Source organism: Rhodococcus sp. AQ5-07 (genome assembly GCF_009707305.1).
GTDB lineage: Bacteria > Actinomycetota > Actinomycetes > Mycobacteriales > Mycobacteriaceae > Rhodococcus_F > Rhodococcus_F erythropolis.
Genome location: NZ_CP046099.1, coordinates 4,755,708 through 4,813,378 on the forward strand (window position 1 = coordinate 4,755,708; position 57,671 = coordinate 4,813,378).

Annotated in this window: 52 protein-coding genes (2 of these 52 cut by a window edge); 32 read left to right on the forward strand and 20 right to left on the reverse strand. The window is 62.6% G+C overall.

Annotated features, from left to right (window positions below):
• The 3 genes in view from GJB56_RS22175 to GJB56_RS22185 are tightly spaced (at most 31 nt apart) and all read left to right on the forward strand, a layout consistent with a single transcriptional unit that may run on beyond the window.
• A protein-coding gene (locus GJB56_RS22175; protein ID WP_051253103.1) for a glutamine synthetase family protein crosses the window boundary here: on the forward strand, positions 1-578 show its 3' end. It extends 799 nt beyond the left edge of the window; only the last 578 of its 1,377 coding nucleotides appear in the window; its start codon lies off the left edge, out of view; the stop codon is at positions 576-578.
• A 31-nt stretch (positions 579-609) separates the two neighbouring features.
• Complete coding sequence (locus GJB56_RS22180; RefSeq protein WP_021332599.1) at positions 610-2,073, forward strand: aldehyde dehydrogenase family protein; 1,464 nt, start codon at positions 610-612, stop codon at positions 2,071-2,073.
• A 19-nt stretch (positions 2,074-2,092) separates the two neighbouring features.
• Entirely contained in the window at positions 2,093-2,590 is a 498-nt protein-coding gene (locus GJB56_RS22185; protein WP_021332600.1) for a hypothetical protein, read from the forward strand.
• A 67-nt stretch (positions 2,591-2,657) separates the two neighbouring features.
• Here the strand turns inward: GJB56_RS22185 and GJB56_RS22190 are convergent, their stop codons facing one another.
• On the reverse strand, positions 2,658-4,163 hold the full coding sequence (locus tag GJB56_RS22190) for an MFS transporter (RefSeq protein ID WP_046379706.1): 1,506 nt from the start codon (positions 4,161-4,163) through the stop codon (positions 2,658-2,660).
• Between the two features lie 279 nt (positions 4,164-4,442).
• Positions 4,443-7,289: a leucine--tRNA ligase gene (gene leuS / locus GJB56_RS22195; RefSeq protein WP_113683369.1), complete on the reverse strand. Its 2,847-nt coding sequence runs from the start codon at positions 7,287-7,289 to the stop codon at positions 4,443-4,445.
• 101 nt (positions 7,290-7,390) lie between these two features.
• On the opposite strand from leuS, the gene GJB56_RS22200 reads away from it, so the two are divergent.
• Complete coding sequence (locus GJB56_RS22200; RefSeq protein ID WP_024487923.1) at positions 7,391-7,885, forward strand: SdpI family protein; 495 nt, start codon at positions 7,391-7,393, stop codon at positions 7,883-7,885.
• Between the two features lie 5 nt (positions 7,886-7,890).
• Positions 7,891-8,850, forward strand: coding sequence for a DUF1648 domain-containing protein (locus GJB56_RS22205; RefSeq protein WP_230091046.1), 960 nt, complete (start codon positions 7,891-7,893; stop codon positions 8,848-8,850).
• Here GJB56_RS22205 and GJB56_RS22210 read toward each other — a convergent pair.
• Positions 8,819-9,514, reverse strand: a complete 696-nt coding sequence (locus GJB56_RS22210) for a FadR/GntR family transcriptional regulator (RefSeq protein ID WP_020909842.1) — start codon at positions 9,512-9,514, stop codon at positions 8,819-8,821. The genes GJB56_RS22205 and GJB56_RS22210 overlap by 32 nt on opposite strands.
• A 162-nt stretch (positions 9,515-9,676) precedes the next feature.
• On the opposite strand from GJB56_RS22210, the gene GJB56_RS22215 reads away from it, so the two are divergent.
• Both GJB56_RS22215 and GJB56_RS22220 read left to right on the forward strand, forming a co-directional pair.
• Positions 9,677-10,846 (forward strand): MFS transporter, encoded by a 1,170-nt coding sequence (locus GJB56_RS22215; protein ID WP_029256802.1) that lies wholly within the window; start codon positions 9,677-9,679, stop codon positions 10,844-10,846.
• A 4-nt stretch (positions 10,847-10,850) separates the two neighbouring features.
• Positions 10,851-11,831, forward strand: a complete 981-nt coding sequence (locus GJB56_RS22220) for a bile acid:sodium symporter family protein (protein ID WP_003942582.1) — start codon at positions 10,851-10,853, stop codon at positions 11,829-11,831.
• On the opposite strand, the gene GJB56_RS22225 is transcribed toward GJB56_RS22220, so the two are convergent.
• Genes GJB56_RS22225 through GJB56_RS22235 form a run of 3 tightly spaced genes read right to left on the reverse strand, consistent with a single transcriptional unit; the run spans position 11,824 to position 13,452 of the window.
• Positions 11,824-12,042, reverse strand: a complete 219-nt coding sequence (locus tag GJB56_RS22225; protein ID WP_113683371.1) for a hypothetical protein — start codon at positions 12,040-12,042, stop codon at positions 11,824-11,826. The genes GJB56_RS22220 and GJB56_RS22225 overlap by 8 nt on opposite strands.
• Before the next feature lie 55 nt (positions 12,043-12,097).
• On the reverse strand, positions 12,098-12,703 hold the full coding sequence (locus GJB56_RS22230) for a YqgE/AlgH family protein (RefSeq protein WP_020909845.1): 606 nt from the start codon (positions 12,701-12,703) through the stop codon (positions 12,098-12,100).
• A gap of 53 nt (positions 12,704-12,756) precedes the next feature.
• Entirely contained in the window at positions 12,757-13,452 is a 696-nt protein-coding gene (locus tag GJB56_RS22235) for a TetR/AcrR family transcriptional regulator (protein ID WP_113683372.1), read from the reverse strand.
• A 134-nt stretch (positions 13,453-13,586) separates the two neighbouring features.
• Between GJB56_RS22235 and GJB56_RS22240 the strand changes: the two genes are divergently transcribed.
• Positions 13,587-14,528 (forward strand): NAD-dependent epimerase/dehydratase family protein, encoded by a 942-nt coding sequence (locus tag GJB56_RS22240; protein WP_097386595.1) that lies wholly within the window; start codon positions 13,587-13,589, stop codon positions 14,526-14,528.
• A 14-nt stretch (positions 14,529-14,542) separates the two neighbouring features.
• Here the strand turns inward: GJB56_RS22240 and GJB56_RS22245 are convergent, their stop codons facing one another.
• Positions 14,543-15,700 (reverse strand): SMI1/KNR4 family protein, encoded by a 1,158-nt coding sequence (locus GJB56_RS22245; protein ID WP_060938759.1) that lies wholly within the window; start codon positions 15,698-15,700, stop codon positions 14,543-14,545.
• Positions 15,701-15,761: 61 nt separating this feature from the next.
• On the opposite strand from GJB56_RS22245, the gene GJB56_RS22250 reads away from it, so the two are divergent.
• From GJB56_RS22250 to GJB56_RS22260, 3 genes are read left to right on the forward strand one after another with little or no spacing between them, the layout of a single operon-like run.
• Positions 15,762-16,385, forward strand: a complete 624-nt coding sequence (locus tag GJB56_RS22250) for a TetR/AcrR family transcriptional regulator (protein WP_020909850.1) — start codon at positions 15,762-15,764, stop codon at positions 16,383-16,385.
• Complete coding sequence (locus tag GJB56_RS22255; RefSeq protein ID WP_113683373.1) at positions 16,369-18,006, forward strand: acyl-CoA dehydrogenase family protein; 1,638 nt, start codon at positions 16,369-16,371, stop codon at positions 18,004-18,006. The genes GJB56_RS22250 and GJB56_RS22255 overlap by 17 nt, the downstream gene beginning before the upstream one ends.
• A 23-nt stretch (positions 18,007-18,029) precedes the next feature.
• Positions 18,030-19,337 carry an MFS transporter gene (locus GJB56_RS22260; protein WP_021332609.1) on the forward strand — a complete coding sequence of 436 codons (1,308 nt, stop codon included), beginning with the start codon at positions 18,030-18,032 and terminating at the stop codon, positions 19,335-19,337.
• On the opposite strand, the gene GJB56_RS22265 is transcribed toward GJB56_RS22260, so the two are convergent.
• Complete coding sequence (locus tag GJB56_RS22265) at positions 19,321-20,772, reverse strand: CCA tRNA nucleotidyltransferase (protein ID WP_019746191.1); 1,452 nt, start codon at positions 20,770-20,772, stop codon at positions 19,321-19,323. The genes GJB56_RS22260 and GJB56_RS22265 overlap by 17 nt on opposite strands.
• Positions 20,773-20,883: 111 nt before the next feature.
• On the opposite strand from GJB56_RS22265, the gene GJB56_RS22270 reads away from it, so the two are divergent.
• From GJB56_RS22270 to GJB56_RS22290, 5 genes are read left to right on the forward strand one after another with little or no spacing between them, the layout of a single operon-like run.
• Positions 20,884-21,471 carry an NUDIX hydrolase gene (locus GJB56_RS22270; RefSeq protein WP_019746192.1) on the forward strand — a complete coding sequence of 196 codons (588 nt, stop codon included), beginning with the start codon at positions 20,884-20,886 and terminating at the stop codon, positions 21,469-21,471.
• Positions 21,468-23,822 carry a DUF6049 family protein gene (locus GJB56_RS22275; RefSeq protein ID WP_047890106.1) on the forward strand — a complete coding sequence of 785 codons (2,355 nt, stop codon included), beginning with the start codon at positions 21,468-21,470 and terminating at the stop codon, positions 23,820-23,822. The genes GJB56_RS22270 and GJB56_RS22275 overlap by 4 nt, the downstream gene beginning before the upstream one ends.
• Positions 23,819-27,838, forward strand: coding sequence for a lipid II flippase MurJ (locus GJB56_RS22280; protein ID WP_113683374.1), 4,020 nt, complete (start codon positions 23,819-23,821; stop codon positions 27,836-27,838). Before GJB56_RS22275 ends, GJB56_RS22280 begins: the two co-directional genes overlap by 4 nt.
• Before the next feature lie 47 nt (positions 27,839-27,885).
• Positions 27,886-28,512 carry an RNA polymerase sigma factor SigM gene (sigM, locus tag GJB56_RS22285; protein ID WP_019746195.1) on the forward strand — a complete coding sequence of 209 codons (627 nt, stop codon included), beginning with the start codon at positions 27,886-27,888 and terminating at the stop codon, positions 28,510-28,512.
• 53 nt (positions 28,513-28,565) lie between these two features.
• On the forward strand, positions 28,566-29,282 hold the full coding sequence (locus GJB56_RS22290) for a hypothetical protein (RefSeq protein WP_113683375.1): 717 nt from the start codon (positions 28,566-28,568) through the stop codon (positions 29,280-29,282).
• 9 nt (positions 29,283-29,291) lie between these two features.
• Here the strand turns inward: GJB56_RS22290 and GJB56_RS22295 are convergent, their stop codons facing one another.
• Positions 29,292-29,858, reverse strand: a complete 567-nt coding sequence (locus GJB56_RS22295) for a helix-turn-helix domain-containing protein (RefSeq protein WP_113683376.1) — start codon at positions 29,856-29,858, stop codon at positions 29,292-29,294.
• A 98-nt stretch (positions 29,859-29,956) separates the two neighbouring features.
• Here GJB56_RS22295 and nox point away from each other — a divergent pair, with 98 nt between their 5' ends.
• The 4 genes from nox (at position 29,957) to GJB56_RS22315 (ending at position 33,988) form a co-directional block, all read left to right on the forward strand.
• Positions 29,957-31,168 (forward strand): 4,4'-dithiodibutanoate disulfide reductase, encoded by a 1,212-nt coding sequence (gene nox / locus GJB56_RS22300; RefSeq protein WP_113683377.1) that lies wholly within the window; start codon positions 29,957-29,959, stop codon positions 31,166-31,168.
• Between the two features lie 131 nt (positions 31,169-31,299).
• Positions 31,300-32,307: a thioredoxin-disulfide reductase gene (gene trxB, locus GJB56_RS22305; RefSeq protein ID WP_113683378.1), complete on the forward strand. Its 1,008-nt coding sequence runs from the start codon at positions 31,300-31,302 to the stop codon at positions 32,305-32,307.
• A gap of 38 nt (positions 32,308-32,345) precedes the next feature.
• Positions 32,346-32,669, forward strand: a complete 324-nt coding sequence (gene trxA / locus GJB56_RS22310) for a thioredoxin (RefSeq protein ID WP_003942530.1) — start codon at positions 32,346-32,348, stop codon at positions 32,667-32,669.
• A 128-nt stretch (positions 32,670-32,797) separates the two neighbouring features.
• Positions 32,798-33,988 (forward strand): N-acetylmuramoyl-L-alanine amidase, encoded by a 1,191-nt coding sequence (locus tag GJB56_RS22315; protein ID WP_020909860.1) that lies wholly within the window; start codon positions 32,798-32,800, stop codon positions 33,986-33,988.
• A gap of 20 nt (positions 33,989-34,008) precedes the next feature.
• On the opposite strand, the gene GJB56_RS22320 is transcribed toward GJB56_RS22315, so the two are convergent.
• The 4 genes from GJB56_RS22320 to rsmG all read right to left on the reverse strand — a co-directional run bounded on the left by GJB56_RS22320 (position 34,009) and on the right by rsmG (position 37,756).
• Complete coding sequence (locus tag GJB56_RS22320; protein ID WP_019746201.1) at positions 34,009-34,692, reverse strand: hypothetical protein; 684 nt, start codon at positions 34,690-34,692, stop codon at positions 34,009-34,011.
• 255 nt (positions 34,693-34,947) lie between these two features.
• A complete protein-coding gene (locus GJB56_RS22325; RefSeq protein WP_070384710.1) occupies positions 34,948-35,988 on the reverse strand; it encodes a ParB/RepB/Spo0J family partition protein in 1,041 nt (346 codons plus the stop codon).
• A 1-nt stretch (position 35,989) separates the two neighbouring features.
• Positions 35,990-36,994: a ParA family protein gene (locus GJB56_RS22330; protein ID WP_020971488.1), complete on the reverse strand. Its 1,005-nt coding sequence runs from the start codon at positions 36,992-36,994 to the stop codon at positions 35,990-35,992.
• Positions 36,995-37,075: 81 nt separating this feature from the next.
• Complete coding sequence (gene rsmG, locus GJB56_RS22335) at positions 37,076-37,756, reverse strand: 16S rRNA (guanine(527)-N(7))-methyltransferase RsmG (RefSeq protein WP_019746204.1); 681 nt, start codon at positions 37,754-37,756, stop codon at positions 37,076-37,078.
• 716 nt (positions 37,757-38,472) lie between these two features.
• On the opposite strand from rsmG, the gene GJB56_RS22340 reads away from it, so the two are divergent.
• Positions 38,473-38,769: a hypothetical protein gene (locus GJB56_RS22340; protein ID WP_195849556.1), complete on the forward strand. Its 297-nt coding sequence runs from the start codon at positions 38,473-38,475 to the stop codon at positions 38,767-38,769.
• Positions 38,770-38,913: 144 nt separating this feature from the next.
• Here GJB56_RS22340 and GJB56_RS22345 read toward each other — a convergent pair whose 3' ends face one another.
• The 7 genes from GJB56_RS22345 to rpmH all read right to left on the reverse strand — a co-directional run bounded on the left by GJB56_RS22345 (position 38,914) and on the right by rpmH (position 42,729).
• Positions 38,914-39,399, reverse strand: a complete 486-nt coding sequence (locus GJB56_RS22345) for a DUF6301 family protein (protein ID WP_060938752.1) — start codon at positions 39,397-39,399, stop codon at positions 38,914-38,916.
• A 258-nt stretch (positions 39,400-39,657) separates the two neighbouring features.
• The gene (locus GJB56_RS22350; protein ID WP_020971491.1) at positions 39,658-39,984 is read right to left on the reverse strand and encodes a hypothetical protein; all 327 of its coding nucleotides are present in this window, start codon (positions 39,982-39,984) and stop codon (positions 39,658-39,660) included.
• A gap of 122 nt (positions 39,985-40,106) precedes the next feature.
• Positions 40,107-40,670 carry a Jag family protein gene (locus tag GJB56_RS22355; RefSeq protein ID WP_003942504.1) on the reverse strand — a complete coding sequence of 188 codons (564 nt, stop codon included), beginning with the start codon at positions 40,668-40,670 and terminating at the stop codon, positions 40,107-40,109.
• Between the two features lie 20 nt (positions 40,671-40,690).
• Complete coding sequence (gene yidC / locus GJB56_RS22360; protein WP_019746208.1) at positions 40,691-41,797, reverse strand: membrane protein insertase YidC; 1,107 nt, start codon at positions 41,795-41,797, stop codon at positions 40,691-40,693.
• A gap of 4 nt (positions 41,798-41,801) precedes the next feature.
• The gene (gene yidD / locus GJB56_RS22365; RefSeq protein WP_007729147.1) at positions 41,802-42,182 is read right to left on the reverse strand and encodes a membrane protein insertion efficiency factor YidD; all 381 of its coding nucleotides are present in this window, start codon (positions 42,180-42,182) and stop codon (positions 41,802-41,804) included.
• Positions 42,179-42,559 carry a ribonuclease P protein component gene (rnpA, locus tag GJB56_RS22370; protein ID WP_019746209.1) on the reverse strand — a complete coding sequence of 127 codons (381 nt, stop codon included), beginning with the start codon at positions 42,557-42,559 and terminating at the stop codon, positions 42,179-42,181. Before rnpA ends, yidD begins: the two co-directional genes overlap by 4 nt.
• A gap of 26 nt (positions 42,560-42,585) precedes the next feature.
• A complete protein-coding gene (gene rpmH, locus GJB56_RS22375; protein WP_003942540.1) occupies positions 42,586-42,729 on the reverse strand; it encodes a 50S ribosomal protein L34 in 144 nt (47 codons plus the stop codon).
• A gap of 780 nt (positions 42,730-43,509) precedes the next feature.
• Here rpmH and dnaA point away from each other — a divergent pair.
• The 11 genes from dnaA to GJB56_RS22430 all read left to right on the forward strand — a co-directional run.
• Positions 43,510-45,072 (forward strand): chromosomal replication initiator protein DnaA, encoded by a 1,563-nt coding sequence (dnaA, locus tag GJB56_RS22380; protein WP_003942491.1) that lies wholly within the window; start codon positions 43,510-43,512, stop codon positions 45,070-45,072.
• 585 nt (positions 45,073-45,657) lie between these two features.
• Complete coding sequence (gene dnaN, locus GJB56_RS22385; protein ID WP_007729165.1) at positions 45,658-46,842, forward strand: DNA polymerase III subunit beta; 1,185 nt, start codon at positions 45,658-45,660, stop codon at positions 46,840-46,842.
• 44 nt (positions 46,843-46,886) lie between these two features.
• A complete protein-coding gene (gene gnd, locus GJB56_RS22390; protein WP_019746211.1) occupies positions 46,887-47,795 on the forward strand; it encodes a phosphogluconate dehydrogenase (NAD(+)-dependent, decarboxylating) in 909 nt (302 codons plus the stop codon).
• Complete coding sequence (recF, locus tag GJB56_RS22395; protein ID WP_020905610.1) at positions 47,796-49,025, forward strand: DNA replication/repair protein RecF; 1,230 nt, start codon at positions 47,796-47,798, stop codon at positions 49,023-49,025. It abuts the gene before it with no gap.
• A complete protein-coding gene (locus GJB56_RS22400) occupies positions 49,018-49,563 on the forward strand; it encodes a DUF721 family protein (RefSeq protein WP_003942471.1) in 546 nt (181 codons plus the stop codon). Before recF ends, GJB56_RS22400 begins: the two co-directional genes overlap by 8 nt.
• Positions 49,564-49,687: 124 nt before the next feature.
• Positions 49,688-50,599: a metal-dependent hydrolase gene (locus GJB56_RS22405; protein WP_007729174.1), complete on the forward strand. Its 912-nt coding sequence runs from the start codon at positions 49,688-49,690 to the stop codon at positions 50,597-50,599.
• Positions 50,599-51,720 carry a PDR/VanB family oxidoreductase gene (locus GJB56_RS22410; protein WP_042950189.1) on the forward strand — a complete coding sequence of 374 codons (1,122 nt, stop codon included), beginning with the start codon at positions 50,599-50,601 and terminating at the stop codon, positions 51,718-51,720. The genes GJB56_RS22405 and GJB56_RS22410 overlap by 1 nt, the downstream gene beginning before the upstream one ends.
• A gap of 28 nt (positions 51,721-51,748) precedes the next feature.
• Positions 51,749-52,672, forward strand: a complete 924-nt coding sequence (locus GJB56_RS22415; protein WP_003942581.1) for an alpha/beta fold hydrolase — start codon at positions 51,749-51,751, stop codon at positions 52,670-52,672.
• Between the two features lie 197 nt (positions 52,673-52,869).
• Positions 52,870-54,906, forward strand: a complete 2,037-nt coding sequence (gene gyrB, locus GJB56_RS22420; RefSeq protein WP_003942515.1) for a DNA topoisomerase (ATP-hydrolyzing) subunit B — start codon at positions 52,870-52,872, stop codon at positions 54,904-54,906.
• Positions 54,907-54,992: 86 nt separating this feature from the next.
• A complete protein-coding gene (gene gyrA / locus GJB56_RS22425; RefSeq protein ID WP_019746215.1) occupies positions 54,993-57,524 on the forward strand; it encodes a DNA gyrase subunit A in 2,532 nt (843 codons plus the stop codon).
• Positions 57,524-57,671, forward strand: partial view of a DUF3566 domain-containing protein gene (locus GJB56_RS22430; protein ID WP_113683380.1) — the start only. 1,259 nt of this gene lie beyond the right edge of the window; 148 of the gene's 1,407 nt are visible here — the first part of the coding sequence; it begins with the start codon at positions 57,524-57,526; its stop codon lies off the right edge, out of view. The genes gyrA and GJB56_RS22430 overlap by 1 nt, the downstream gene beginning before the upstream one ends.

The following is a 57,671-nucleotide window of genomic DNA, read 5'->3' on the forward strand; positions in this document are numbered from 1 at the left end:
ACGACACCTTCCCGTTCCACGATGCGAACGCTGAAAACACGGCGAGCGCCGAACTACTGCACGCCGTCGGCGGAGTTCTCGAGCACTGCCCGGAACTCATGCTGTTCTACACGCCGACCATCAACTCGATGCGCCGGACCCGAGCCAGTCACGATTTCTCGGGGAACGGCTTGACCTGGGGTTTCGATAACAGGACTACCACCTGCCGACTCATCACCGGAGCGCCGTCCGCCAACCGTCTCGAAATGAGACTGCCAGGGGCGGACGCAAATCCATATCTCGCACTGGCCGCGGTCTTGGCATCGATGAACGACGGTCTGACACGAAAGCTCGATCCCGGCGCACCGGTACGACGCGACGGGTACAGCGACACAGACACACTCGAGAAGGTGAAGCAACAACCGCTGCCCGGCACACTCGACGAGGCGGCGCGTGCGCTCGAGGCCAGTGAGTTCGCACTCGCGGCGTTCGGCGCCGAGGTCGTGTCGCACTATGCGGCAGTCGCCAAGGACGAATGGGATTCCTTCATGTCCGCGGTCACCGACTGGGAACGCGAACGCTACCTCGACAACATCTGACCTACAAACGATTTCGCCACGAAGGACAGTCATGACCACTTCATGCTCACTCGTGCCCCAGAACAACACGATCGACGGAAACGTCGAAACACCGGCTATCGAACTCGGCGAATTCCTCACCGATCCCGACACCGGAGAGAAACTGCAAGCCCAACTCTCGTCCTCCACCGAACAGGTAGAGAGGGCAATCACCGCCGCGACAGAACTCCATCGATCGGGTGTCTGGACCCGTCGATCGGTAGCCGACCGGGTGCGCCTACTCGAGAGAACGGCTGAACTTGTCGAGGAACGAACTGCGGCGATCGCCCGTGAGGACTCCAAGAACAACGGTCTTCCGCTTTTGATCAGCACACTTTTCGCCGCAGGGCTTCCCGATCTATTCCGCAGTGCTGCAAGGCATCTGGAGAACTCCTCCGGGTTCGAGCAGCTGGCGTCAGGTGCACAATTACATCGGCTGGCTTGGGGCCCGACCGCTGTGATCGCACCGTGGAACGCACCGAGCTTCATCACCGCCAAGAAGACCGCATTCGCTTTGGCCGCAGGTGCTCCGGTCATCGCCAAGCCCTCCAACTGGGCACCGTCGGGTCCCAACGTGCTTGCCGAGGCGATCTCACGTGCCATCGCCGAAGTCGACGCGCCGAAAGCTCTGTTTCAGCTCATTCACGGAGACGGGGACGTCGGGGACCTACTGGCCACCGATCGACGAATCCGAGCACTGGCCTTCACCGGCGGTCGAGCAGCCGGCAGTTCAATCGCCGCTGCGGCTTCAACCGATTTCAAGGCGCTTCAACTCGAGCTCGGAAGCAACAACCCCGTGATCGTCCGCGCCGACGCCGACATCGATCTGACTGCCACCGCGCTCGTCGACGGGTTCACCAAACTCAACGGGCAATGGTGTGAGAGTCCGGGAAGCGTCTTCGTGCCGCCGCACCTTCACGACCGTCTTGTCGACGCAATACTCGACCGCACGGCTGAAATCGCGCTCGGCCGAACCGATGACGACAACATCACGATGGGTCCGCAGGCGAACGAGCCTCAACTCCAAAGGATGCGGGCGACCGTGGAGTTTCTCCGCGGCGTGGGCGGCACGGCCGTCTCGAGCACCCCTGTGCCGGACCTTTCCGGATGGTTCTTCCCCCCGACTGTGGTGCACGGGATCTCGTCGGAGCACACCAAGACGGAGACCTTCGGGCCGATCCTGACCGTGCACCGAGCATCTACCGACGAGCAGGCGCTGCTCGAGGCCAACGCTCTCGATACCGGCCTGGCCGGATACGTGTTCGGCGCCGACGTCGACGCCGCTCGTGAACTTGCGACCCGAATCGAGTGCGGTGAGAACAAGATCAACAGCACCAGCCTCCTGGACCTCGACGACCACTCGACCCAGAGTTTCTGGGGCGGAAGCGGTATCGGCGCACACGGCGACAAAGAGCTTCTCGACTTCTTCCGGGGATCGCGAATCGTCGGTGTCGATGCGCCCGGACTGCCTCTCTAAGCCGAAAGAGGTCGTGGGAATGGGTGAAACGACACGGGTTGGCACCATGGTCGTCGAATGCCATGACACCGCAGCAGTTCTCGCCCGCATTTCTTCGCTGGGGTGGAAGCTTGGCGTAGAGGTCGTCAGTCTGTCCACGTGGATGTCCGTGACATCGCCGGGAGTCAGCGGTATGTCAATTGCGTACCGTTGCCCGACAACGATTTCGGACGCCATGCTGATCAAGCGTCTCAACAAGATCGTCGGGATAGTCCGCATCAAGACGGACCACGGCCCGTTTGTTCCGGTGACCCCACAGGTCGGCCTACACGTCACCGCGACTTTCCAACGCGTCGATCCAGTCGCGCTGGTCGCCTACCGGCACGGCGCAACCGTGTGCAGTCAGGCGAACAACGTTCTGTCGGTTCAACTCACCACTACCCGATCGAACGCAGACACATTCGTCTCTGATCTGGCGCAGGTTGCAGAGCGTCCACTGCGGGGTGAGATCTCGCTGCAGAAGATTCATCTTGCATGACGTCGACGTGCCACCACGGAGATGTGCGGCTACGGGCGTTGGCCCGTAGCCGCACATCATCGCGTGATCAGTGAGCCGGTAGGAGGGACGTCTCCTGCGCCGCGCCGTCTTCTGCGCCGATCTGGACGATGTTTCGCGGCAGGAACACAGCTGCGATCGCACCGAGAACTGCTGCAGCAGCACCGATCAGGAACGCGATACGCATGCCCTCGTCGGTGTAGAACACAGCGCCCTCCATCGCCATCGCGATGTGCGAGTTCAAGACCGTGAAGGCGATGACGGGAAGCACTGCGGGGAAGATGCTCTGGAAGACCGCGACCATGCTCGCCGTGGTTGCCTGCAACTGCGGCGGCACTGCCTCGATGAGCAGGTTCGGAATGGAGGCGTAACCCATACCCATACCGACACCGAAGATTCCGGCAAAGATGATGAGCAGCGGCTTGTTGTCGTGAATGGTGGCCGTCAAGGTGAATCCGACTGCCATGAGGATCATTCCGATGATCATCAGCATGCGGGGTCGAATGTTGCGGCCGACCAGGAAGCCCACGATCAAGCCGCCGACCACCACCATGCCGCCAAGGGGCGCCTGGAAGATCGCGAATCCTTCTGCCGTGACGCCGAATCCGTATCCCAGGCCGAGAACTGCTGGCGTCATCACCATCATCGGCAGCAAAATCGTGAAGACTCCCGACGCGCCGTAGCAGAACCCGGCACCGACGGCGGTGAGCATCACCGAACGCTTGCCGAAGTAGCGCAGGTCGATCAAGGGCTCACGGATGGCTCGGGCAGAGGCAACCCACGCCACCAGCAGTGCGACGCCGCCGATCAGATAGGCCAGCGTCGAGCCGTTCTTCCAGCCCCAGGTCGGTCCGAAGCTGACGCCGATCAGAATTCCGGCGATGCCCGATCCGAGTAGTACCGCACCGATGAGGTCCAGCGAAGAACGCAGTCGTACAGCTGATTCCGCCGTCGAAGCGAAGATCATGCCGCCGAGCAGAACCAAACCGATGACGAAGAACCAGAAGATGCTCCGGAACCCGTGGTTGTCGATCAACCAACCGGTGAGGAAGGGCGCCGGAATAGCGATCAGGCCCATCCCGGAGGTTGCAATACTGACAGCCAGCGCAACGGTTTTCGGCGGAAAGACATCTCGAATGAGGGAGTAACTCAGGAAGAGGCAGGGAACGAGCAGACCAGTCAGGGACCGGCCCAGAATCAAGACGGCATAGCTCGGCGCAATCGCCGAAATGAAGGATCCGACCGCTGCGCCGGCGACCGCAAAGAGCAGGACTTTTCGTTTGCCGTACATGTCCGCGAGCTTGCCGAGCAGCGGAGACGCGACCGCCCCCAGCAGCAGGAACGACGTGAGCAGCCAAGCGCCCTGCGTTGTTTGATAATGCACCGAGATGGCGGGCAGTGCCGTGGAAATCATCATGTAGCTCACCGCGAGCATTTCGAGAAGAAGAACGATCGACGCCAGCGAGAACACCAGTCGCGGAGTCCACCGCTCCGGTATCGACGTCGATTCGGGCAGACTGGGAGACGAACCGTCGCTGTGGACATGAGACGCCATGGCTGAAGAATCCTTTCGGGACACCTGCGAATTCGATTGACCCCCTGCCGAATACCGTCGGCCGGGGCCTTGCGGGGAAGTGCAGTGGAACGACAGCTACCACTCACGGCAACGTGTTACCTGCATCACAGCCCTCGCGTCGAACGCGCGCTACAGAATGTTCCGCGGAGCGGGACAATCAGGACAACGACTGATTGGCACCCCGGATACAGCCCCAGATACGACTGTGCGCCGTTTCGGTAGCGGTAACTACCGAAACGGCGCACGTGCGCGAAGCGCCTACAGAACTATGTTCACCATCTTGCCCGGCACAACGATCACCTTGCGCGGTGCGTTGCCCTCGAGCAGAGCGACGATCTTCTCGTCGGCCAGGGCGATCTCCTCGACAGCCTTGCGATCGGCATCCGCCGGCACGCTGATGCGGCTACGAACCTTGCCGTTGACCTGGATCGGGTACTCGACGGTGTCCTCGACGAGCCACTTCTCCTCGACAGCGGGGAAGGGGCCGTGTGCAAGAGATTCCGTGTGTCCAAGACGTGACCACAGCTCTTCCGCGAGGTGCGGCGCCAGGGGAGCGAGCATCAACACCAACGGCTCGACGGCAGCACGGGGCGCGCCACCCGGGAACGCCTTGGTGAGGTGGTTGTTGTACTCGATCAGCTTCGCAGCGGCCGTGTTGTCGCGCAGCGCAGTGTAATCCTCGATGACACCGGAAATCGCCTTGTTGAGCGCACGCAGCGTCTCCTCACCAGGAGCTTCGTCGGTGACACGGGGCTTGCCGGTCTCCTCGTCGATGACGACGCGCCACACTCGCTGCAGGAATCGAGCAGCACCGACGACGTCCTTGGTCGCCCACGGACGCGAGGTGTCCAGCGGACCCATCGACATCTCGTACACACGCAAGGTGTCTGCACCGAACTCGGCGCAGATCTCGTCCGGCGCAACGGCATTCTTGAGGCTCTTGCCCATCTTGCCGTACTCGCGGTTGACCTCGGCGCCCTCGTAGAAGAACTTGCCGTCACGCTCGACGACCTCTTCTGCCGGCACGTAGACGCCGCGGGCATCGGTGTACGCGAATGCCTGGATGTAGCCCTGGTTGTAGAGGCGACGGTACGGCTCGCTCGAGGACACGTAGCCCAGGTCGAACAGAACCTTGTGCCAGAAGCGCGAGTACAGCAGGTGCAGCACCGCATGCTCGACGCCGCCGACGTACAGGTCGACTCCACCGGGATCGTTGGGGCCGTGCAGTTCCGGACGCGGACCCGTCCAGTACGCCTCGTTCTGCGGGTCGCAGAAGGCGTCCTGGTTGGTGGGGTCGATGTAGCGCAGCTGGTACCACGAGCTACCTGCCCACTGCGGCATGACGTTGGTGTCGCGGTGGTAGGTCTGCAGACCGTCGCCGAGATCGAGCTCGACGTTGACCCAGTCGGTCGCCTTGTTCAGCGGGGGAGAGGGCTCGGAGTTGGCGTCGTCCGGATCGAAGGACACCGGTGCGTAGTCCTCGACCTCCGGAAGCACAACGGGCAGAGCCGAATCCGGCAGGGCGTGTGCGTTGCCGTCCGCGTCGTAGACGATCGGGAAAGGCTCGCCCCAGTAACGCTGACGCGCGAAGAGCCAGTCGCGCAGCTTGTACTGGATAGTGCCCTTGCCCTGGCCGCTCTCCTCGAGGCGGCTGATGACGGTCGCCTTGGCCTCGGCTACGTCCAAACCGTCGAGGTAGTCGGAGTTCACCAGCGGGCCGTCACCGGAGTACGCAGCCTCCGAAACATCGCCACCGGCAATAACTTCGAGAATTTCCAGTCCGAACGCGTTCGCGAACTCCCAGTCACGGTGATCGTGTCCTGGAACTGCCATGATCGCGCCGGTGCCGTAGCCGGTCAGCACGTAGTCGGCGATGAAGATCGGGACCTTGTGGCCGTTGACCGGATTGACGGCGTAGGAACCGAGGAAGACGCCCGTCTTCTCCTTGTTTTCCTGACGCTCCAGGTCGGTCTTGGCGGCAATCGACTTGCGGTATGCAGCAACAGCTTCCGCCGGAGTCGTGGCACCGCCAGTCCAGCGTGCGTCGACACCGTCGGGCCACTCGTCCGCGACGAGCTTGTCCACCAAGTCGTGCTCAGGAGCCAGCGTCACATAGGTGGCGCCGAACAGCGTGTCGGGGCGCGTCGTGAACACATCGACGCCGTATTGGCCTGCGGCAAAGGTAACTTCGGCGCCGTAGGACCGTCCGATCCAGTTGCGCTGCATCGCCTTGACCTTGTCCGGCCAATCCAGGTACTCGAGATCGTCGACCAGGCGATCGGAGTACGCGGTGATGCGCATCATCCACTGCTGGAGGTGCTTACGAAACACGGGGAAGTTTCCGCGGTCACTACGACCGTCGGCGGTGACTTCCTCGTTGGCCAGCACGGTACCCAAACCGGGGCACCAGTTGACCATCGAATCCGACTGGTAGACAAGGCGGTACGAGTCGACGACCTTTGCCTTCTCGGCGACTGTCAACGACGCCCACTCGCGTCCGTCTTCCAGAGCGCGCTCACCGGAATCGAACTCGGCTTCCAGCTCGGAGATACGACGGGCCTTGCCTGCAGCCTTGTCGTACCACGCGCCGTGGATCTGCAGGAAGATCCACTGCGTCCAGTGGTAGAAGTCGACGTCCGTCGTCGCGAGGCTACGACGCTCGTCGTGCCCCAGACCCAGGCGTCGCAGCTGGCGCTTCATGTTGGCGATGTTGGACTCGGTGGTCGTCCGCGGGTGGGTACCCGTCTGCACGGCGTACTGCTCGGCCGGGAGACCGAACGCGTCGTAGCCGAGGGTGTGCAGGACATTGCGCCCCTGCATGCGATGGAAGCGTGCGAAGACGTCCGTAGCGATGTATCCGAGCGGGTGACCGACGTGCAGGCCCGAACCCGAGGGGTACGGGAACATGTCCTGAACGAAGAGCTTGTCGGCGGGAACACCGTCGGGCGAGGAGAGCGGACCGACCGGATTGGGCGCGTTGAACGTGCCGTCCTCACTCCAGCGGTCCTGCCAGTGCTGCTCGATCTGGCCGGCGAGCTCCGCGGTGTAGCGGTGCTGCGGAGTTGCGTCGGCTGGTGAATCGGGGGACTGCGGAGACTCGGTCACTGTGGTCGCTATCTACTTGGCTGACGGAAATACCGATAACCAGGGTAGAGCCTGTGCGACCCGGGCATACCATCAACTCCACTCGCGCCTATCCTGTATGGGTGATCGTTGTCGCTGTGGTGCTATTCGTGCTCGCTGTCGCCGTCGGTGGAGTTGGTGTCGCCGGTCTGATCGGCAAACTCCCGCGCAACCGCTGGGCCGGTGTCCGCACCGAGGATTCCCTGCGGAGCGAGGAGTCGTTCGCCCTCGCCAACAAGGTGGCCGGTCCGACCATGCTCGCGGCCGCTGGAATGTTGGTCATCGGCGGAGTCGCAGCACTGACCATCGGCGGAGTCTTCGGCGTCGCGGTCGCGATCATCGCCGTCGTCGTCGCCGTCCTCACTGCCGGTTTCGGTGGAGGCATCGGCACCCGCGCGGCCGCCGCGCTCCCACAGCAAAGCGGATGCGGTAACGACTGCAACTGCGGCGGCCACTCCGAGCCTGCCGCAGACGAGCCGGTGGCGGAGACCCCCGAGGCGAAGGCGAACGCTGCCGCTTGCGGTACCGCTTCCTGCGGTGCCTGCGCGCTCAAGGATGCTTGCCAGCCGGCTCATTGATTCACGTGAAACATCGCGTGGTCGACCCGGCCGGGGTCGTATTCGGGCTAGTGGTTCCGCTGCTGTGTGCGGTCTTCGGCTTCGTCCTGACAAAACTTTGGGAGCCTCGCCTCCCGGAACAGATCGCGACTCACTGGACCACCACCTCGCCGGACGGCTTCTCCACCCCGTCGGCCAACGCATGGACCATTGCACTTTTGACACTGCTCTTCGGTGGCGGCCTGAGTGCGATTGCTGCTCTTGCTCCCGCGATGTTGATGATGCGTCGCTTCATGTTGGTTGTCGGGCTGAGCGTGGTCGGGCTCATCACGACAGTGAACTTCGCTTTGCTCTACACCCAACTCGATGTCGCCGATCCGTCCACGACGTCACTCCCGCTGTGGTCTATCGGTGTCGGCTTTGCAGTCGGCGGGGTGCTGGGGTGGATCGGCGCCTCGTTCCTGCGTGACTACCGCGTCCGCACTCTTGCCACGATCGAACCCTCGGCCGGGTTGCCGCGAAGCAGCTGCCCTCTACCTATCTCCGACGACGTCGGATTCAGCACCAAAGGCTCGGTGATCCTCACTGCGATCACTCTGGCGCCCGGAGTCATCATGGCGTTGGCGATGGGGTCACTCTGGCCGCTGTTCATCTTCGGTGCACTCGGACTGCTCGTCGTCAGCCTGGTTCGCTTCCGGGTGATCGTCGACGAACGGGAAATTCGGGTGATCAACATGGGGATGGCTGCGATGACCTACGGCATCGACGAAGTTGTCGGAGCCGACGTCGCGGAGATCAAACCGTTCGCGGACTTCGGCGGCTGGGGACTCAAGACCAAGGGTCGTCGTAACTACGGCGTTGTCACCCGCACCGGGCCAGCGGTGGTCATCACGTTCGCCGGTGGCGACCGACTCACGATCACGACACCGAAGGCCGAAGACATCGCCGGGTCCCTCAACCGATTGGCCGACGCCCGGACTCGGTAACCGCCGAACCTGACCCGATCGCTTCCTGAGTCTTCTCGAGATACCCGCATGCCGCCGCCCTGGCTTTGGTGACATCGCGCTCGGCGATGGCTTCGGCAACTCCCTGATGATGCGAAGACGTCAGCGACGGCGGATGAACGCCTTCGGTCACCTCGTAGGTGGCGCGGACCGTTTCGAGGATTCCGGCAAACAGATCGGTCAGAACCGGATTGTGAGCGGCATCGACGACGGCAATGTGAAACGCAAGATCGACGTCGACGAAGTTCTCGGCCGGCACGTCACGCTTGGCGGCCAGCTCACGAAGTATCCGAACGTCGTCGTCGCTACGACGCTCACACGCCAACCGGACCGCTTCCATCTCGAGCGCACGACGCACTTCGAAGACGTATTTCATCTCGTCCACGGACGCGTGCTTGCCGAGCAGTCCGCCGATGTCGGTCCGAGCGCGCACGAAGGTCCCTGATCCGCGACGGATCTCGAGGACTCCCGTCGACGTCAGTGTCTTGATCGCTTCGCGCACGGTGTTCCGGCCGACGCCGAGAACACTCATCAGTTCCGGCTCGGTGGGAACACGGTTCCCGACGGTCCAGGCGCCGTCGGAGATCTGCGCGCGCATCCAATCGAGGGATTGCTCGTACGCGGACTCCTTGCGAACAACGGTCATCTACTCATCCTCACAGCATTCGCGACGATCATTCCACTCACCTACGATACGTAGGACGACCCATGTATTTTCGAACTCTGTCATCAGGAGGGGCTTCCCACGTCCGCCACAGCTGTCGCCACCGATGAACGCACACGCCGCACCAATCGACACTTCTACGGCGTGGGCTACGTCCTCACCGTGATCCTTCTGGGCGCGAACATGCCCACCTCCGTCTACGGGCTGTATCGGACCGAGTTCGGATTCACGCCAACCATCCAGACGCTCATCTACGGCGTCTACGTCGCCGGCCTCGTTCCGGCGTTGCTGTTCTTCGGACCGCTGTCCGACGCCCTCGGCCGACGCACCGTGCTTCTGACTGCACTCGCGCTGAGCGTCGTCGGCACACTCGTTCTGGCATTCGCCGACGCGACTGTGTGGTTGTTCGTCGGACGCGTTGCTCAGGGAATCGCGGTGGGCGCGGCCAGTGCGGCGGGCAGCGCCGCATTGGTGGAGCAGGAACCGAAGTTCGATCACCGCCGGGCAGCGCTCGTATCGACGGTGACGGGCGCGTTGGGTGGTGCACTCGGACCACTCGTGTCCGGTGCGATCGCCCAGTACCTTCCGCAACCGCTGCGGTTGCCGTATCTGATCTTCCTCGTCGCGTTCATCCCGGCACTGATCGTGTTGCTGCTACTTCCGCGGATCGGGGACATCACACGCCCGAAGCGGTTCTTCCAGATGCCGCATGTTCCCGCCACCATTCGAGAAACGTTCTGGCTCAGCTCACTCGCCGTCGCGCTGTCGTGGGGCGCAGTCGGGCTCTTCCAGTCGGTGGTCCCGTCGTGGATGACCAGCCTGCTGAACATCGACAACCTCCTACTCGGCGGCGGAGCAGCTGCACTGGTCATGATCTGCTCGGTGATCGCGCAGCTCGGCGGGAGTCGTATGGACCCGCGGACGTCCGTCACCGCCGGCCTGGGAATCCTCGCTCTAGGAATGATCGGCCTACTCGTGGTCGACCTCGTCCCCAGCCTTGCGCTGCTGGGCGTCATCACCGTGGTGGTCGGCGCCGGGCACGGTCTGGCGTTTGCCGGCGGCATGAAACGCGTCAACGCCGCCGCCCGAATCCACGCCCGCGAGAGCCACGGCGGAGTCCTGGCGGCATTCTTCACCGTCAGCTACGCGGGACTGGCGATCCCGTCGATCATCGCGGGTATCGCCATCACCATCCAGGGAATGCAGACGGCCATCATCGAACTGTCGATCGTCGGGACGCTCCTGTGCCTGGCCGTGATGGGCTTCAACCTTCGTGGGGCTCGAGAGCCCGTCGACGCACGCCGTTATCCTTAGCCAGGTGAAGTTTCTCAGTAGGTTCTACATCGACGGGTTCATCCTCGGCATCATCATCGCCGGCGTGCTCGGAAGTGTGTTCCCGGTATCGGGTACCGCGGAGAGCATTCTGAACTGGGCCACCAAGATCGCCATCGGCTTCCTGTTCCTGCTCTACGGTGCACGGCTCTCGCCGCAGGAGGCGTGGAAGGGCGTCAAGCACTGGCGACTGCACACTGTCGTCCTTGCCGCGACGTTTGTGCTCTTCCCGCTGATCGGCCTTGCGCTGCGATTCCTGTCGCCGACCCTGATCAGTGACGAGCTCTACACCGGCATCCTCTACATGTGCCTCGTTCCGTCTACGGTTCAGTCGTCGATCGCGTTCACTTCGATCGCCAAGGGAAACGTCGCCGGCGCGATTGTCAGTGCGTCGTTCTCCAACCTGATCGGCGTCTTCGTCACACCGCTGCTGGTGGTTCTGCTGATGAATACAACGGGCCAGGCGACGGTCGACTTCTCGTCGATCCTCGACATCGTCGTGCAACTGCTGATCCCGTTCATCGTGGGCCAGCTGATCCGCCCGCTGGTGATCGGATGGCTGCAGAAGTATGCCGAGCCCACCAAGTACGTCGATCGCGGATCGATCCTCCTCGTTGTCTTCGCCGCCTTCAGCGAGAGCATGAAAGAGGGGATCTGGAGCACCATCACGATCTGGCAGATCGTGATCCTCACAATCGTGTGCTGCCTGATCCTCGCGCTGGTTCTCGGCGTGACCACTCTCGCGGGGCGCAAGCTCGGGTTCGACCTTCCCGATCAGATCGTCATCATCTTCTGCGGGTCGAAGAAATCCTTGGCGACAGGCCTACCGATGGCGGCCGTACTGTTTGCAGGCCAGCCCGTCGGCCTGATCGTGTTGCCGCTGATGATCTTCCATCAGATCCAACTGATCGTCTGTGCTGCGATGGCGCAACGCTTCGCGAATCGGGATCCGGTGAGCGTCAGCTAGCGAGCAACTCGTCTCGGGTCCCGTCGATGCAGCCACAACCGCCCTGCAGTTCAGCACAATCGATGGACAACGCATGGCGACTCGATGCCAGGTCGACGCAGTTCACGCCGGTGCATTCGAGTGATCCGTCCGCATGTCGCAGCAAAGAATCGTGGCAGTGATCGACATCCGAAACACAATCCGCGCACTGGATCTGACGCTCAGCGATCATTGCTGCCACCTCTCTCGAAAACGATGACACAGGAATATCATCGACCTCCGACAGATCAGTTTCGTTCCACTTCGATGGGATGGCTGGCCAGCATTGCCACGGGGAGCGGTTGGCGTCGTAGCACCCGTGCCCAGACATCGACTCGGGGCGGCGTAAGCACATCGGACGGCAGTGAGCTGATCACCATCCAGTCTTCACGTTCGAGCTCCGAATCCAGCTGCCCCAGAGTCCAACCCGAGTAACCGGCAAAAATGCGGATCCCTTCGACCAGAGGAGCGATGACCTCCGGGTCCGAGTCCAGATCCACCATGACAACTTTGCCGTCCACCCGCCGCAGGCCGGCGACGCCGTCGATCCGTGCACCGTTGCGAGCGATACCCAGGCAGAGCGCGGAGTCACGCTTGACGGGTCCACCGATGTACAGGGCGGAAGGATGCGCGGTCAGCGGTGACCACTGCGGCAACACGTTCTGCACGGCCGTCTCACTCGGCCGATTGACGATGACGCCAAGGCTCCCGGCGTCGTTGTGCTCGATCATGTAGATGACGGTGCGGCGAAATGCAGGTTCCGTGAGATCGGTCGACGACACCAACAAACTGCCCGGACGAACCTCCGGTTCTATCCAGGCCATTCGATCCTCGGGTTCTTCTGCGTGCGCCACAAAGACATCATCTCACCGACAACTGCGTGCGGAGGAACGAGACACAGGCGTGTTCAGGTCAGACCCGCCACATCGGCAAGTAGTGCCAGATGCCGCTCGAAAATCTCACTCGCATCGGTGAACGTATCGCTTCCGTACTGCCCGAACACCTCGAAGTTCACCGAACCGAACAGCGATACCCAGACGAGAGTTGCGCGCACCGCGGCATCCGGCGGCAGTTCGGTGCCCAGTTCTTTCCGCACTCCCTCGAGGTCCGTTGCCAGCGTGTCACTCAGGTCCGGGCCCTCTCGCACCGTGAGTGCACCCGCGCGATGGGCGGCGTCGATGATCCCGATCAGCCGGGTCACGACGAGGGTGCCAGGGCCGGTGGTCTGCTCGCCCGGAGCGTCGTAACCGGGGACGGGGCTGCCGAACAGCAATCCGTATCGAGCCGGCTCCCGGATCGCCCAACTCCGGACGGCACGCCCGAGAGCAATGAACTGTCCGCGAAAATTTTCTGCTGCAACGGCATTCACGGCGGAGTCCACTTCCGCGCCCAGTTCCGTGTACCCGTCCACCACCAGCAAGGTCAGCAGTTCGTCGCGACTGGCGACGTAGCGGTACACCGCTGAGGACACGACTCCTAGATCACGCGCGACGGCCCTCAAGGACAACGCGGCGGCGCCGACGGCAGCAAGATGCTCGCGTCCGATCCGGGTGATGTCCTGCAGCGTCTGTTCGCGCGCCCGCTCACGGGGAGTCCCAACCATGAGTCCATCTTGCCCCATGACCGAGAGCAGTATCAACAAAAGAGAGCACTGCTCTTGACAGCGCTGAGGCGCGGGTGCATTCTTGAAAACGAGAGCAGTGCTCTCAGTTCACCCGAAACGAGAAGGAGCACACCATGTCGAACCTCGAAATCGTCACCGGAGCAGGACCCGTCGGATCCGCCGTCGCGCTACAGCTCGCCGAGCAGGGAATCAACGTCCGGCTCCTGACCAGGTCCGGCAGCGGGCCCGAGCACCCGCTGATCGACCGCCGACGCGTCGACGTCTCGGATTCCGAGGCCCTGCGCTCGGTCAGCGAGGGCGCCACGGCCATCTACCACTGCATCCACGCCGCCTACAACGCAGCCGATTGGGAGCGGGAACTCCCGGCGGCCGAGAAGGTTGTGCTCGACGCGGCCGCATCCATCGGAGCCGTCGTGGTCTTCCCCGAAAGCCTCTACGCCTACAACTCCGACACCCTGATGACCGAATCCGATCCACGCAACGCCACCGGCGGCAAGCGCGGAGTGCGCACCGCGCTGCTGCGTGCCCGCGAGGCCTCCGCAACACCCACCGTCAGCGTCGTGGCCTCGGACTTCTTCGGTCCCCGCGTCCGCACCGCCCACGCCGGCGAGCGCATGGTTCCGAAAGTCATGGCAGGTAAGAAGATTCGTGTCATCGGTTCCGCAGACCAGCCGCACTCCTTCACCTACATCCCCGATCTCGCGGCGGCGATGATCGCAGCAGCACACAACCCCGAACTCTGGAACTCCGTCATCCACGCACCCACCGGCCCCGCGCTCACTCAGCGCAAGATCGCCGAGGCCTTCGCCCGAGCCGCCGGGGCGTCCCCCGCCAAAGTGGGTGTCCTGCCCGCCTGGGTGCTCGACGCCGTCGGCAAGATCAACACCGACAGCCGCGAACTCGCGGAGATGAACTACCAGTTCACCAAGCCGTTTGTCATGGACTCGAGCGCCAGCGAAGTGCTGCTCGGACTCTCGCCGACGCCGCTCGATCAGGCCGCCGAAGAGACCGTCGCGTGGTGGCGCGCGGAACAGGCTCGCACCGCTGCTGCCTGAAGTGGCCGCACACGCTACGCGGGTGCGTACCGCCAGGAAAGTCCGCCATCACCGAGTCCCGCTACCCAGCCACCACCGAAAGGCCGACCCGTTTCCAGGGAATCTACGAGATCGGCGAGCAACGCGCTGATCGAAGTCCACTGCGGTTCGGCGGCGTCCGCGTTCTCACGGGCATACTCGGTCACACAGCCTGTCAGCTCCCCTTGCCTTGTGTCGCAGAATAATTCGTATCCGTCGCGGCAGGCGAAGGTTATGTAGTCCGGAAGAAACTTTCCGATCGAGGTTCCTGCCGGCTGAGTACGGTCCGACAATGAGGGAACACTCTCCGGGACATCTGGCAGCTCGTACACCGCCGGGGCTCTGCGGTGATTGGCCAACAGCTCGTCCAGATTGAGCATGTCGTGTTGGGGAAGGAACTGCATCCAGGCGCCGGGGGCGAAGCCGTTCTGGACCGAGTAGAGGTCTTTCAATTCGGTTGGCCACGCGATTCCGCTCAGTGCCTCGACCCGGTCGATTTCCGATTGCGCGGCGCCGGGCGCGAACGCATCCAGTGCTTGCGGAAATCCGTTCTCGGAAAACCAGGCGGCGATCCGTTCCCATTGCCGGCGCACTGATGTTGGTTCGGTCACGCTGTGAGCGTGGATACCCTCAGTCGCTTTCTGTTGCACGCCTCCTGGTCGTGGGGGGATCGTGAGGTGCCTGTCATCGCTGTAGACGTCCCGTACTTCGACCTTGTCGCCTGACTTGAAGAGATGAATCGGCTCGAATTCCGCGACGGGCCAGATCTGGATGAAAGCTTCAGGGTCGGCTTGATCAAAGTCCCGGCCGCGCACCGAGGCTCGGATGCGGTAGAGGCCAATCGGTAGGCGCTCGAGGAATCCGAACTCGTGGACCCGTTCGCCTGTCAATCGAAGTGGTGGCAGACCAGCAACAACGCTCTCGAGCGTGCCTTCTTCGATCGTCTCCCAATCATCGAGAGCGGGAATTCCCGGGTCCACATCCAGCGTGTCGACGGTGATCCGGACCGGGCCTTCGGTCGAACTCAACGCCAAGCGAGCGACAACGGGACTCAAACCGATGACCTTGCCGTAAGTGTGGACATACGGTTCACGAGGTCGCGGACCGAGAACCAGAACCGGAACTTCGAAATCGACTTTCGCCGTGGTAGCCATGTCGTCATTCTCCAGCAGTCAACTCTTGACGCAAGAACGGAACGGGTGTTCACTTCTTCACATGGCCTATCGCCGCACTCCGGCAGTACAAGAAAGACTGGACGCCCAACGCGCCCGACTGCTCGACGCGGCCACGACGGCAGTGGCAACCCACGGTTATGCGGGCTGTTCCATCGCCGCGGTGGCCAAGAACGCCGGCGTCGGCACCGGGACGCTGTATCGACATTTCGACGGCAAGGGTGAATTGTTCGCCGAGGTGTTCCAATCAGTCTGCAGCCGTGAGGTATCCGCGGCCCGGGACGCCGGAGACAATGCCCGAAGTCTGGAAGGCAACCACCGCTCCGCGGTATCGGCCTCGGTTCGAACCTTCGCCGAACGTGCCATGCGTGCACCGGTTCTCGCCTATGCCCTGCTGGTGGAGCCGGTGGATCCACTCGTCGACGAACAGCGACTCATGTTTCGCGAATCGTTCCGCGATTGCCTGGCCACCGCAATTCGCTCGGCAGTCGACACCGGTGAGATACCTTCGCAGGACGCCACTCTGACGGCAGCGTGCATCGTCGGGGCAATCGGCGAGGCCCTGATCCTTCCGCTGCGCGGCGGCACCACGGATCCCGCTGCGATCGACGCCATCCTCGCCTTCACCCTTCGATCGTTAGGGAGTTTCGATGACACCCACGCATGAAGTCACCAATCAGGTACCGCCCCTGATCGATTACGACGCAGCCGAATACGCGCCGATCCTCGAGGCACTACACCGCGAGGAAGCTTCGGACGCAGCCGAAGAGGTTCATCGCGTCGGGGTCCGCGCCGGCAGCGCGCAAGCTCAGGAGTGGGGCGACCTGGCCGAGGAGCACCCACCTGTCCTGAGAACCCACGACCGCTACGGCAACCGCATCGACGAGGTCCGCTACGACCCTGCCAATCACCAACTCATGAGCACCGCAGTGGAATTGGGACTGCACGGCGCTCCGTGGGTTGACCCGAATCCACACGCACACCTCGTCCGCGCCGCGAAGATGGCCGTGTGGGGTCAAACCGACGCCGGCCACGGCTGCCCCATCTCCATGACGTACGCCGTGATCCCAGCGCTGCGGCACAACGCGGATCTTGCCGCTCAGTACGAACCCCTCCTGACCACCCGCCACTACGATTCGGCGCTGAAAGCTCCCCTCACCAAACCCGGATTGATCGCCGGAATGTCGATGACGGAAAAACAGGGCGGTTCGGACGTGCGTGCCGGAACCACAAGGGCAGTGCCACAATCCGACGGTAGCTATCTCCTGACAGGCCACAAGTGGTTCACCTCCGCACCGATGTCGGACGTGTTCCTCGTCCTCGCCCAGGCGCCGGGCGGTCTGTCGTGCTTCTTCCTTCCTCGGGTCCTGCCGGACGGCTCGCTCAACAACATGTACCTGCAGCGTCTGAAGGACAAGTTGGGAAATCATTCCAACGCGAGCAGCGAGGTCGAGTACCGCGACGCTCTCGCGTGGATGGTGGGCGAGGAAGGCTGGGGCATGCGCACCATCATCGAGATGGTCAACATGACCAGGTTGGACTGCACGATCGGCACGGCCACCGGCATGCGCGTCGGCACTCTGCAGGCAGTTCACCATGCGAATCATCGAAGTGCGTTCGGCGCCAACCTGATCGACCAACCTTTGATGCGCAATGTTCTCGCAGATCTGGCGGTGGAATCGGAAGCGTCGACTACCGTCGCGATGTGGCTGGCCGCGCTGACCGACCGCGCAACGTCGGGCGATGCCCACGCGAGCGCACTACGACGCATTTCATTGGCCGTGAGCAAGTACTTCGTCTGCAAGCGCGGACCGATCCACGCTGCCGAGGCACTCGAGTGTCTGGGCGGAAACGGATACGTGGAGGAATCCCGGATGCCGCGCCTCTATCGCGAGGCTCCGCTGCTCTCGGTGTGGGAAGGGTCGGGCAACGTCGCGGCGCTCGACACTCTGCGGGCGATGGCGAAGCAACCCGAAACGCTGCAGGTGTTCTTCGACGAACTGAAACAAGCGAGTGGCGTGGACGCCCGCTTCGATCAGACCGTGCGGGATCTCGAGGTGGCATTCGGCGATTTCGACGACATCGAATACCGGGCACGAAAGATCGTCGGTGACATGGCACTCGCACTGCAAGCCTCGCTGCTGCTCCGCTACGGGCACCCCGCGGTGGCCGACGCATTCTGCGCGAGTCGGCTCGGAGATAGCTGGGGGAGCGTGTTCGGAACCCTGCCGAGGGGGATCGACATCGCGCCGATCCTCGAGCGGGCCACCGTCAAGATCGGCGCCTGACCCACCCACTACAGTTTCCGCTTATGAACCGAGCCTCGAACCGCCGCGAGGCCTGGCAGCGCGTACTGCACACCCTGCGTGAATCACCCGGCCTGGGAAGGCTGGCGCTCGTCCGCTTTTCCAGCCAGTTCGGCGACGGAATGTTCCAGGCCGCGCTCGGCGGCGCAATCCTCTTCAACCCGGAACGTGAAACCGATCCGGTGGCGATAGCGGCCGGCTTTGCCGTACTGCTCCTTCCCTATTCGGTGATCGGCCCCTTTGCCGGCGCTCTGCTGGATCGTTGGGACCGCCGCCTGGTGCTCCTGTGGGCGAGTGTGCTCCGCGGGCTCTTCATCCTGACCACCGCGGTGCTGCTGGTCGCCGGCGGCGGTGACACTCTGTTGTTGACGTGTGCGCTTGCTGCGATCGGGGTCAGCCGCTTTGTCGGGGCAGGCGTATCCGCAGCCCTGCCGAAGGTCGTTCGACAATCGTGGCTGGTGGCAACCAATTCCGTTCTCACAACGGCTGGTTCGGTGGTAGCCGCTCTTGGTGCTTCGGCAGCGGTGGCGATCATCGGCGTGATCGGCGCGGGGGATCGAGCGTCAGGCGCCGCCGTGGCCATCGCAGCACTGGGATCGGTGATCGCAGCCCTCGCCGCGGCCAGGTTCACCGCCCGCTCACTTGGTCCAGTGGCCGACGAAGTGATTCGTGCCAGCGCCGTCCGTTCGGTAACGGCCGGACTGCGCACCGGGGCAACCGCTGTCTGGGAGGCGCCTGGCGTCACCACGGCAATGATCGGGATCGGAGCGCACCGCATCTGCTTCGGCATCAACACCCTCATCATGGTGCTGGTCCTACGCGACACCTCGAACGGCTCCCAATTACCTGGAGGGATGGCCGGATTCGGCGTCGCCGTCGGTGCAACGGCCATCGGAATGCTGATCGCGGCATTGATCACACCGTTCCTCATCCCGCGGATCGGTCGCTCAAGGACGATCACGTACGCCCTGGTGTGCGCGGTGGCCGTCCAGCTCGTCTTCGTAACCACCCTGACGCAGGGATCGCTGCTGATCGCCGCCTTCCTGCTCGGCATCGCCGGGCAGTCCGTGAAACTCAGCGGCGACGCGGCCATGCAGATCGACATCGACGACGACCGTCGTGGCCAGGTATTCGCCTTGCAGGACACCGTGTTCAACGTCGCGTTCATCGGTGCGATCGCGGCAGCGTCGACGGTGATCGCACCCGACGGCAAGAGCGTCGGCCTGGCCCTTGCCGGCGCGGGTGTCTATGCCGCCGGTTTGTCAGCGGTGCTGCTCAACCGCAAGAAACGAGAAACTAGCCCTGCTGGGTAGCCCACCACTTCAGCAGTTCGGCTTCGGCCTCGTCACGCTCGAGCGGGCCGCGATCCAGACGTAGTTCCTTGAGGAACGTCCATGCCTTGCCCACCTGCGGGCCGGCCGGGATGTTGAGCAGTTCCATGATGGCGTTGCCGTCGAGGTCCGGACGCACGCGAGCGAGGTCTTCCTGCTCCGCGATGCGCGCAATCCGCTCTTCGATGTCGTCGTATGTGGCCTGCAACTGCGCGGCGCGGCGCTTGTTACGCGTGGTGCAGTCGGCCCGGACGAGCTTGTGCAGCCGGGGGAGCAGCTCGCCCGCGTCGGTGACGTACCGCCGCACCGCGGAGTCGGTCCACTGTCCCTTGCCGTAGCCGTGAAAACGCAAGTGCAGGAACACGAGCTGCGAAACGTCGTCGACCATCTGCTTCGAGAACTTCAAGGCACGCATGCGCTTGCGCACCAGCTTGGCGCCAACCACCTCGTGGTGGTGGAAGCTGACGCCGCCGCCCGGTTCGTTGCGCTTGGTGTCCGGCTTGCCGATGTCGTGAAGCAGTGCAGCCCAACGCAATACGAGGTCGGGATCGCCTTCTTCGAGATCGATCGCCTGCTGGAGCACGGTGAGGGAGTGCTGGTAGACGTCCTTGTGTTGGTGATGCTCGTCGATCTCGAGCTTCATCTGCGGAACCTCGGGCAGCACGTATGCAGCCAGTCCGGAGTCGACCATCATGTTGATGCCGTCCACCGGGTACATGCCCAGCATCATTTTGTTCAGCTCCACCTGCACACGCTCGGCGGTGATCCGCTCGATCTGCGACGCCATCTCCTTGATGGCCTCGAAAACGCGATTGTTCAACGTGAAACCAAGCTGCGAGACGAACCTGGCTGCGCGCAGCATCCGCAGCGGATCGTCGTTGAACGAGTTCTCCGGCGCCGACGGCGTATCGAGTTCCCCGGCCAGCAGGGCGTCCATGCCGTTCAGCGGATCGACAAACGTGTAGGAACCGTCCGCGCCGATCTTCATCGCCATCGCGTTGACGGTGAAATCGCGGCGCACCAGGTCGTCGGCCAACGTCGTTCCGTACTCGACTATCGGATTACGTGAGACACGGTCGTAAGCGTCGGCCCGGAAGGTCGTGATCTCGATCTCCTGGCCGTGTTTGATGGCGCTGATGGTCCCGAACTCGATGCCGGTGTCCCACTGCTTGTCCACCCAGCCCTTGAGCAGAGCCTGAACCTTCTCCGGCCTGGCGTCCGTCGTGAAGTCCAGATCGCCACTGAAGCGGCCCAGGATCGCGTCGCGAACACTGCCACCCACCAGGAACAGCTCGTGACCGGCCTCGGCAAAACGCTCACCGAGCGGGTTCAACACGTCGGACAACGTGCCGAGCGTTGCAGTGGCGTCGGCAAGCAGTCGTAGGCGGCGATCAGCGTCGGAGGTAGGGACAGTCACGTGAAAGGAGCTTACTTAAGGTGCGCAAATAGCAGAACGCGCATACGAACGCGATAGACCGCTTTGCGCGGGTTACCGGGCAACGCTGCAAGGCCAACTAGTATCGATGAGGTGTCTGGTGCCGAACGAACAAACAGGAGTCGCCGCAACCCGCGGCGTCGACCTGCCGTCGGCAACCCCGATAAACCTTTGATGCGAACCGTCCGTGAAACTTCTGCGGGCGGCTTGGTCGTCGATGGCTGGGGCGGACCTCCCGAACGCCTCTGCGCTGCACTGATCGGCCGAACCGACCGCCGCGGACGCCTGCTCTGGTCGCTACCCAAGGGCCATATCGAGCAAGGTGAGACGGCCGAACAGACCGCAATGCGTGAGGTCGAAGAAGAAACCGGTATCCAGGGAACCGTCCTGGCACCGCTGGGCAGCATCGACTACTGGTTCGTGACCGAAGGTCGACGCGTCCACAAGACCGTGCACCACTATCTCCTCCGCTTTCTCGGCGGTGAACTCTCCGACGAGGACATCGAGGTCACCGAAGTCGCCTGGGTGCCGCTGACGGAACTGCACAAGCGACTCGCATACGCCGACGAGCGCAAGCTGGCCGAACTTGCATCGCAGATGATCGCTGAAATGCCGCGACCTGAAATGCACCGACCTGAAATCCCGCGAGTACAGCACCCGAAGGAACCGGACGCCGGATGAGAATGGCTCTGCGGCGGGCCGGTGTGGCCGCTTTGGTGATGGCCGCTGTCGGTTTCGGGCCCGCGACGACGGCCGTCTCCTGGGCCGCTCCGTCCAGCCAGCCCAGTGAGCGTGCACCGGCGCGAAACACCAACGATGCCAAATTTCTGCAGCTGACCATCGACTCCACCGCACCGACCACCGTGACGACAACCAGCGACCGCAACGTCGTGGTCAAGGGCACGGTGAAGAACGTCGGTGACCGTCCCGTCGAGGACGTCGGAGTGAGGCTGCAACGCGCTCCCGCGATCGACTCCAGTTCGGACGTGCGCGCAGCACTCGATTTCGACCAGGCTGTTTTCGACACGGTCGGCGAATTCGACACCGTTGCCACCACCCTCGACACCGGCCAGTCCAAGCAGTTCACACTCACCTTGCCGCTCCGGAGCACAAACGGGTTGTCTCTCGACATCACCGAACCGGGCGTCTACCCGATGCTCGTCAACGTGAACGGCACCCCGGAATACGGCGGGGCCGCCCGACTCGACGACGCACGCTTCCTGCTCCCAGTGCTCGGTGTGCCGGCCGCGGCCGAATCGAACGCCACATCCGGAACACCCAGTTCGTCGGCGACGGCCGTCGTTCCCCCCGACACGTCCGCCCCGATCGGCGTCACGCTCATGTGGCCGCTGGCCGACGCGCCACGACTCGTCGGCGGAATCCCGGGCGCGGTCAACGAGCCCGTGCGCCTGATCGACGACGAACTCGCCACCGAACTTTCCGACGGCGGGCGCCTGGACGCGTTGGTCGATGCGGTGGAGAACGCCACCAAGCCCGAGAGCGACACCGATCGCCGCGTCACGGATGCGCTCTGCCTGGCAATCGACCCCGACCTTCTGATCACCGTCGAGAACATGACTCGCGGATACCTCGTGGCCGACAACTCGTCAGATCCCACCGGACCGTCGCACGAAGGCCGTGGCAGCGACGCCGCCAACCAATGGCTCGGCCGGGTGAAGACCCTCGCGTCCTCGATGTGCACTACGGCGGTTCCGTTCGCGCAGGCCGATCTCGCCGCGGTCACCTCGGTGGCCAATCCGGAGTTGACGGCTACCGCGCTCGCACGCCCGGCAGACATCGTCGACAACATCCTCGGCGTGACGTCACTGCGAGATTTCGTCTGGCCGGATTCGGGTGTCCTCGACTCGGCCACCGCAGAGGTGCTGAGCGTGAATCCCACCACAGCGATGGTGGCTGACACCTCCGTCGACTCGGCAGCCCCGCAACTGTCGTCGCGGATAACCGGCTCACTCGACGCGCTTGCGTTCGACACCTCGGCAGCCGCAGCCTTGGCCGCCACCGGCTCGGAGCCGCAGGTCCCGTCGTACATCCCCGACGACACCGCGCCGACCATCGACATCGAATCGCGCAGCGCCCGGCGTCAGGACGCGCTGGGAGCGATGGCCTGGGCCGCGCTGACGCCGACCTCTCTGCCGCGCAATCAGATTTTCGCGCCGCCGCAACTGTGGACCGCGGACAGCAACGACGCCACCGCCGTGCTCTCGATGCTCGCGACCCTCATTCGCTCTGGCCTCGCCTCACCTCAGGCCCTGCCCGCACTACTCGGCAGACAACCGGGGGCCACTGACGCCGCCACGCTCGACTACCCGGACCGAGCCACCCAGGACGGTCCGCAGACGTCCGTCGTCGAGACCGCAACCACCCAACTTCCGCGTATCGACGGGCTCGAAGCATCGCTCGTGGACGATCCGGCGGCTTCGCTCACCCCCCGGGGATTCACGGCACCGCTCCGCGAAGATCTACTTCGCTCGATGACCTTGGCGGATCGCCGCAACGTCGACTCCGCATCGGTCAATCGGGCGGAGCGGGCTGCGACCATCCGCGCCGACAACGTCACCGAAGCCGTCGACGGGATGTACCGGGCCGTCAGTGTGGTGTCGCCGGGCGGCGTCTACACCCTCGCGTCGGGGCAGAGTCCGCTCCTGCTGGTGGCGCGCAACGAGTTGCCCATCGCCATCAACGTCGACCTGCGTGTGGAAGCCCCACCCGAGATGCAGATCAGTGACATCGGTCCCAAACAGCTGCCGCCGCGAGGTAGCCGACAGTTGACTGTGCCCGCGGAAATGAACGATTCTCGCAAGCTGGAAGTCAACTTCTCGCTGACCACGACAGATGGCCGCCAATTGGGTACGCCGACCAGCGTGACCGTACGGTCGAATGCGTACGGTCGTCCCCTGGCCGCCGTGACGGCGACAGCGGGAGGGTTGCTGCTGTTCCTGGCAGGGCGACGGCTGTGGCATCGATTCAAGGGTCAGCCGGACCCAGCAGATGAAGGGTACGAACGCTCATGACCGGGAATCCACCCGAGGAGGGTCGCCGCTCGGCGATCACCCGCAAGAGTGCCACGACCCGTTCGCATCCTCGGATGCCACCGTGGGAGCGCGGCTACCCGATTCAGCCGGTCAACCCGGACGCACGTTTCGACGACGCACCCACCATGACCATCCCGGTGATCCGCGACTATCCCAGATATCGCGAAGCCGAGATGGAATTCGCCGATCGGCAGGCGACAAAGTCGGACGAGTTCGATACCGACGCGCACGCCCTGGTCGGTGATCGTAAGGAGACGAACTCCCGCCTCCTCGCGGCGACGGGTTCCATCGCGATCGCGACGCTGACGAGCCGCATCACGGGGTTCGCCAAGCAGTTGATGATCCTGATGGTCCTCGGCCCGGCCATCGCCAGTTCGTTCACCGTGGCCAGCCAGATCCCGAACATGATCGCGGAGCTCGTCTTGGGCGCCGTTCTGACCGCGATCGTCGTCCCCGTGCTGGTCCGCGCCGAGCGGGAGGACGCCGATCACGGCGAAGCGTTTGTCCGACGCCTCTTCACGGCGTCGCTCGTCCTACTGGGCATGGCCGCGCTGCTCGCGACCCTGGCAGCGCCCGTACTCACCAAATACGTCTTCCTGTCCGAAGACGGCAAGGTCAGCACCGACCTGACCACGGCGCTGTCGTATCTACTTCTGCCGGCGATCCTGTTCTACGGGCTGTCGGCACTGTTCACAGCGTTTCTGAACACCAGGCAGATCTTCAAGCCCGGAGCCTGGGCTCCTGTACTCAACAACGTCGTCGTCCTCGTGGTGCTCGTGGTCTACCGCCTGACTCCGGGCGAGATCTCGCTTGATCCGGTCTCGATGGGCGACGCCAAGCTGCTCACCCTCGGCATCGGCATCACCATCGGCGTCATCGTGCAGGCAGCCAGCCTGATCCCCGCACTTCGCCGCGAGAAGATCTCGCTCAAGCCGCTGTGGGGCCTCGACGATCGCCTGCGCCAGTTCGGCGGCATGGCCGTCGCCATCGTCTTGTACGTCCTGATCAGCCAGATGGGCATGATCTTCGCGACCAAGATTTCCTCACATGCCGACGAAGCCGGCCCTGCCATCTACAGCCAGGCCTGGTTGCTCCTGCAACTCCCGTACGGCGTGCTCGGAGTGACGGTTCTGACCGCGATCATGCCGCGCCTGAGCCGCAACGCTGCGGCCGACGACACCCCGGCCGTCGTGGACGATCTGTCGGTCGCAACGCGTCTGACCATGATCACGCTGGTTCCGATCATCATGTTCCTGACCTTCATGGGTCCGCAGGTCGGTGAAGCGCTCTACGGTTACGGCCGCTTCGGACCCGAACAGGCCGAACGACTCGGCACCGCTGTGAGCTGGTCGGCATTCACGTTGATTCCGTACGCGCTGGTCCTGATCCAACTTCGTGTGTTCTACGCCCGCGAACAAGCCTGGACGCCGACGTGGATCGTTCTCGGCATCACTGCAGTGAAGATCGCTTTCTCGGCGCTCGCTCCGGTCTTCGCCTCCAACAGCGATCAGGTCGTGATCCTGCTCGGTGCGGCCAACGGTCTCGGATACATCACCGGCGCCGTCATCGGCGGATACCTCCTGCACCGCAGCCTCGGAAACCTGCAGATGGCCAACGTGGGCAAGACAGTCTGGTCCGTCGTACTCGCCTCGCTGGCCGGTTCGCTGACCATGCTCGCGGTCGACCGCGTCCTCGGATTCGATCAACTCACCGAGCGTTTCGGCGGACCCGGCTCGATGGTTCGCGTCGCCGTCGGCGGCATCCTGATGCTCGCGATCACCTTCACGATTCTCTACTTCAAGAAGGTTCCGGAAGTTCTGTCGGTAACGGTTGCGGTCTCCCGCAAGATTCGTTCACTGACAGGTCGCGCCGAACCGGACACACGTAACAACACCGACGACGACGTCACCGAGCTGATTCCTGCAATCAGAACGGAATCAAACGAGCAAGAACGACCGGGTGCGCTCCCGTACCCTGGTCATGGGCGTACAGGATCGCAACCCGCGCGTATTCGGGGACAGGCTATCGATGGAGAAGGAGCGAGGGTGAGCGACGACAACGTTTCCGGCAACAAGAGTGCCGGGACTTCTGCCGTGAAAGCGTCCGAACAGAAGTCAACGGCATCGTCGGGCACACCTGCATCCACGAGTTCCTCCGCATCTGCCGGCCAGAAGCCACAGCAGGGTCAGAGGCCACAGCAGCCCGCGCAGCGGCCGGTCCAGAAGCCACAGCAGGGCCAGAAGCCACAGCCGCCGGTGCAGAAGGCCGCACCGCCGGTGCCTCCGGTTAGTGTGTCGAAGACACCTTCGGCTCCCGTGTCGAAGACACCTTCAGCACCTGTGTCGAAGACACCCGCGCCGAAGACGCCTGCTCCGGACAAGAAGGCACCCGAACCTCAGAAGACGGCTGCAGCTCAGACACCGCCGCCCGCTGCGCCTCGCACACCTGCCGCCGGATCCGCAGCACGACCGGCCCAGCGACCGATGCCCCGTGGACCCAAGCTCATCCCGGGCGCCTCTGTCGCCGGCGGACGCTACCGTCTGCTCGCGCCGCACGGCGGAACCCGCGGACTGCAGTTCTGGGAAGCTCTCGACGTCAAGCTCGACCGTGAAGTAGCCCTGACGTTCGTCGACGCCGATCAGCGCGGTGACGACGACAGCCAGTCCGGACCGCAGGCGGTTCTCTCGCGCACACTGCGCCTGGGAAGGATCAACTCGCCCGGTCTGGCTCGCGTCCTCGACGTCGTCCGCGGAAGTTCGGGCGGCATCGTCGTCGCCGAATGGACTCCCGGCCGCTCGCTGCGTGAGATGGCCGAGACCACGCCGTCACCGATCGGTGCAGCCCGCGCCATCCGCGCCCTCGCGGCCGCTGCCGAAGCTGCTCACCGCACCGGCGGCGCGCTGTCCATCGATCACCCGGACCGCGTTCGCATCAGCATCAACGGTGACGCCGTACTGGCGTTCCCGGCGACGCTTGCCGACGCCGATTCCACCAGCGACGTCCGCGGTCTCGGCGCCATGCTGTACTCGCTCATCACGGCGCGCTGGCCGCTCGCCGATCCGTCCGCCGGTCCCGTCGGTGGTTTGCTTCCCGCCGGCCGCGGCGCCGACGGCAACATCGTCGAACCTCGGGTCGTCCGTCCGGAGGTCCCGTTCGACATCTCGGCCGTGGCAGTTCGAGCGTTGCAGTCGGAGAGTGGAATCCGCACTGCTGCCACCGTGCAGCACATTCTCGATCAGGCGTCCGTCGTCAACGACAAGACGGAAATGATTCCGGCACTTCGTCTCGGCCACCGCGAACAGGGAGCGTCGGGTCACGCACTGAACGACCCCGAAGCCATCGAGGCCGAGAAGAAGAAGTCGACGCGGATGCTCGCGGCACTGACGGCGCTCGGTGTCTTCACCGTGATCGTCCTGATTCTCCTTGTGGTGTGGGTAGCGAGCTTCCTCTCGGGCGGCAGTAACGACACCCCGCTCAGCGAGCAGAGTTTCGGCTTGACCACCGAAGCTACTGCGCCCGAGAACAATTCACCTGCCCCCGCACCGGCGGCCGCAACCGTGCCGGTAGCCGCCTCGGCCGTAACGGTGTTCTCGCCCCAGGGCACGCCGGATCAGCCGGCAACGGCGAAGAACGTCATCGACGGCAATCCGGCCACCGCATGGTCGTCGGACTCGTACTTCCAGCCCTTCCCGTCCCTGAAGAACGGCGTCGGCCTGATGGTGACGCTCGCCGATGCGGCCAACCTGAAAAACATTGCGATCACGTCCGATTCGCCCGGAACCGTCATTGAAATCCGTTCTGCCCCTTCTGCGAATACTTCACTGGATCAGACCAAGGAAATCGGATCCGGTGTACTGAAGAACGGTGTGACCGACATTCCGCTCTCGTCGGACGGCTCGGGTCAGTATGTCCTGGTTTGGATTACGCAGCTCAGCACCGAATCCGGACAAAACCAGACATCCATCTCGGAGATTGCATTCACTGCTGCAAAGTGATCGCCCTTGGCCCTTCTGAAACCTACCGACTGGGCTAATATCCGCCCGTGCACAGTTATCGGGGGGGCACCGGGGGCGGAGCCGGAAATTTCGAATCCAGAAGTTTCGAGAACAAAAATCTCGAGCCGACGGATTTCGAATTGTTGACCGCTCATGTCGCGGGCGATCGACACGCGTTCCGTGAACTACTGGTCCGGCATCAGGATCATCTGTGGCACGTTGCCCGGCGTACGAGTTACTCGGACGAGGACGCGGCAGACGCACTCCAGGAGGGTCTGCTCTCCGCGCACCGCAAGGCGGCGAAGTTCCGCGGCGATGCGGCGGTGCGTAGTTGGCTCCACACCATCGTGGTCAATGCCTGCCTTGACCGGATCCGACGCAACAAATCGCGGGCCGCGTTCTCTCTGTCTTCCGAGAATGCGGAGGAACCCCGTGATCACCGCGATTACGCGGCGGGAGTGGACATGAGCCTGACCGTCGAACAAGCGCTGGCATCGCTGCCCCCTGAGCAGCGCGCTGCCGTCGTCGCCGTCGATGTCGAGGGGTATCCGGTGGCCGAGGCCGCCGAGAGGTTGGGCGTGCCCGTAGGGACCGTGAAGAGTCGCTGCGCCCGCGCGCGCAAGCGCCTCGCCGCCCAGTTGGAGGACTTTCGCGAAGGCGGGAACCATTCGTGAACCGGCCGCGTCCTATCTTGTAAGCGTCCACACCGACTGCCGAGGGAGGGTTCATGACAGATCCGTCTGTTCGCGTTCCGTCGCCTCCGTTTTCGGAGGACCTCTTGGCGGATCTTCACGCCGGGGTTCTCGATCCCCAAACCAGTGCAGCTCTGTGGCCGCTGGTACACGCAGACGCCGACGCCCATGCATTTGTCACTACTCTCGACAGCGTCACAGCATCACTCGCGACGCTGAACTCGCGCGAGGCCTCTCACGAACGGATTCCGAATTCGCTTGCCGAGCGAATCAATTCGGCACTGGATCTACAGTCCGGCCAGGTCGAGCCGTCAGCAGGGACAACCGTCGTGCCGTTCCGGCGACGCCCACAAGCGTGGCTGCTCGGTGCCGCAGCAGCCGTGTTGGTGGCCTTCGTGATCGTTGTGATCGGAACCCGAGATTCCGAACCTGCCGAAAGCGTTGTCGCTCAACCAAGCACATCGGTGACATCTGCTGTCGACGATCCGGATTCGGCGTCCCTGCTTTCACTCATCGGATCCAAAAACCTTGGACCACTGGATGATCCGTCCAGGCTTGCCGGCTGCCTGAGCGCCAATGGCATCGACGAGGGCAGGCCGGTGCTCGGTTCGGGTGAGGTTCGCATCGACGGTGCACCGGCGATAGTCCTACTCTTCACAGGATCGCAGCCGCGTCAGATCACTGCACTCACTGTTGGCATCAACTGCAGCGACGGGAATCCGAATACGTTGTCGGTCAAGAACATCGGCTGACGTCGATGGTCAGCGCGGTATTGCCGCCGGTAGCAGGAGCTCGAGGATTCTCCCGCGCAACGCATCCGTATCGTCCTCGACCGCTATCAGACTCGAAAACATCGCTGCTCCGGCCGCCAATACCAGCACGGCCTTGGCATCGAGCAGTGCCGATTCGGGATCTTCGGCGTTCTGAAGGAACAGTTGCGTGCTCGGCCCACTGAAACCGCGCCACAATTCGTTGCGTAGGTCGTCATGGTCGCGCAGCGCAGCCAGCAGTCCCGGCGACGCAGCACGAACCTCGGGCCGCGAGAAGAGCTGAGCACTTCCCTCCACCACCCAACGGATCCAGCCGTCGCGATCGGTGCCCTCGAACGGTGTCAGGTCTGGTGTCGCACCCAGGATCGACCCGAGAACTAGATGTGCCTTCGACGGCCATCGTCGTGACATCGAGGCTCGGCTGACCCCTGCCCGTGCCGCGATCGCCCGGAGACTGAGTTGCTCCCATCCGACCTCGAGGAGCATCGCTCGGGTGACCTCGAGGACTGTGTCGTCGATGCGTGGGTCTCGTGGGCGACCTGATCCTGTGGCGTTCATCGTGTCGAATTGTCGGACAGATTGGGAGTAGGCGCTATATCGTCGTAGTTACGAGTCCACTGGCATCGTAAAGATCAGGCCGCCGCAGGAAGTTGAAAATGACCACAGCGCCCACACCGTCGATATTCGAACCCGCACGTCTCGGCCCTCTGACCTTGCGCAACCGCATTGTCAAAGCTGCAACGTTCGAGGGCGTCATGCCCCGGGGAGCGGTCTCGGACGATCTGATCAACTTCCACGCCGAAGTGGCCCGGGGCGGGGCCGCGATGACCACCGTCGCCTACTGCGCGGTCTCACCAGGTGGACGAGTCCACCGCGACACCCTTGTCATGGACGAGCGCGCGCTGCCGGGACTACGCAGACTGACCGACGCCGTCCACTCAGAAGGCGCGCTTGCCGCGGCGCAGATCGGCCACGCGGGACTGGTTGCCAACACGCTTTCCAACAAGACGAAGACCCTGGCGCCGTCGACCCGGCTGAGTCCGCCCGCGATGGGCCTCGTCAAAGGCGCGACACTCGCCGAACTCGACGGTGTCGTCTCCGACTTCGAACGGACCGCCCGCGTCGCAGTGGACGCAGGATTCGACGCCATCGAGGTCCATCTCGGTCACAACTATCTACTCAGCTCGTTCATGAGCCCCAATCTGAACAAGCGCCACGACCGATACGGTGGCAGCGTCGCCAAGCGCGCCGAGTATCCGCGTCGAGTCATCGAAGCGGTGCGAGTGGCCGCTGGAACCAGCGTGGCGGTCACCGCGAAATTCAACATGTCCGATGGGGTGCCGAAAGGTCTGTGGCTCGACCAGAGCCTGCCGATCGCCCAGATCCTCGAAGCCGACGGCCATCTGGACGCGATGCAATTGACCGGTGGCAGTTCACTTCTCAACGGAATGTACTTCTTCCGCGGCGAGGTCCCACTGGCTGAGTTTGTCGCCTCCCAACCCAAACTCGTCGGGTATGGGCTGAAGTTCTACGGTCCCAAACTCTTTCCGACGTACCCGTTCGAGGAGGGTTTCTTCCTGCCCTTCGCCCGTCAGTTCCGACAGGCGCTGAGGATGCCACTGATCCTGCTCGGCGGCATCAACCGCGTCGACACCATCGAGCACGCACTGGATGAAGGATTCGAGTTCGTCGCCATGGCGCGCGCACTGCTCAGGGACCCACAACTGGTCAACAAATTTCAGGCCGAGAGCGTCGACGAGGGTCTGTGTATCCACTGCAACAAGTGCATGCCCACCATCTACACCGGCACGCGCTGTGTGGTTCGGGACGCGCTGGTGGTTCGGGAGGCACCGCGCCCCGCCCAGTGAGTCCCGCGCTGTGAGCTGCCGGCTGTGAGCCACTTTCCAGCGGAGTGCGGGAACAACACCCCTTATCCTGGTGTTGATCGGTACGGCTCTCCAAGAAGCGGAGGGTCTGCACTCACTATTGGAAGGCTCGCATGACCACCCAGCTGGAAACCACGCCCGCGGTCCATGACGTCATCATTGTCGGTTCCGGACCGGCCGGCTACACCGCTGGTGTCTACACCGCGCGCGCTGAGCTCCAGCCCCTGCTCTTCGAGGGAACCCAGTTCGGTGGCGCCCTCATGACCACCACCGAGGTCGAGAACTTCCCCGGATTCCGCGAAGGAATCATGGGCCCCGATCTGATGGAACAGATGCGCGAGCAGGCACTGCGCTTCGACACCGACATCCGCACCGAGGACGTCGAGGAGATCGATCTCAGCGGCCCGATCAAGACGGTCGTCGCGAACGGCGAAACCTACGCCGCGCACGCGATCATCCTCGCCATGGGCGCGGCAGCCCGCTACCTGGGCATTCCCGGTGAAGAACGCCTCCTCGGCCGCGGCGTCAGCGCCTGCGCCACCTGCGACGGCTTCTTCTTCCGTGACCAGGACATCGTCGTGGTCGGCGGCGGCGACTCCGCGATGGAAGAAGCAACCTTCCTCACCCGCTTCGCTCGCTCGGTCACCCTGGTGCACCGCCGCGAGGAGTTCCGCGCCTCACGGATCATGCTCGAGCGCGCCAAGGCCAACGAGAAGATCCGCTTCCTGACCGATGCCGAGCCCGTCGAGGTGCTCGGTGAGAACAGCGTCACCGGCCTCGTCGTGCGCGACACCGTCACCGGTGAAACTTCCACACTCGAGATCACCGGCATGTTCGTCGCCATCGGCCACGACCCGCGCAGTGAACTCGTCAAGGGCCAGGTCGATCTCGACGACGCCGGATACGTGCGCGTCGCTCCCGGTTCCACCGCGACCTCCGTCGACGGCGTCTTCGCTGCCGGTGACCTGGTCGATCACACGTACCGTCAGGCGATCACCGCTGCCGGCACCGGATGCTCCGCAGCAATCGACGCCGAACGCTGGCTGGCCGACCGCGGCGACATCACCGCCAACACGCTCGACGCAGCCGGCCACACGGTCGACGTCGTCGGCGCTCCCTGATTCACCAAGCTGTCGTACCCAACCCTCGAGGAGTAACAGTGTCGAATACCGTCACCATCACCGACGATTCCTTCAAGCAGGACGTCCTGGGCAGCGACAAGCCCGTTCTGGTCGATTTCTGGGCAACCTGGTGCGGCCCGTGCAAGATGGTCGCCCCGGTCCTCGAGGAGATCGCCGGCGAGAACAGCGAGAAGCTGACCGTCGCCAAGCTCGACATCGATGCCAACCCCGCGGCCGCGCGCGATTTCCAGGTCATGTCGATCCCGACGATGATCCTGTTCAAGGACGGCAAGCCGATCAAGACGATCGTCGGCGCCAAGGGCAAGGCCGCGCTGCTCAAGGACCTCGCAGACGTTCTCTGACGGCTGGGTGAGCATCGTGGATTCTCGCAATCCACAGAATTTCTGAGATAATCGATCGATGTGCCTGATCGGGTCTACGACCAGGCACATCGATCGAATTCGTTAACCGATCCGAGAGGCTTTCACGCATGCACAGACTCCGACACGGCGATCACGGCCCGGCCGTCGCCGAGATTCGGGGCACATTGACGAAGCTGGGATACCTCCATCACGGAACTTCCGGCATTCGACGTGAAAGCGCCGACGGTGCCCACTGGGTTGCACCCGACGCCATCTTCGATCATCAACTCGACAGCGCCGTTCGTGCCTTCCAGCAGCAGCGTGGGCTTCTTGTCGACGGCATTGTGGGCCCGGCGACCTATCGGTCACTTCGTGAGGCCTCGTACCGCCTGGGTGCCCGTACGTTGATCTACCAGTTGTCCGCGCCGCTGTACGGCGACGACGTCGCAGCGCTGCAGGCAAAACTGCAAGATCTGGGCTTCTACGCAGGCCGGGTCGACGGTTTCTTCGGTCCGCAAACCCACGAATCTCTCTCGTCTTTCCAGCGTGAAATCGGGATCGCCGCCGACGGTATCTGCGGCCCGCAGACACTCCGTTCGCTGGAACTTCTGGGAACCCGCGTCACCGGTGGTTCCCCACATGCGATCAGCGAAGAGGAACTGGTGCGGCGCAAGGGCCCGCAACTGGGCGGTAAGCGCATCGTCATCGATCCCGGCCTCGGCGGGCCGTCGACGGGCAACATCGTCAACGGCATCTCCGAAGCTGACATCCTCTGGGATCTGGCCATGCGACTCGAGGGGCGGATGGCCGCAACCGGGATGGAAACTTTCCTCTCCCGCCCGCACAACGCCGATCCCACCGAGGCCGAGCGCGCACTGACATCCAATGCGTTCGACGCGGATCTGATGATCTCCCTGCGTTGCGACAGCAACTCGAGCCCGTCGGCAAACGGCGTCGCGAGCTTCCACTTCGGAAATTCGCACGGTTCGGTCTCGATGATCGGGCAGGTGTTGACCGGTTTCGTTCAGCGCGAGATCGTTGCGCGAACTCCGTTGCGGGACTGCAGAACTCACGGTCGGACGTGGGAGTTGTTGCGCCTCACCAACATGCCGACGGTGCAGATCGATCTCGGCTACCTGTCCAACGCGTCCGACGTTGCGGTACTGACGAATCCGCGGATGCGGGACACCATTGCCGAAGCCATCTTGATCTCCGTCAAGCGGCTGTACCTGCTGGGTCAAGACGATCAGCCGACCGGCACCTTCACCTTCGCCGAGCTTCTCGCTGAAGAACTTTCGGTAGCCGACCGCATTTCGTAGGTCCTGCGGTCGGCACCTGCTCACACTCTGGCGAGCTCGCTGATCTCCACCATTTCGAGAGCTGCGGCCTTCAGTAGACGGTCGAGGGCTTCTTCGACGTCGACTTTCCATTCGTGATCTCGATTGAGTTCGAGACGAAGCCGCGGATAGCGATGGTGCGGTGCCACGACCTCGAAACCGTAATCCTCGAGGAACTCGGCACTGATCATGCATTCTGCGGGTGAACATTCCAGAGCGGCCGTTGCGCTGGCCACGTCGGAAGCAGGTCCCAAGTCGTCGCTACGGATACCGAATGCCTCGAGCGCACGAACTCCGCGTCGAACCAGATCTGTCACGACAGCGGCCATCAGGCTTGGCCCTAGTTCTTCCTCTATGCCCGAGGGCTCGAGGCGAAGGCTTGTCAGAAGCACTGCGTCCGAGCTGACCGGGCTGGTCGGAAACAGTTGCGCGCGCGGGATCATGCGGGGAGGGGCGTACAACGCACTTCCGAGCGGCTTTCCGTCGCGGACGGCGACCTGTCCGCACGAACCCCACTCGAGCATGACCATCGACAGCCAGGCTTCCTTCTCGAATTCCTGATCGCAGAATCCTCGGGCGTCGTGAAGCGCGCCCGGGTCCATCTCCCAGAACACGCATCGACGCGCATGGGCGGAAAGCTGATCGAGGCTGTCGAGCGTGAGAGAGGTGATGACGTGAGTCGACACTGACTAACTCACTCTCCGTAGGTCCCCGAAGCGGTTTTGATGTTCGCCCGCCGCTTTTTTCTTCTCCAGGATAGGCCAGCTGTACCGAGTCGGCAGTGGCGCGAGAGTTGATCGCTCTAATGTATTGCTGTTCAACATCTTTCGTCCCGGTTCAAGATTTCGAGAAGCTCGGACCACCTATTTTCGTCACTGTGACGAAAATAGGTGGTGTGCCCGGTCATCGTAATTACGTCACCAAACGGGCATCCGAGTTCACTACGTCGATTTCTGCGCTTCCATCATTCCGACGATGCGTTGTAGGTCGTCGACCGAGCCGAATTCGACCACAATCTTTCCCTTCCGCTTGCCCAGACTGACAGTCACCCGGGTGTCGAACGAGTCCGACAACCGCTCGGCTACATCCTGCAGACCCGGCATCACGATGGGCTTGCGCTTCTGCGGGGGAGCGATCTCATTGTCCGCCCGGTTGGCAAGAGTGACGGCTTCCTCCGTCGCGCGAACCGACATTCCTTCGGCGACGATGCGTGCCGCCATGACTTCCTGAGCGTCGGCACCCGCCTCGAGGGACAGCAGTGCGCGAGCATGGCCGGCCGAAAGTACTCCAGCCGCAACGCGGCGCTGAACCGCCACCGGCAGCTTCAGCAGACGAATCATGTTGGTCACGACGGGACGCGAACGTCCGATCCGATTGGCCAATTCTTCGTGGGTTACTTCGAACTCCTCGAGCAACTGCTGATACGCCGCTGCCTCCTCGAGGGGGTTCAACTGCACTCGATGGATGTTCTCGAGGAGCGCGTCGCGCAACATCGAGTCGTCATCGGTTTCACGAATGATCGCCGGAATCTTCTCCAGCCCGGCTTCCTGGCTCGCGCGCCAGCGACGCTCACCCATGACAAGTTGGTACTTGTCACCGTGACGACGGACCACGATCGGCTGCATCAAACCGAATTCACGGATCGAGTGAACCAACTCCGCGAGTGCTTCCTCGTCGAAAACGCTGCGAGGCTGCTTCGGGTTCGTCTCGATCAGGCTCGGTTCGATCTCCAGATAGACCGCGCCGGTCGGCTCGAGTTCGGTCTCCGGCTCAGCTTCCACCGGAGCCTTCGCCGCCGTCGCCTTAGCGGCTTTCGGCGCTTTCGGAGCTGCCTTCGTCGGTGGGGGAGGGGAGGGGTTGCGCTTGTCGACGCCGATTACGACGTCCGCTGCAGCCGAACCCAGACCCGGTGCCGTGGCCGGCCCAGTGGGGATGAGAGCAGCCAAGCCGCGGCCCAATCCACCTTTGCGTGCTTGACTCATCTCACTGCTCCTGGGTCGTCGTGGTGGCAGAGCGGGCGGCAAGTTCTCGTCCGGCGTCGAGGTAACTCATGGCGCCACGTGAACCCGGGTCGTAATCGAGAACTGTCATTCCGTATCCGGGAGCCTCGGACACCTTCACGCTGCGCGGAATCACAGCGCGCAGGACGGCCTCACCGAAGTGTTTGCGTACTTCTTCGGCGACCTGGTCGGCGAGCTTGGTCCGTCCGTCGTACATCGTCAGAAGGACGGTGGAGACATGCAGATCCGGGTTCAGATGAGCCTGGACGAGTTCGATGTTGCGGAGCAACTGACCGACCCCCTCGAGGGCGTAGTACTCGCACTGGATCGGGATCAGGACTTCCTTGGCAGCAACCATCGCGTTGACGGTCAGCAGCCCCAGCGAGGGCGGGCAATCGATGAGGACGAAGTCGACGTCGAGCTCTGCGAGCACCTTGTCGTTGAGCGCGCCTTTGAGTCGATTCTCGCGGGCAACCATGGAGACCAATTCGATCTCGGCGCCCGCCAGATCGATCGTTGCCGGGATGCAGAGAAGGCGCTCACTGTGCGGGCTGGTCTGGATCGCCTCCGGGGCCTTCACTTCGCCTATGAGCAACTCGTAACTGGAGGGGGTGCCCGAGGTATGGACGACGCCCAGAGCCGTGCTGGCGTTGCCCTGAGGGTCCAAATCGACCACGAGGACAGTGAGCCCTTGAAGAGCGAGCGCCGACGCAAGGTTCACCGTGGTCGTCGTCTTACCGACGCCGCCCTTCTGGTTCGCGATGGTGATCACGCGGCGGAACGCCGGCTTCGGCAGCGTCACCGAATGGGGGTGAAGCACCTGGCTCGCTCGATGCGCGGCCGCCCCGATGGGAGTCTCCTCCGAGGAGATCGCCGCGTAGGGGGCGGTGAAATTGTCGTCGTCGTCGTTGACGATCTGATCCGCACCCGCGCTCGTGTGCTGCTTCGGTGTTTCACGTGAAACGGCGGATTCAGATCGACCCGACATTGACTGCTCCTTCGATTGGGAATCGATCACTAGGTGCTCTCATCATCTGTACATTGCTCTCGATTGCATGCGTGTAAATCATCAACGCTGGCGACGCTTCGGGAGACGTTCGGCCTTCACCACCACGGTGGGGGTGCGGAGAATCTTGGCTCCACATTCGAGTATTTCCAATTTACCTGCGCCCAATTTGGTGAGCGCCGTACGGTCCCGCTCGATCTCCTCGGCAGCGCTCGAACCCTTGAGTGCCAGCATCCGACCGTGCTCGTGAATGAGTGGGAGGGACCAACGTGCGAGCTTCTCGAGAGGCGCCACGGCCCGCGAAGTGACCACGTCCGCACCGCCCGCTTCCTTCACAACACCCGATTCCTCGGCTCGCCCTCGGACAACCAATACGTCCAATCCGTTGGACTCGATGAACTCCGCGAGGTACACCGAGCGTCGAAGCAACGGTTCGACCAGAGTCACCTTCAAGTCCGGGCGGGCGATTGCGAGAGGGATACCGGGTAGACCGGCACCGCTTCCAACGTCCACAACCGACTCGCCTTCGGCAATCAACTCACCGATGACGGCACAATTGAGGAGGTGACGCTCCCACAGTCGAGGGACTTCACGGGGACCAATCAGCCCGCGCTCGACACCATCCGTCGCCAGGGATTGGTAATACCGTTCCGCGATCTCATATCTGTCACCGAACACTGCGCGCGCAGTCTCTTGTTCGTCCCAGTCAACCGACGCCGCACCATTCTGTTCCACGTGAAACATCCTCCCGCGTAAACCGCGAAATCAACAATCAAGACCGAAATCATTATCCGCTCTGGAGCCGACATGTGTTCGCTTCTGCACACCGACTCGCTGTGAGTCTGCCGACTCGTTCATTCTTTGGGAAGTATTCGGCCCAAAATTCAAGTGGGGGAGGGGAGGGGTTCACGTTCCACGTGAAACATTGCGCTGATAATTCGCCGAAATCTGACCCGTTTCACGTGAAACATAGCCGGAAGGTCGCATGGAGATAGTAGGTCGATTTTCAATATCATCACAGTGACGAAACTGCCGTAGGTAGTTACATGGATGGAATTCGGGCCCAAAATGGGCAATTTTTTACGAAAAGTGGTTGTAGAGAATTGCTGCCGTCGGACAGCCGAACGGACTCGGTCGGTCTGACGCAATCTGTTGTTCGACGCGGATGAGCTTCGAGTCCAAGTCCCGGACAGCATCGTTATCTCACCGCCGGTTGTTGCGAGCCATACATCCGGCGGCTTGACACTCCTGTTGCGGGACACCGGAGACTTGGCATCACAAACCGCGAATCCAAGGAGCTTCGCATCACAGGATGCGCATGGCGAGTTCGCCTTCGATGTGGATACCGGTGTCGGCGGGAAGATCAAAGTCGAGCAGGGGACCTGCCCGATGCGCAGGATGAATTCCTGCGCCTGGACTCGAAAGCGCTGCAGGCTCTGCGCGATTAAGATCCGCGCTTGGTGCAGGAGTTGTTGGACGGCAAAGACTACGACTACCCGTTGGTGCATACCGAACCCGGAACCAACAAGATCATCGCTCACGAGTTCGATCCGGGCACCGCGAAGTCCTTCCACCTCTTACAGCCCGGATCCGCCCTCATGACGAGACCAGCAGCAGGTGTGGGCGCGACGCCGATCGCGCACACCCCGCGAGTCAACCGAACTCAGGGCGGTCCCGTGATTACCCCGACGCGGTCCGCAGTCTATGAACCGGAGCCCGTGCAGATGAGGTCGATTCCGGTTTGCTTGGCAAAGTAGTCGCCGCCGATCTCACCCCGAAGCCCGCAACAGCATCATCGACTTTGCGTGGCGACGAAGCCCATTCGATGTGAGTGGTCCGATTCGTGTGAGGAGTGCGCAAACCTGTTTCCACACCGGATGCGATCTCGCCGACCTCGATCGCTAGTCCTCGTCCTCCGGTTCGGGCTCATCCATCCATGCCTGATACTTCGGACTCTTCAGAGCGAGGTGGATTGCACTGAAACCCCGGTGCAGTGTGATGACCGCTTTCGGCAGATCCCACCGGATAGTTGCCTCAGGTCCGGGTTCGGCGCTCGTGGCTGTCCCCAGGAGTGCGGTAAATGCCACATCGAGGTTCGTGAACCCCTCGACCAGCAACGGGCGAACTTCTGCCTTGGGAATACCTAGATCTGCCAGGTCCGAGACGAAGATTGAGATGTAGTGCATCGAACGGTTCCGCCTGAACATGTTCGCCTTCGGCCGGCAGACATGAAGGTTCGTTCGTATCGAGCCGCCACCTTGCCTGAGTTCGACGAGTTCCCATCCAGCTTGTGCGCAGAAGGGTTCGAGGTCGTCGACGGCCCAGGTCCAGTCGAATTCTGCGGCGAGGCGGGCGATCCGGGTGGCGCCTTCGATGTCGACGTGCATGTGTGGATGCTAATTCCTTGTTGATCGTTGTTGATGACGCCCCAATCCGGGGGCCGTCGAAGTGAGGGCAGGCGGGTTGTCGGTCATCGGATGCCAGCGCCGAAGGTGACGACCTTGCCAGCAGGCCTGACGACATCAGGTCGGTGATCCATTGTGGCGGCAATCTGGGGCGGAGATCGAGGGCTCGGGGCAACAACCATCGATCCGGTTTCACGTGAAACGAAGGCCGACTATTCCTCCTGAGGGGAGGGGAGGGGCTCACATGTAGTACGGCATGTTGTCGATCGAATATCCGAACATGCACAGTGCACCCCCGACGAACAAGAAGGCAATCGCGAAGCTGAGCATGACCGGTCTCCCGGATCGCCATGCCAGTGCAAGTGGAATGAATACGACGGCGACTACTCCCAGCGGCAACAACCAGCAGAGCCAATACTTCAGACCGCCCGGCGGAAAGGACTGGACTTCCATTTTCTGCTGTAGTTCGAAGACCACGGGCCAATAGCTCAGGCCGCACACGAGCATCCCTATCAAGGCCCCAAGGGTCATCAATCCGAGAGGGAATCCGGAGCGCTCGTTGGACATGTCGACAACGATAGGCACCGGACCTTCACCGTGCCGCCGGATTCGGTTTCACGTGAAACACCTCTCGTACACAAAAGCGGGCCCCGGAAAATCCGGGGCCCGCATTCGATCAGGGGGGAGTGTCAGTCCTTGAGGACAACCACTCGGCGAGACGGCTCAGCGCCTTCGCTCTCGCTGGAAACACCGGCGACCTTGGCGACGGCGTCGTGCACGATCTTGCGTTCGAACGGCGTCATCGGAGCAAGCTCTTCGCGTTCGCCGGTCTCAAGAACACGCTGTGCGGCTTCCGCACCGAGAGCACTGAGTGCCTCGCGGCGGCCCGCCCGCCAGCCGGCGATGTCGAGCATCAAGCGGCTGCGCTCGCCGGTCGACTGCTGAACAGCCAGACGAGTCAGCTCCTGGAGAGCATCCAGAACCTCACCCTTACGTCCCACAAGCTTGGTCAGGTCGTCGCCGCCGTCGATGCTGACGATCGCCCGATCGCCCTCGACGTCAAGGTCGATGTCTCCGTCGAAATCGAGCACGTCGAGCAACTGCTCGAGGTAGTCGCCGGCGATCTCGCCCTCTTCGATCAAATCGTCATCGGAATCGTCGATGTCTACATCCACATCGGTAACCGGCGCAGTGGTCTCGGTGCTCACGTCTGCGTTCTCTCCATCCACAACGATGTCAGCTTCACTGGACATTGGTCGTTCTCTTTCCTGGATCAGCGCCGTTTATTGCGCTTGGGGGAGTTGCCGCGGTTGCTCTGTGGCCGGTTCTGTTTCGGTTTCGAGGTAGAACCACCACTGGAACCCGAGGGCTTCGGCTGTGGCTTCTTGAGCGAAACTTCCGGGGCGTCACCGTCGTCGTCGGCTGAATCCGCGGTCTTCAGCGCAGCCGGGGATCCCTTCTTCTTACCGGGATCGGGACGGGCACCGGGCTTGGGCGCATTGTCGTTGCGGCGAGTGATCGCTTCCTGCTTCTTCGCTTCTTCTTCGGCATCGATCTTGCGGAAGACGAGGTGCTGCTGACCGTAGGTCCAGATGTTGTTCGACACCCAGTACAGGAGGATCGCGATCGGAAGGAACGGTCCACCGACCAGAACGCCGAGCGGGAAGACGTACAGCGCGAGCTTGTTCATGATCGCGGACTGCGGGTTCGCGGCAGCTGCTTCGCTCTGACGGGCAACCGAAGCGCGTGAGTTGAAGTGGGTCGCGATGCTGGCAATGATCATCAACGGAGCGGCCACGAGAATGATGTTCAGGCGTGACGGAAGCTCGGGAACGTTCTCGGTGACATAAGCCTGAAGCTGCGCAACCGGCGTCGTGATCGCGGCCGAGATGGGCGCGCCGAACAGACGAGCATCCAGGAACGACTGGACGTCAGTGGCCGAGAAGACGTAGTTCGGGGTGTTGAGGTTGTCCTCGGCGCTCATGCCCAGCTGGCCCATGCCGGTGCCGGTGCGGTTGAACGAGCGCAGGACGTGGAACAGACCGATGAACACCGGAGCCTGAGCCAAGACCGGGAGACAGCCCATGATCGGGTTGAATCCGTGCTCCTTCTGGAGCTTCTGCATCTCGACGGCCTGGCGCTGACGGTCGCCCGAATACTTCTTCTGCAATGCCTTGATCTGCGGCTGCAGTTCCTGCATCTGGCGGGTCGTGCGGACCTGCTTCACGAACGGCTTGTACAGAACCGCACGCAAGGTGAACACCAGGAACACCACGGAGAGCGCCCAGGCTATTCCGTTGTCCGGGCCGAGAATGAACCCGAAGACCTTGTGCCAGACCCACAGAATCGCGGATACCGGATAGTAAATGAAATTGAGCACGGCTCTAAGTACTCCTCTGTTCGTCCGTCGGACTGTGACACGCTGCGCGTGCTTCCGGACAGCTATGGCGGCTACCCGCATCACGGTCACGACGGGCAGGGACAGGGTCCCACCCTCCAGAATGCCAGGGGGCACACTTCGCCAACCGCACCACAGTCAAGAAAAGGCCTTTGATCGCCCCGTGAGTGCGCAGCGCTTCGACCGCGTATTCACTGCAGGTAGGGGTGAACCGGCAGGTCGGCATCCTCAAGGGCGACACATACGTCCGGTACAACTCGATACAGAAGATGAGAACAGTGGCGGGAGCGCGACGCACAGCCTTCAACACCGTGATGACACGGGAGGCTCTGGGAGTCTCGATCTGCTCAGAGAGCGGAGTACTCATGGCTCTTCACTTACCGACACCAATAGGTTCATTTTGGTCAGGCCCCCACGCAACTGCTTGGCCAGTTCGGCTGAACTGGCGGTAGCTGCGCCCGGAAGTGCGCGGATAACCACGTCCGTCTCCGGCGAAACCTGCCCGACGAAATCTGCACAGATATGACGAAGCCGGCGTGCGACTCGATGTCGAATCACCGCCGGCCCGACAGCCTTGCTCACGATCAGCCCGAAACGGGGACCGTGATTTGTTACTACCAGCGCCTCTACTTGCTCGCGATCGAACGCGTGCACGACAAGGTCGCGTCTTCCCATACGACGCCCGCGTCGCACCGCCACGGAGAAATCCGCGTGGCGACGCAACCGAGACGGCTCAGGCAACACCCCGAGCTCCTGAACTCGAAATCAGATCAGGCGGTGAGGGAATCGCGGCCCTTACGGCGACGCGCCGAAACGATTGCACGACCCGCACGGGTACGCATACGAAGACGGAAGCCGTGAACACGCGCGCGGCGGCGATTATTCGGCTGGAACGTCCGCTTGCCCTTGGCCACGGTCAACACTCCTCGAAGTTCATTGACGCCTCCCGGCGTCATTCAGTGATCGACGCCTTACGGCGCCTTTGGATCCAACAGGTACAGAACAATCAACTTCACTCGTTGTGGCTTGGAAGACCGATCCGACCTGACATATGTAGCCAGCACGAAGCGATCACCACCAGCGGGTGACCGTTCGAGGTTACTTACCACCGTTGCCAAGGTCAAACCAGCCCGATTCGGAGCCCTCTCGCGGCAACCGCGACGACACGCCGATACTTCCATCATTCCGCAGATTCCATTCGCGGTGTGCATACGGCCGTGACCTCGAGCGAGGCGGCAAGTGTGACCTTGGCAACAGTTCCGCTACGGACTGCAGGTGACCTGAAGGCAACCCGGACAGTTCCACCGGCGCATGCTCCCGACAAGGCCTCATCAGCACATACGGGCACGAGCGCCGGACGCGACCCCGAATCCCGAGTTTCCACATTCATCCACAGGGCTGTGAGTGTTGACGCATCCCCGACACCAAGTGGCGAACGCCTCGAGTTCCGACAAAGTTGCAGGTAGATCAATTTCTCGATCACTTTGACGAATTTGGTTGACGAAAAAACCGACTCAGTGCAGGTTTGTCCACATCTGTGGATAATTGTGTGGAAACACAGCCCAGGTGGCATATTCGTAGCCTGTTACGGGGTTCTCACCCCGGGTGGTAATCCACCGAATCATTCGACGCCGCAGCCATACGCTCGGCAGCTGCAGCACACCCACTGTCGGCGAAACACGGGAAGGAACCACGTGAACGACGATCCCAACGCGCTCGCACGGGTCTGGGTCGACGTGGTTGCAGAACTCACGAGTGATGACCCCGGAAGTAATCTTCCGGCTTTGAGCAGCAAGCAGAAGGCATTTGTCCGTCTGGTGAGGCCTCTCACACTTGCTCAGGGTTTTGCACTCCTCTCGGTTCCATCGCCATTTGCTCAAGAGACGATCGAGCGCGATCTACGCGAGCCGATCCTGCAGGCACTCGGACGCCACCTCGGCGGCCAGGTCGAGGGACTCGGTGTCCGCATCGCACTCGAAGACGATGCCGACGCACCCGCCGAACCGGTCGAGGAGCGCACGGGCAGCCGTCAGTTCGAGTCGGTCAACTCATCGGGCGCATACCGTCGGCGCAGATTCACCGAAGGCGACGGAGAACCTTCGGACTCCGAGACTGCCGAGACCGAGGAAGTCGACGACGACCGCGAAGCACTCGCGAGCGTTCACGAATCGTGGCCGTCGTACTTCACGAAGCCGCCCGCTACTCCTTCTGCTTCTGGGTCCGGCGCGAACAGTCTCAACGCGAAGTACACCTTCGACACTTTTGTGATCGGATCGTCCAACCGATTCGCTCATGCCGCTGCCGTCGCGATCGCGGAGGCGCCGGCGCGTGCGTACAACCCCTTGTTCATCTGGGGAGCTTCGGGCCTGGGCAAGACGCACCTTCTTCACGCCGCCGGCCACTACGCACAGCGACTGTTCCCCGGCATGCGGGTCAAGTACGTCTCGACCGAAGAATTCACCAACGACTTCATCAACAGTCTTCGTGACGACCGCAAGGTCGCGTTCAAACGTCGATACCGGGAAACGGACGTCCTGCTGGTCGACGACATCCAGTTCATCGAAGGCAAGGAAGGTATCCAGGAGGAGTTCTTCCATACCTTCAACACCTTGCACAACGCGAACAAGCAGATCGTCGTCTCCTCGGACCGTCCGCCCAAGCAGTTGGCAACCCTCGAGGAGCGTCTGCGGACGCGCTTCGAATGGGGCCTGATCACCGACGTTCAGCCGCCTGAGCTCGAGACGCGTATCGCGATTCTGAGCAAGAAGGCGAGGATGGATCGCCTCGAGGTCCCGCACGATGTCCTCGAGTTGATCGCCAGCCGTATCGAGCGCAACATTCGTGAACTCGAGGGCGCGTTGATCCGCGTCACCGCTTTTGCCTCGCTCAACCGCCAGCCGTTGGATCTGACGTTGGCCGAGGTGGTCCTGCGCGATCTGATGCCCGATTCGTCGAGCCTCGAGATCAACGCGGCGACGATCATGGCGGTGACGGCCGAATACTTCAACATGTCGATCGACGACCTGTGTGGGCCGGGTAAGGCCCGGCCACTCGCTCAGGCCCGCCAGATCTCGATGTATTTGTGCCGTGAGCTCACTGATTTGTCATTGCCGAAGATCGGTCAGACGTTCGGCCGTGACCACACGACGGTCATGTACGCCGACAAGAAGATCCGTAAGGAAATGACGGAACGCCGCAAGGTGTACGACCAGGTTCAGGAGTTGACCGCAAGGATCAAGCAGCGCTCCAAGCGTTGATCTGCACTTATTTCGATCGATGCCGCTCGAGGCAGAGGTTTCCCTCGAGCGGCATCGGTGTATTCGAAGGGTTACACGTGCGGTCCCCTCGAGGGCGGTTGTCCACCTCGAGGGACGACACGCCGGAGTCGGACACGCCGATGAGAACAAACTCTTCGTTTCTTGTGAAAAGTATTCACATCTGTGGATAACTGTGTTGATAACTCCGAAAGTCTGTGGAGTTCTCGAGGAGGAATCCGAAAACTTTCAGAGAGTGCACAGAGGGGGTCGATTGGTCCTCGAGTCTGTCCTCGAGAAGTGCACAGGCCCTCGAGGGGACCTACCAGCGTCGACAACCGTTGCTCCACAGATTGCACAGGACTTATTACTACTACTGAGAATTTCCTAGGAAAAGCTCTTTGAAAATAGTTCTGGGGACAACTCCTGTTGAGAACCTCGCCTCCGGCTGCGCTCGTCCCGGCTTCGGCTTTCCACTTGCGCCCTCGAGGGCATACGGTGGGCATCGCTTGGTCTGTGTCAGACTTCAAGTGAGCTGATGCAGATCCGCAGCAGACGAACATGCCTACCGAGAGGAATAACCCGGCGATGGAGCTTGGAAGCCTGAAGTTTCGCGTTTCCCGGGAAGAGTTCGCTGATTCAGTAGCGTGGGTTGCTCGTAGCCTGCCCTCGAGGCCGCCTGTGCCGGTTCTCGGCGGAGTTCTTCTCGACGCAACCGAAGCCGGCCTCACCGTTTCCGGGTTCGACTACGAGGTATCTGCGCAGGTCCGCGTCTCGGCAGATGTCACGACTGCAGGTCAGGCACTCGTCTCCGGACGCCTGCTTGCCGATATCACCAAGTCGCTTCCCAACAAGCCGGTCGATGTGACCCTCGAGGGCACTCGCGTGCTCATCTCCTGCGGAAGCGCCAAGTTCTCCCTGCCCACGATGCCGGTCGAGGACTACCCCCAGCTTCCGACGCTTCCGCAGCAGTCCGGGTCCATTCCCGTCGACCTGTTCTCCGAAGCCATCAGCCAGGTAGCCGTAGCAGCCGGCAAGGACGACACCCTTCCGATGCTCACAGGTATCCGTGTCGAGATCGAACAGAATTCGATCGTCCTCGCCGCTACCGACCGCTTCCGTCTCGCCGTTCGTGAACTCGAGTGGACTCCGGCAAACCCTGACGTCCAGGCTGCTGTTCTCATCCCTGCCAAGACTCTGTCCGAGTCCGCGAAAACGCTTGCCGGCAATGCAAATTCGCCGGTCGAGTTGGCTCTCGGTTCCGGTACGACCATCGGAAACGACGGACTCCTCGGCATCGTCAACGACGGACGCCGCACCACGACGCGCCTCCTCGACGCCGAGTTCCCGAAGTTCCGTCAGTTGCTGCCTGCTCAGCACACCGCGATGGCAACGGTCGAGGTCACGCCTCTCATCGAGGCCATCAAGCGTGTAGCACTCGTCGCCGAGCGTGGCGCACAGGTTCGCATGCAGTTCTCCGCTGACGGCCTGCTCCTCTCTGCGGGTGGCGACGACGCCGGCCGCGCAGAAGAGACACTCAACGCGTCGTTCCAGGGCGAAGCACTCACCATTGCGTTCAACCCCGGTTACCTGATCGACGGGTTGAACTCGCTTCACAGCGAAAACGTTCTGTTCGGCTTCACCACTCCCAGCCGTCCGGCTGTTCTTCGCCCCGCGGCCGAGGAAGAGCCCACGGCAGACGAGTCCGGTAACTTCGCTGCGCCCTCGAGCGAGTACACGTACCTGCTGATGCCGGTTCGCCTCCCGGGCTGAGTGGTACCCCGCACTTCAGTTCGCGCCTGACCAGGGAGAACAGTATGAAGATCGGACTCGTAGGTCTCGGCAAGATGGGTTTCAACATGCGTGAGCGCTTACGCGCGCATGGCCTCGAGGTGATCGGATACGACCCTCGACCGGAAGTCACCGATGTCGGGTCACTTGCCGAACTCGCTGCTTCCCTCGAGGGACCTCGAGTCGTCTGGGTCATGGTTCCGGCCGGTGAAATCACCCAGAGCACCATTGCCGAACTGGCTGATGCCCTCGAGGGCGGCGATCTGGTCATCGACGGTGGGAACTCGCGCTACACCGACGACGCTGTCCATGCCGAGCTTCTGGGCGCCCGTGGGATCGGTTTCCTCGACTGCGGTGTCTCCGGTGGTATCTGGGGCCGTGAGAACGGCTACGGCCTGATGGTGGGCGGATCCGAGCCCGACGTGGCGAAGGCAATGCCGATCTTCGACGCCCTTCGCCCCGACGGCGACGCTGCAGACGGTTTTGTCCACGCCGGTCCCGTCGGTGCTGGTCATTACGCGAAGATGGTGCACAACGGCATCGAATACGGCCTGATGCAGGCGTATGCCGAGGGGTACGAGCTCCTCGAGGCGGAAAGCCTGATCGCGGACGTACCGGGCGTGCTCCGAGCTTGGTCGAAGGGAACCGTCGTACGTTCGTGGTTGCTCGATCTGCTTGTCGACGCCCTCGAGGAGGATCCGGAGCTTGCGCAGATCACGGGCTATACCGAGGATTCCGGTGAGGGCCGCTGGACGGTAGAGGAAGCCATCAAGCACGCTGTCCCCGCTCCCGTCATCTCCGCTGCTCTGTTCGCGAGATTTGCTTCACGACAGGATGATTCACCGGCCATGAAGGCGGTGTCGGCCTTGCGTAATCAGTTCGGTGGTCACGCGGTCAAGAGCGCTTCGCCCAAGAATTCGGCTTCTGGAAGCTAAGTGTTCGTTCGTAGATTTTCGCTGCGGGATTTCCGATCCTGGGATTCGCTGACGCTGGACCTCACGCCGGGAACAACTGTCTTCCTCGGTTCGAACGGGCACGGTAAAACCAACGTCCTCGAGTCACTGGGGTATCTGTCCACGCTGTCGTCTCATCGAGTGTCCACGGATGCACCGATGATCCGCAGCGGTTCCGCCAGTGCTTTTGCCGGTGCAACCGTGGTCAACAACGGGCGCGAACTGACCATCGACGTCGAACTGATCGAGGGAAAGTCCAACCGCGCCAGGATAAATCAGTCGCCGACACGTCGTCCGCGTGAAGTGTTGGGGATTCTTCAGTCGGTGATGTTCGCGCCGGAAGATCTGTCGTTGGTTCGCGGTGATCCTGGTGATCGTCGGCGCTATCTCGACGAGTTGTTGACGTCCCGGATACCCCGAATGGCTGCTGTCCGTGCGGATTACGACAAAGTGCTGCGTCAGCGCTCAGCCCTACTCAAAACTGCGGGTGCGGCTTTGCGTCGCGGTTCTCGTGGTGGCGAGTCCGACAACGTCCTCTCAACCCTCGAGGTGTGGGACGGGCATCTGGCCGCTCACGGCGCACAATTGTTGGCCGGGCGCCTCGAGTTGGTCCATGATCTGGCGCCCCACCTGGCGGAGTCGTATCGTTCCATCGCACCCGAGTCCCGGCCGGCGTCGATTCGATACAAGAGCAGCCTGGGTTCGTCGTTGGATCCCGAATTCACTGATCCTGCAAGGATTTCCGGCATCGACGACGTTGCATACCTCGAGGAGAGATTCCATCTCGAGTTGGCACAGATGAGGTCGAAGGAAATCGATCGCGGAGTGTGTCTGGTCGGTCCGCATCGGGACGACCTGGAGCTGGTTCTCGGCGACAGTCCGGCGAAAGGCTTTGCCAGTCATGGTGAATCGTGGTCGTTCGCGCTTTCGCTGAGACTGGCAGGTTTTGCCCTGTTGCGCGCGGACGGCAGCGACCCGGTCCTGATGCTCGACGACGTATTCGCGGAATTGGACCGTCGTCGGCGTCGTGCGCTCGCCACCGTTGCGGCTACCGCAGAACAGGTGCTGATCACGGCCGCCGTTCCCGAGGACGTACCGGACGAACTCGAGGCGGCCAAGTTCGGCGTCGAAGCCTCCGATACCGGGGACGGTCGGATATCCCGGATAGTGCCCGTAGGCTCGACGGATCAGGAGGTCGAGTTCGATGACTGAAGACAGCAGCGCGGCCCCGGAGCCCGAGCTCAAGGGGATCGATCTGGCGCGCCGTGCCCTCGAGGAGGCACGCGCGACAGCCAAAGCCAACGGCAAGGCCGTCGGGCAGGGGCGCTCGTCGCCCAAATACGGAAGTGGCCGCCCGCGTCGACGCAGCGGTTGGTCCGGCCCCGGCCCGGATGCGCGGGACCCTCAGCCGTTCGGTGCTCTCACCAGCGCTATCTCCAAGTCGCGTGGATGGTCCCCCAAGGTGTCCGAGGGCACGGTCCTCGGTCGATGGCCGCAGGTCGTCGGAGAAGACATCTCCGCGCACGCCGAGCCGATCTCTCTGAAAGAAGGTGTTCTCAGCATCTCCGCCGAGTCGACGGCTTGGGCTACCCAGTTGCGCATGATGCAGTCCCAGATTCTGGCCAAGATCGCTGCTGCCGTCGGTGACGGCGTCGTGAAGACACTGCGCATCACCGGTCCGAGTGCGCCTAGCTGGCGCAAGGGTGAAAGGCATGTGAAAGGCCGCGGACCTCGCGATACGTACGGCTGAGGAAAACTCAACCAGGACCTGGTTCTACCTATTACTTCGTGTTACAGTTAAAACTCGCTAGTGAGTGAACTGTGTCAGAAGGCTGTCGTTCCCTACCGATCGGCAGGCATGAAGGAGTAGCTAGATGTCGCAGAAGATATCGACACCCGCTTCGTCGTTCGCCGAGCCGGATCACATCCTGTTGCAGGCTCGCAATGTCGAGTTCGACTGGTCCGATCTGCCCATGCACTGGATTCCGGGCGATCCGTTCAGCACACACGTTCTCAACGTGCTTCACCTCCTCCTCCCAGCCGGTGAGGAGTGGTTTGTCGAGACCTTCAAGGAAGCTCTTCCTCTGATCGAGGACGAGAAACTCCGTGAAGACGTCGTCGGATTCATCGGCCAAGAGGCGATGCACTCCAACGCGCACTCGGGTGTCCTCGTCCATCTGAAGGAAAACGGCCTGGATCCGACGCCGTACACCCAGCAGATGGAGTGGGCATTCTCGAAACTGCTCGGCCCGCGCCCGATGACGGGACTGCGCGCCGAGAATCACCTGGTGGAGCGCTTGGCGATCATCGCGGCCATCGAACACATCACTGCTTTCCTCGGCGACTGGGTGCTCAACGCCAAGGGGCTCGACAAAGCCGGCATGCACCCGACCATGCTTGATCTTCTTCGCTGGCACGGCGCCGAAGAAGTCGAACACCGCGCCGTCGCGTACGACGTGATGCGCTACTTCGACAAGCGTGAGACCCGCCGGATCCGTACCCAGATCCTCGTCACGCCCGCAATCGTGTGGCTGTGGATTCGTGGAACCCGGTTCTTGATGCGCAACGATCCCGAGCTTGCCGCTCAGGCTCCCAGCCGTCGACGACCCCACCTGTCCGATTTCATCGCGGCCGGAAAGCGTGGCACAGTTCCCACGTCGTTCGAGCTGGTCAAGCGGATGTCGACGTACTTCAGCAAGTCCTATCACCCCAGTAACGAGGGCTCGACCGCCCAGGCGGTGCAGTACCTGGCGTCGTCACCCGCAGCTCAGGCGGCTGCACGGTGATTTCACTCTCGAGGGTCAAGGACGTCATCTCCGGGCACGACGGGTTGCCGCGTTTTCCGGCGCCACCCGATTTGTCCGGAAAGAACCGTCCCGACCGTGCCATGCGCATCACGGAGTTATTGGCGGACAAGTACCTTCGGGTGTTGACGGCCTACGACTACAACCCCGAGATCGCTGGCCACAACCCCGACACGGCCATGAACATGGTGGTCAGTACGCGTGAGGTGGTGGCGACCGACGAGAACGTCGTTCGCCTGCGCTTCGAATCCGCCGACGGTTCACCGATTCCGCCGTGGCATCCGGGTTCGCACCTGGACTTCCATCTACCTTCGGGTCTGCGGCGTCAGTATTCGCTATGCGGCGACCCTGCCGATCGCACGGGATACAGCGTCGCGGTTCGTCGGATCCCCGACGGCGGTGGCGGTTCCATCGAGATGCACGCTCTCAAGCCGGGTGAGCACGTCACGGTACGCGGCCCTCGCAACGGATTTCCCTTTGTGGGTGAAGGCAGTGCGCTGTTTGTTGCCGGCGGTATCGGTATCACGCCGATCATCGCAATGGTCCGTGCGGCAAGAGAATTGGGAATGGACTGGTACTTCGTGTACTCGGGCCGCTCTCGTGAATCCATGCCGTTCCTCGACGAGATCGCGAGCTGGGAACCCGAGCGTGTCTTCGTGCGCCCGGACGACGAGTTCGGATTGCCCACCACCGCAGACCTTCTCGGACGAGCGCCGGTCGGCGGCGCCGTGTACTGCTGCGGCCCGACGCCGATGCTCGACGCCGTCCGCCGCGGATTCCGCGATACACCCTCCACTGCTTTGCATTTCGAGCGGTTCGGGGCTCCGCCGGTGATCGACGGCAAGGAATTCGAAGTGCAGCTGGTCAATTCGGGTCAGGTGCTCACCGTGCCCGCCGACGAGTCCGCGCTCGACGTCATCAAGAAGACATTGCCCGGTGTCGGGTACTCGTGTCAGCAGGGTTTCTGCGGAACCTGTCGTGTGAAGGTACTCGCGGGCAAGCCCGATCACCGCGAAAGGCGTCTGACCGACACCGAACAGGAAACGGAGATGCTCATCTGCGTATCCCGTTCCGACGGTGGACGTCTCGTTCTCGATCTCTAGATATTTCCCGACTCCGAAGGGTTCGACAATGTCGAAGCACTCTCCTGTCCATGCCGTGACCGCGCGTCGCGTGACCAACGGTTCCGTCAGCCTGGCAGTGTTCGAGCAGGGCAAGGCAGACGGCGAGACCATCGTCCTGGTGCATGGTTGGCCCGACACCCATGAATTGTGGAACCGCATCGTGCCTTTGCTGGCAGACGACTTCCGCGTCGTCAGCTACGACAGCCGCGGGGCCGGTGAGAGCACGATCCCCTCGAGGGTGCAGGACTACCAACTGAGCGCACTGGCCGGCGATCTTTTTGCCGTCATCGACGCGGTCAGCCCGGGCAAGCCGGTGCACGTCCTGGCACATGACTGGGGATCCGTGGAAACGTGGGAAGCGGTCTGCGAGCCGGGTGCCGAAGAGAAGATCGCGTCGTTCTCGTCCATCTCGGGCCCCAATCTCGATCATCTCGGCAAGTGGATCCGGGCGAGCGTGTCCAAGCGTCGTTTCCTCGGCCCAGCGGCGCAGGGAATTGCGTCGGCCTACACCGTTCTGTTCCAGATTCCCGGGCTGTGCACCCTCCCGTTGCGTCTGTGGTTCTCCAAGCACTGGCCGGCATTTCTGGGCTTCTTCGACGGTCTGGACCCCCGTGTGGTCAACACCGCGCCCACCATCGCCGACGACATGGTGAACGGACTCAAGCTTTATCGCGCGAACATCCGGCCGTCTCTCGGCAAGCCGCGGGATCGGTACACGGACGTGCCTGTTCAGCTCATTCTGAACAAGTACGACAAAGCCGTTCGCCCGGTGGGATACGAAGACACCGAAAAATGGGTCTCCGACCTGCAGCGACGTGAAATTGCCGCGGGACACTGGTCGCCGTTTTCACATCCGGGCGAGGTTGCCGAACATGCGCGGGCATTTATCGCGAGCCTGAGAGAGCGTCGCTCGGAGAAGCAAAGTTCCTAGCGTTTCACCTTCAGGGGATCGTAAAAATTCGTCTGCGGCGCAGCCAGGGGTGTCATTGGCCGCTTCTAGTCGGTGCTTACCAGTAAGATGGTCAACGGTAACTAGCGGCAACATTCTCGAACCCGCTCCGACGACACCCGCAAGGGCTTGCTGACGGCTGCGCTCGAGTATTGACGGAGAAGGAGAGCTACCCACCCGTGGCTGCCCAGAAGTCAGATACAAGCACTTCCAGCAAGGACTACAACGCGTCGTCCATCACCGTCCTCGAAGGACTCGAGGCGGTACGTAAGCGTCCAGGCATGTACATCGGTTCCACCGGTGAACGCGGCCTGCACCACCTCATTTGGGAGGTCGTCGACAACTCGGTCGACGAGGCGATGGCCGGACACGCCACCAAGGTCGAGGTCACCCTCCTCGAAGACGGCGGAATCCGCGTCATCGACGACGGCCGTGGCATCCCGGTCGGCATGCACGCCTCCGGAGTACCCACCGTCGAGGTCGTGCTGACCCAGCTGCACGCCGGCGGCAAGTTCGACTCCGACTCCTACGCCGTCTCCGGTGGTCTGCACGGCGTCGGTATCTCGGTGGTCAACGCGCTCTCCACCCGGCTCGACGTCGACATCAAGGTCGACGGCTACCGGTGGCAGCAGACGTACACCGATTCCAAGCCGGGGGAGCTCGTACAGGGCGACCCGACGAAGGAGACCGGCACCACCGTCAGTTTCTGGGCTGATCCCGAGATCTTCGAGACCACCCGCTACAACTTCGAGACCGTTGCGCGTCGTCTGCAGGAAATGGCCTTCCTCAACAAGGGCCTGACCATCACGCTGACCGACGAGCGCGCCGAGGTCATCGACGACGAAGCTGCCGAGGTGGCCGAGGCTCCCAAGTCTGCTGCCGAAGAAGCCGAAGAAGCTGCTCAGGCAGCGCCGCGTAAGTCCAAGACCCGTATCTACCACTACCCCGGTGGACTCGAGGACTACGTCCGGCACATCAACAAGAGCAAGACCCCGATCCACAACTCGGTCGTGGGATTCACCGCCAAGGGCACCGGCCACGAGCTCGAGGTCGCAATGCAGTGGAACTCCGGCTACTCGGAGTCCGTGCACACCTTCGCCAACACGATCAACACCCACGAGGGTGGTACCCACGAAGAGGGCTTCCGCGCCGCACTGACCGCAACGGTCAACAAGTACGCGCTCGAAAAGAAGCTGCTCAAGGACAAGGATCCCAAGCTCACCGGTGACGACATCCGTGAAGGACTCGCGGCCATCATCTCGGTGAAGGTCGGTGAACCCCAGTTCGAGGGTCAGACCAAGACCAAGCTCGGCAACACCGAGGTCAAGTCCTTCGTACAGAAGGCGTGCAACGAGCACCTCGCGCACTGGTTCGAGGCGAACCCCGCCGACGCGAAAACCATTGTGAACAAGGCTGTTTCGTCGGCGCAGGCCCGCGTCGCCGCGCGTAAGGCGCGTGAGCTGGTCCGTCGTAAGAGTGCGACCGACCTCGGTGGCCTGCCAGGCAAGCTCGCCGATTGCCGCTCCAACGATCCGGAGAAGTCCGAGATCTACATCGTGGAGGGCGACTCCGCAGGCGGCTCGGCCAAGTCCGGCCGAGACTCGATGTACCAGGCGATCCTCCCGCTTCGCGGAAAGATCATCAACGTCGAGAAGGCGCGAATCGATCGCGTCCTCAAGAACACCGAAGTCCAGTCGATCATCACCGCGTTCGGCACGGGCATCCACGACGAGTTCGACATCGCCAAGCTGCGCTATCACAAGATCGTGCTCATGGCCGACGCCGACGTCGACGGTCAGCACATCGCAACGCTGCTGCTCACGCTGCTGTTCCGCTTCATGCGGCCGCTCGTCGAGCACGGCAAGGTCTACCTCGCGCAGCCGCCGCTGTACAAGCTCAAGTGGCAGAAGGGTGCGCAACCGGAATTCGCGTACTCCGACCGCGAGCGCGACGCGATGGTCAAGGCAGGCCTCGAGTCCGGCAAGAAGATCAACAAGGACGACGGCATCCAGCGCTACAAAGGCCTCGGCGAGATGAACGCCAAGGAGCTGTGGGAAACCACGATGGACCCGACGGTGCGCGTTCTGCGTCTCGTCACGCTCGACGATGCGGCTGCTGCCGACGAGCTGTTCAGCGTGCTGATGGGCGAAGACGTCGAAGCACGACGCAGCTTCATCACCCGCAATGCCCGGGACGTTCGTTTCCTCGACGTGTAGGCCTGCGGCCCTGTGAGCGGTTTCGGAGTCCCCGGACTCCTTTTCCGCGCACAGGGGCTTGCCCCCTCTTTTAAGAAAGTGAGCTCATGACCGACACCACGTTGCCACCGGACGGTCCGCAACACGACCGGATCGAACCGGTCGACATCCAGCAGGAAATGCAGAACAGCTACATCGACTACGCCATGAGCGTCATCGTCGGTCGCGCTCTGCCGGATGTCCGCGACGGACTCAAGCCGGTGCACCGCCGCGTGCTCTACGCGATGTACGACAACGGATATCGCCCAGACCGCGGATACGTGAAGTCTGCCCGACCGGTCGCCGAGACCATGGGTAACTACCACCCCCACGGCGACTCCTCGATCTACGACACGTTGGTCCGTATGGCCCAGCCGTGGTCACTGCGTTACCCGCTCGTCGACGGTCAGGGAAACTTCGGATCCCGCGGCAACGACGGCGCAGCCGCCATGCGTTACACCGAGTGCAGGCTCACGCCGCTCGCGATGGAAATGCTGCGCGAAATCGACCACGAGACAGTCGATTTCACCCCGAACTACGACGGCAAGACGCAGGAACCGACGGTTCTGCCCAGCCGTATCCCGAACCTTCTGATCAACGGTTCCAACGGCATCGCCGTCGGTATGGCCACCAACATTCCGCCGCACAACCTGCGTGAAGTTGCCGAGGCCATCTACTGGGCGCTCGAGAACTTCGAGGCGGACGAGGAAGCCACCCTCGCGGCCGTCATGGAGCGCATCAAGGGACCCGACTTCCCGACGCACGGGCTCATCGTCGGTGGACAGGGCATCCAGGATGCCTACACCACCGGTCGTGGCTCCGTTCGTATGCGCGGCGTCGTCGAGATCGAAGAAGATGCCAAGGGCCGCACCACGATCGTCATCACCGAGCTGCCCTACCAGGTCAACCCGGACAACCTGATCACCTCCATCGCGGAGCAGGTTCGTGACGCGAAGATCGGTGGCATCTCCGACATCCACGACGAGTCCTCGGACCGCGTCGGCATGCGCATCGTCGTCACCGTCAAGCGTGACGCCGTTGCCAAGGTCGTGCTGAACAACCTTTACAAGCACACCCAGCTGCAGACCAGCTTCGGCTGCAACATGCTCTCCATCGTCGACGGAGTGCCGCGCACGCTGCGCCTCGACCAGATGATCCGTCTGTACACGACGCATCAGCTCGAGGTCATCGTTCGTCGTACCAGGTACCTGCTTCGCAAGGCACAGGAGCGCGCCCACATCCTGCGCGGTCTGGTCAAGGCGCTCGACGCTCTGGACGAGGTCATCGCCTTGATCCGTGCGTCGCAGACCGTCGACATCGCTCGCGCCGGATTGATGGAACTCCTCGACGTCGACGAGATCCAGGCCGACGCCATCCTCGGCATGCAGCTGCGTCGTCTGGCCGCCCTCGAGCGTCAGAAGATCGTCGACGAGTTGGCCGAGATCGAACTCGAAATCGCGGACCTCGAAGACATTCTGGCTCGCCCGGAGCGTCAGCGCGCGATCGTTCGTGACGAGCTCAAGGAAATCGTCGACAAGTACGGCGACGACCGTCGTACCCGCATCATCGCCGCCGACGGAGACGTCAACGACGAGGATCTGATCGCCCGCGAAGACGTCGTCGTCACGATCACCGAGACCGGTTACGCCAAGCGCACCAAGACTGATCTCTACCGATCGCAGAAGCGCGGCGGCAAGGGTGTTCAGGGTGCCGGCCTCAAGCAGGACGACATCGTCTCGCACTTCTTCGTCACCTCGACGCACGACTGGCTGCTGTTCTTCACCACGAAGGGCCGCGTCTACCGCGCGAAGGCTTACGAGCTGCCCGAGGCGAGCCGTACCGCTCGCGGTCAGCACGTTGCCAACCTCCTGGCCTTCCAGCCGGACGAGCGCATCCAGTCCGTCATCCAGATCAAGACGTACGAAGACGCGCCTTACCTGGTGCTCGCCACTCGCAACGGTCTGGTCAAGAAGTCCAAGCTCACCGACTTCGACTCCAACCGCAGCGGTGGCATCGTCGCCATCAACCTGCGCGGTGAAGACGAACTGGTCGGCGCTGTTCTCTGCTCCGCCGACGACGACCTGCTCCTGGTCTCGGCACAGGGCCAGTCGATCCGCTTCTCGGCCACCGACGAGGCACTGCGTCCGATGGGCCGCGCCACTTCCGGTGTCCAGGGCATGCGTTTCAACGGTGACGACGAGCTGCTCTCGCTCAACGTCGTTCGTGAAGGAACGTTCCTCCTGGTCGCCACCTCGGGCGGTTACTCCAAGCGAACCGGCATGGAGGATTACCCGGTGCAGGGTCGCGGCGGCAAGGGCGTGCTCACGATTCAGTACGACAAGAAACGTGGCACTCTGGTCGGTGCGCTCATCGTCGACGACGACGACGAGCTGTACGCGATCACCTCGGGCGGCGGCGTCATCAGGACGGCTGCCAAGCAGGTTCGTAAGGCGGGACGCCAGACCAAGGGCGTGCGTCTGATGAACCTCGGCGAAGGCGACACATTGCTCGCGATTGCGCGCAACGCCGACGAGCCCGAAGAGCTCGCTGCAGAGACCACCGACAACGCAGACAATGCCGATGGAGCTAAGGAGTCCTAGTGAGCACTCCCAACCAGCCGGGCAGTGACCAGAAGAGTGAAAGCACTTCAGGTTCGACGCCACCGAAGCCGGAGCAGGCAACTGCTCCGGCGGGGCCGCAGACCTCGAAACCTGCAGCTCCAGCGGACGGCGGACCCAAAGCTTCCG

Coding starts and splice junctions, on each gene's coding strand:
- GJB56_RS22180 (WP_021332599.1), top strand. CDS start 610: ATGACCACTTCATGCTCACTCGTGCCCCAGAACAACACGATCGACGGA.
- GJB56_RS22185 (WP_021332600.1), top strand. CDS start 2,093: ATGGGTGAAACGACACGGGTTGGCACCATGGTCGTCGAATGCCATGAC.
- GJB56_RS22190 (WP_046379706.1), bottom strand. CDS start 4,163: ATGGCGTCTCATGTCCACAGCGACGGTTCGTCTCCCAGTCTGCCCGAA.
- GJB56_RS22210 (WP_020909842.1), bottom strand. CDS start 9,514: ATGACCGTTGTTCGCAAGGAGTCCGCGTACGAGCAATCCCTCGATTGG.
- GJB56_RS22225 (WP_113683371.1), bottom strand. CDS start 12,042: ATGATCGCTGAGCGTCAGATCCAGTGCGCGGATTGTGTTTCGGATGTC.
- GJB56_RS22235 (WP_113683372.1), bottom strand. CDS start 13,452: ATGGTTGGGACTCCCCGTGAGCGGGCGCGCGAACAGACGCTGCAGGAC.
- GJB56_RS22240 (WP_097386595.1), top strand. CDS start 13,587: ATGTCGAACCTCGAAATCGTCACCGGAGCAGGACCCGTCGGATCCGCC.
- GJB56_RS22245 (WP_060938759.1), bottom strand. CDS start 15,700: ATGGCTACCACGGCGAAAGTCGATTTCGAAGTTCCGGTTCTGGTTCTC.
- GJB56_RS22250 (WP_020909850.1), top strand. CDS start 15,762: ATGGCCTATCGCCGCACTCCGGCAGTACAAGAAAGACTGGACGCCCAA.
- GJB56_RS22255 (WP_113683373.1), top strand. CDS start 16,369: ATGACACCCACGCATGAAGTCACCAATCAGGTACCGCCCCTGATCGAT.
- GJB56_RS22260 (WP_021332609.1), top strand. CDS start 18,030: ATGAACCGAGCCTCGAACCGCCGCGAGGCCTGGCAGCGCGTACTGCAC.
- GJB56_RS22275 (WP_047890106.1), top strand. CDS start 21,468: ATGAGAATGGCTCTGCGGCGGGCCGGTGTGGCCGCTTTGGTGATGGCC.
- GJB56_RS22280 (WP_113683374.1), top strand. CDS start 23,819: ATGACCGGGAATCCACCCGAGGAGGGTCGCCGCTCGGCGATCACCCGC.
- GJB56_RS22290 (WP_113683375.1), top strand. CDS start 28,566: ATGACAGATCCGTCTGTTCGCGTTCCGTCGCCTCCGTTTTCGGAGGAC.
- GJB56_RS22295 (WP_113683376.1), bottom strand. CDS start 29,858: ATGAACGCCACAGGATCAGGTCGCCCACGAGACCCACGCATCGACGAC.
- nox (WP_113683377.1), top strand. CDS start 29,957: ATGACCACAGCGCCCACACCGTCGATATTCGAACCCGCACGTCTCGGC.
- trxB (WP_113683378.1), top strand. CDS start 31,300: ATGACCACCCAGCTGGAAACCACGCCCGCGGTCCATGACGTCATCATT.
- GJB56_RS22315 (WP_020909860.1), top strand. CDS start 32,798: ATGCACAGACTCCGACACGGCGATCACGGCCCGGCCGTCGCCGAGATT.
- GJB56_RS22325 (WP_070384710.1), bottom strand. CDS start 35,988: ATGAGTCAAGCACGCAAAGGTGGATTGGGCCGCGGCTTGGCTGCTCTC.
- GJB56_RS22330 (WP_020971488.1), bottom strand. CDS start 36,994: ATGTCGGGTCGATCTGAATCCGCCGTTTCACGTGAAACACCGAAGCAG.
- rsmG (WP_019746204.1), bottom strand. CDS start 37,756: ATGTTTCACGTGGAACAGAATGGTGCGGCGTCGGTTGACTGGGACGAA.
- GJB56_RS22345 (WP_060938752.1), bottom strand. CDS start 39,399: ATGCACGTCGACATCGAAGGCGCCACCCGGATCGCCCGCCTCGCCGCA.
- GJB56_RS22350 (WP_020971491.1), bottom strand. CDS start 39,984: ATGTCCAACGAGCGCTCCGGATTCCCTCTCGGATTGATGACCCTTGGG.
- GJB56_RS22355 (WP_003942504.1), bottom strand. CDS start 40,670: ATGTCCAGTGAAGCTGACATCGTTGTGGATGGAGAGAACGCAGACGTG.
- yidD (WP_007729147.1), bottom strand. CDS start 42,182: ATGAGTACTCCGCTCTCTGAGCAGATCGAGACTCCCAGAGCCTCCCGT.
- dnaN (WP_007729165.1), top strand. CDS start 45,658: ATGGAGCTTGGAAGCCTGAAGTTTCGCGTTTCCCGGGAAGAGTTCGCT.
- gnd (WP_019746211.1), top strand. CDS start 46,887: ATGAAGATCGGACTCGTAGGTCTCGGCAAGATGGGTTTCAACATGCGT.
- GJB56_RS22400 (WP_003942471.1), top strand. CDS start 49,018: ATGACTGAAGACAGCAGCGCGGCCCCGGAGCCCGAGCTCAAGGGGATC.
- GJB56_RS22405 (WP_007729174.1), top strand. CDS start 49,688: ATGTCGCAGAAGATATCGACACCCGCTTCGTCGTTCGCCGAGCCGGAT.
- GJB56_RS22415 (WP_003942581.1), top strand. CDS start 51,749: ATGTCGAAGCACTCTCCTGTCCATGCCGTGACCGCGCGTCGCGTGACC.
- gyrA (WP_019746215.1), top strand. CDS start 54,993: ATGACCGACACCACGTTGCCACCGGACGGTCCGCAACACGACCGGATC.